The sequence below is a fragment of the Microvirga sp. ACRRW genome (assembly GCF_022346925.1).
Classification (GTDB): Bacteria; Pseudomonadota; Alphaproteobacteria; order Rhizobiales; family Beijerinckiaceae; genus Microvirga.
In genome coordinates this window covers 569,757-626,097 of the sequence record NZ_JAKRNJ010000002.1, presented here as the reverse complement: position 1 = coordinate 626,097, position 56,341 = coordinate 569,757, and the positions used below count along the sequence as shown (strand labels likewise).

Below are 56,341 nucleotides of genomic sequence, written 5' to 3'. Positions count from 1 at the left end.
ATGCGCCGGCTCTGGCCGAGGCGGATATCGGCATCGCCATCGGCACCGGCACGGACATCGCTATTGAGAGCGCGGATGTGGTGCTCATGTCCGGCGACGTGCGCGGCGTCGTGAATGCGATTGCGCTGTCCAAGGCCACGATCCGCAACATCCAGCAGAACCTGTTCTGGGCCTTCGCCTATAACGTGGTGCTCATCCCGGTCGCCGCGGGCGTGCTGTATCCCATTGACGGCACCCTGCTCTCGCCCATCGTGGCAGCGGCGGCCATGGCGCTCTCCAGCGTGTTCGTCGTCGGCAACGCGCTGCGCCTGCGCCGCTTCAAGGCTCCGCTCAAAGCGCATCCGCAATCGGCTCCCGCCGCTCGAACCGCAGAAGGTGTGGCATGAATATTGGACAGGCTGCCGCCGCCTCAGGCGTTTCCGCCAAGATGATCCGCTACTATGAGAGCATCGGGCTGATCCCGAAGACAATCCGCACGGAATCCGGATACCGCGTTTATTCGGATCACGATGTGCACACCTTGCGCTTCATCCGCCGCGCGCGCGACCTCGGTTTCTCGGTAGAGCAGATCACCGATCTCGTGTCGCTGTGGCAGAACAGGGAGCGCGCAAGCAAGGACGTCAAAACGATTGCGCTCGACCACGTCGCCGTGCTCGAGCGCAAGATCCGCGAGTTGAGGGAAATGTCATCGACCCTGAAGCATCTCGCCGAGCATTGCTGCGGCGATTCACGCCCCCATTGCCCCATCTTGGAAGAACTGGCGAGCGATGAGCCCCTGCCCGCGCACGCCAAGACGGATGCGCGGTTTGGGGCGTTGGGCAAGGCTTAAGCCGCCATCTCGACTTCACGGCCACGACCCAGTTCCTGCATCCATTGCGCGAATTCGGGCTTGCGCTGAATCTGTCGGCCGTAATGACGGCGCAGGCCATCGACGAGGCGGCCCTGACGGGACAAGAGATCGTCGGCGAAAGCGATCATGCGGGAGTTCGGCCAGGCCTGCGGCCTGATCTCCAAGAGGCGCTCGAACAGCTTGTCTTCGCTTTCGTCGGGGTTGGTCTGCGCCATGAGCGTCAGCATCGCCGCCGTCGAGCGCGAGATGCCCATATGGCAATGGACGAGAAGATGGCCTTCCGTGCGTTCGGCCTTGCCCGCCGCGACCTCATCGCCGAAGCGCAGTACCGCCTCCACATGCTCCGGCTGCGGCAGGATCATGCCCTCGATGGGATTGATGATGTCGTGGAAGCGCAGAATCGTGCGGTGATGCGAGGCATAGGCTCCGAAGGCCTCCGGATCGGGATGATCCGGGTCGAGGATCGAGAGCACATGAGTCACTGCCTTCTGCTCCGGTAGCTCGGAAATTCCGCAGATCGACAGCATGGAAATGGAAAGAGACTGCATGGCAAAATCCGTTGGATGTTTAAGGCGCATCATGGTTACAGGCATTCGCGCTGCTTGTACGCGTCGAGGCGGAATATTTCCAAACCCATCAAATGATTGTGTCCTTTTGATCACAGCTGGGCGTGGCCACATTTCCGCCACCTCGACAACACCTTGTGGACACTGCCAAGCCTATGAACTCTCTTAAGAGTAGTGCTGCCGAACTAAGAGACGGTGGCATAAGAGAAAAACCAGAAACTGCGAGCCTACCCACTGATGTCTGCTGCCATGGCCACGAACATGTCCTCTCTGCGAAACGCGCTCCGCTTTTGCGTCTTGATTCTCCCGCTGGCGCTGGCCGCCTGTGTGACTTCTGCGCCTCAGCAGCAGGCCACCCGCTATATTGATCCGGCCTACATGGCCATGTACGCCGCGCGCCCCGACGAAGCGCATCCGCTTCCGGCGACGGACATCACCGAAGTCGATCCGCGCTTCCTACGCCGCGAGGTGGCCTATTACGGCCGTGAGGAGCCCGGCACTATCGTGGTGGATACGGCAGCCCGCTATCTCTACCTCGTCCGTGAAGGTGGACGCGCCATTCGCTACGGCATCGGCGTCGGCAAGGAAGGCCTTGCCTGGGCTGGCCGCGCGCAGGTCGGTCGCAAGGCCATGTGGCCGCGCTGGACGCCCACCGCCTCGATGATCAAGCGCGAGCCGGAACGCAATGCGAAATGGGCGGGCGGCATGGCAGGCGGCATCGAGAACCCTCTCGGCGCCCGCGCGCTCTACCTCTACAACAACGGCAACGACACCATGTACCGCATCCATGGCACGACGGAGCCGTGGTCCATCGGCCAGTCGGTATCCTCGGGCTGCATCCGCCTGTTCAATCAGGACATCATCGATCTCTACAACCGCGTGCCCACAGGCTCGCCGGTGGTGGTGCTGCGCGGCACCTCCCTCCCCGATGTGGAGCAGGATGAGCAGCGCGTCTCGTTTTACTGAGCGACAGTATCTCGAATAAGCATCAAGGGCTGGCCTTGGGCCGGCCCTTTTCTTTGCCTCCCCTGGAGGCCGCGCTTCTCTGTCCTATGAATCAATATCCATGCACCTTGTAAGAGGATGGCCCATGGACGATTGGTTCCCGCAGGCGCTGCGGTTCACGACGCGCATGATCGAGGTGGGCGGCATCGCCATCATCGTGCTCGGAACCCTGGGTGCGACCATCGCCGTTCTCTGGCAGGTGCTGCGAGGGCACCGCGTTGAAGGCGCGTTTAATCTCTATCGCTCCAATCTCGGACGCGCGATCCTGCTTGGGCTCGAATTTCTTGTTGCCGCAGACATCATCAACACGGTCGCCATCGAGCCGACGCTCGAGAGCCTTTTCATCCTCGGCGGCATCGTGCTCATCCGCACGTTTCTGAGCTTCTCGCTCGAAGTCGAGATCGAGGGGCGCTGGCCCTGGGAGCGGTACAAAAGCGATCAGGCTGTTGCAGCTCCCGCCCGCGCACAAAGCGATTGACGACGTAACGTTAAGCTCTTAGGACAACCTTCCGGCCCACAAGCCGCCGCCGCCCTTCAAGCGTCCGTCGGCTCCACAATCTGCCTTTCCTCCCCGTGTCATCCGCATGGATGACGTGCGGTCGCGCACATCAAGCAGCGCCCCTCTCCGGCAGGTTTTTCCAAAAGTCCGAAGCAGCCCTTTTCATCCCATTTGTGCGCATAGTGCGATGGGCTGCCTGCAGCGATAGCTTTCGATCATGACGCGCTTTGAAACAGGTGTTTTCCTGAACCGGATTCCTTTCGTGAAAATCGGTTCGGGCTCCGATCCCATCGTCGTTCTCAACGGCGGGCAGGCCTTCGTCCGCCGCCCGACGCCCGCACGCGCGCAAAGAGATGCCAAGCGCATCGCGCGGCTCCTGCCCTCTCGCCGTCCGATCTATGTGCTGGGCTACGATTCAAATCCGCCTCCAGGCTACAGCATCGACATGATCGTCAATGACGTGTCGTGGATCCTGCGCGACGAGATCGGCTCCGCGAGCGTAATGGGCATTTCGTTCGGCGGCCTCGTGGCGGCGCGCCTTGCTGCCGTGCATCCCGAATTCGTGCAAAGCCTGATCCTGATGGTAAGCGCGCACCGTTTCTCATCCGAGGGCCGCCGCAGCATCGACCGGCAGATCGAATGCGCATGGCAGGGCGACTTCGAGGGCTTCCTGAAGGAGTTCGGCCTCGTCTTCCGCCGCCCCTGGCTCAACTGGCTGCTTCGTCTGCGCTTCAGGCAGGAACGGGAGAGACTGCACGAGACGATGAACGATCCCGCCATCATCGTGCGCGGTCTTCACGCGGTGGCAGGCGAGGATTTCGGAAGCGATCCATCATGGTTGCAGGCCATCCGGCCTCGCACCCTCATCGTCGGCGCCACGCGCGACCCGTTCTTCGATGTGGAAGCCATGGAGGAAACCGCCCGCCTGATCGCCGGAGCGCAGCTCAAACTGTTCAAGGGCGAGACTCACATGCTGCCCGTCGAGCGTGCGCGCGATGTAGCGAAGGTGGTGCGGGCGTTTCTTTAAGGCTCAGAAATACCGCGCCAGATTTGCCCGGATGCGCTCCAGCACCGGCACCTTCGCATCGGGCAGCGCGAAGGGCTGGCCGGTGATGCGCTCGAAGGCGTCGATATAGACGCGCGAGGTTGCGAGGATCACGTCTGCGGGAATCTCCGGCACGGGATCCTTGTAGGGATCGCAGCGCGCGACGACCCAGCTGCGCACGAAATCCTTGTCGAAGCTCTCGGGCCGCTCGCCCTTCTCGAAGCGTTCGGGGTAACTTTCCGCGAACCAGTAGCGGCTGCTGTCGGGCGTGTGGATCTCGTCGGCGATCATGATCTTGCCGCTCTCGTCGATACCGAACTCGTATTTCGTGTCGACGAGGATGAGGCCTCGCGCGGCCGCGATCTCACGGCCCTTGGCGAAGATCGCGAGCGCGTAATCGGAAACAATCTTCCACTGCTCAGGCGTCAGCAGGTTGCGCTCCACGATTTCCTTCGCGGTCAGCGGCTCATCGTGTCCGCCGTCGAAGGCCTTCGTGGTGGGCGTGATGATGGTCTGCGGCAGCTTCTGATTATCGCGCATGCCATCGGGGAGCGTGATGCCGTACATCTCTCGCTGGCCCTGCTTGTAGAGCGAGAGGATCGAGGTGCCCGTGGTGCCGGCGAGATAATCGCGCACCACGATCTCGACGGGCAGGATGGTGAGCTTCTTGCACACGGCCACATTCGGATCGGGATATTCGATGATGTGGTTAGGGCAGATATCCGCCGTCTTCTCGAACCAGAAGCGCGCGGTCTGCGTCAGTACCTGACCTTTCAGCGGAATGGAGGCGAGATTGATGTCGAAGGCGCTGATGCGGTCCGACGCGATGATGATGCGCCGCCCGTCGGGCAGATCGTAATTGTCGCGCACCTTGCCCCGATAATGGTTCGGCAGCTCCGGGATCGTGGCGTCCTGAAGGACGTAACCGGCATATGCCTGAAGGGCTGCTTGATCGACCATGCTCACCTGCCACCGCTATTCGGGTTTTCGTCCGCCGAGTTCTAGCCTGAATCCGCAGGCAGACTAGGCCCAGACCCAAGAAAGTTGAAGCCTTTCCACGGGATCAGTTGGCGGCGTTGGCGTTCTTGCGCTGGGTGACGTTGAGGCCGGAGAGAACCACGGTGGTCTCGTAACCTTGGGAATCGACGACCGTCCATTGCTTGAGAGCATTGGCGCGGCTGTCGAAGCGCAAGGTAATCTTGGACGTGCCGCCCAGCGTCGCGCTGTCGTCGAAGCTGACCGTGATCATGCCGTCGCGGGCGATCTGCACGTCCTTCACCTTGGTGTCCCGCGCAAGGTTCACGTTCTCCTGCACCAGAAACTTCAAGGGTGTCTGGCTGACGGGATAGACGTCGTTGGTGCCGAGCCGCTTGTCGCGGATAGCGACATTACGACCGTCCGACACGATTTCGAGCGTGCTCGGCGGCGCATAGGCGAAATGCAGCTGGCCCGGACGCCGCACGGAGAGCGTGCCCTCCACCTGCTGCCCGTTGGGGTTTTTCTGCACGAAATAGGCGGACATCTGGTCCATGGCGTTGAAATAGGCATTCACCCGCTCGAGAGCCGCCGCCGGTGACGAGGGGTTTGGCGGAGACACGGGCGTAGCCGCAGCCGTCGCGGCCGCCAAAGGGGTGGGCGTCGGCACAGCCTGGGCCGGGGTCGATCGGGCAGGCTTGGGCGGCTCCGCCACCTTCACGGGGGCCGGTTGGGGAGCAGGTGCAGGCTCCGCCTGCTTGACCTCGGGTTCCGCGGGAGCAGGCTTGGGCGCAGGTGCAGCGACCGGCTGCGGCGCGGGCTGCGCTTCGGGTTGGGGCTTGGGCTTTGCGGCTTGCTGCTGGACCGTCGGCTTCGGCTTGGGAGCTGCGGTCTTGGGCTTTGCTGCCGGTTTCGCCGGCTCCGGAGCCTGGGCTGCGGCCTCCGGCGCGGCGGGTGCGGGTGCGGGTTGCGCAGGTTGCGGCTGCGCTTCGGGCGCGCCCTGCCCCTGGTTGGGCTTGAAGATGCCGTCAAGGAAACGGGTCAGCGGATCGGACGCCCGCTGTTGAGCCGCAACCGGCGAAGCGAATGCAAGCAGAAGGACGAGACCGAAAACACGACGCAAAGACTTCTTGAGCATGGCTCGACTGCAAACCCGTAAAACAACGAATGTCCACGTAAGGAGAACCGCAAAATCCTTGGCGGTCGCGCCTTATCGCGTCGATTAGAGGCTTAATGAAGGCAGGAGATTGCAGGCGAAAACGAGTCGCGTCCAGGGGCCGTCTGAGGCTTTACACGCTTCACGCGGCGTTCGCGTATTCGTCATCCTCGTCCTCGAAGGGACGAACCGGAGCGGGCTTCGGCTTCGTCGCACGAGGGCGGGACTGGCGCTTCTTCTTGGCGGGTTTCCTGGGACCCAGGCCACCGAGCCAGCCCTTCCAGCTCCAGGCGCCCGGCCCGACGAGCCAGTAGAACAGAAGCCCCGAAAGAACACCGAGATTGGCAAGGAAAACAGTCTGCTCCATCTGGCGGGTCAGGCCGCCATAATCCCAGAACCGGTGCAACGCCCCCGTGGTGATCACGAGACCGGCGATCAGGACCGAGGCGCTTATGCGCGGAGCTAAGCCCAGGATCAAGGCGAGCGGAGCCACGATCTCAACCACCACGATAGCGGTCGCCACGATGTCCCCATAGGGAATGCCCTTCAGGGTCAGCGACGCCGCAAAGCCCGAGATATTGGTAAGCCGCGCGATGGCCGGCGGCAGAAAGCAGCCTGCGAGGAGGAGCCGGCTCAGCAGCAGAATTCCGTTCGTCGCGCCAGTATTCATGGTCAAACCCCTCGCCTCTTCGTCCGCACCCGGAATCGCCGGGTCGCGGCCCGTATTAAAGGCAGAGGTTCTTAACCTGTTCTTAGCGCCCCAGAATTGTCCAAGGCCGTTTGGTCAGAGCTTCAGGTTTTTCTCGCGCAGCATGGTCTCCCACCGCAGGGTATGCTCCACGATGGCGGCGAGATCGTCATGGCGGGGCTGCCAGTTGAGCTTGGACCGGATGCGGGAGGAATCCGCCACGATATTGATCGGATCGCCGTCGCGCCGGGGGGCATAGCGGGCCTCGAACGTACGGCCCGAGACCTTGCGGACCGTGTCGATCACCTCCGACACGGAATAGCCGTGCCCATAGCCGCAATTCACCACGAGGCTCTCGCCGCCTGCGCGCAGATACTCGAGACCCTGCATATGCGCCGCAATCAGGTCCGTCACATGGATGTAGTCGCGGATGCAGGTGCCGTCCGGCGTCGGATAATCCGTGCCGTAGACCTCCATGTGCGAGCGCATGCCAAGCGCGGTCTGCACCGCCACCTTGATGAGGTGGGTCGCATTCGCTGTCGACTGGCCATGGCGCATGGCGGGGTCGGCCCCCGCCACGTTGAAATAACGCAGCACCACGAAACGCATGTCGTGGGCAGCCGCCACGTCCCTCAGCATCACCTCGGTGAGGAGCTTGGAGCTACCATAGGGCGACAACGGCGCCAACAGCGCATCCTCGGCAAGCGGCTTGTCGGACGCGTTGCCATAGACTGCCGCTGTGGAGGAAAAGACGAAGGTCTTGATTCCCGCAGCCACCGCAGCCGCCAGCAAAGAGCGGCTTTTCACGGTGTTGTTGAGGTAATAGCCCAGCGGATCGCGCACCGATTCCGGCACGATGAGCTTCGCGGCGAAATGCACGATAGCCTCGATGGAATGCGCCCGCAGGGTTTGGAGCATCAGCTCGTAATCGCCGATGTCGCCCACGACGAGCGGCACATCATCCGGCACCGACCAACGAAAGCCGGTCGAAAGATTGTCGAACACGACCGGCTCGTGCCCTGCGTCGCGCAGAGCCAGAACCATATGGCCGCCGATATAGCCGGCGCCCCCAGTCACAAGAACTTTCACGAGATCCCCTCAATCCCCATTTGCCTATCGTCGCCCGAATGCCTCTGGATTTCTAGCGCAACATGCTGGCAAAACATGGGGGCTACCCCCCAATTGCTGAGAGGATGTTGCATGAAGGAACGTACGGAATACTGGTGGGTCCATCACGATTCCGAAATCCAGCCGGCGGAAGTAGGCTTTGTCGGCGGCATTCCCGTGCATTTCCGTTTTCTCGGCACGGAAGGCCGTGTTCGGGCAGATGCGGCGGAATTGATAGAGCGCCTGCCTGCACCGCCTACGCCCGTATTCCGGCCTCAAGCAACCACTGCCGCCCCGCCCGCGAAGCCGCAGAGAAGCGGCTCCTGGCTCTGGTTCTTCGGCATCCTGCTCCTGATCCTCGTCGTCCAGTGTTCAGGCCCGCTCTTCGACGCGATCAAGTGAGCGAAGGCAGTTACGCCATTCAAAGCCGATGCGAATTCAAGTTCAGAAACAAAAAAGCACCGCTTTTGCGGTGCTTGCAGCATCATCTGAGATGAATGGTGCCCAGGGACGGAGTCGAACCGCCGACACTGCGATTTTCAGAAAAACTTTGGTGTTTTTTGGCGAACGCTGGCGGACGACGGCGTGCATGATAACGCATTGACACTATTACGATATTTCTATTGCCCTTGTCCGCTGACGCTCGCCACCGATCGCCAGTGACCGGACCATTTTGTGTCCCCAGTGTGTCCCCAGCAAGCAAGTCGCATGCTCTGGACATTGCTGGGGACACAAGATTTGATGACCTAAATTTGACAGGGACATCGAAATGAAAAGGCTGCTGACCGACATCGTTCTGCGTTCTGCTGAGCCACCATCTTCAGGGCGGCTGGAGCTTTCCGACACGCGATGCGTCGGTCTCGCCTTCCGCGTCACGTCGAATGGCAACCGGTCCTGGAGCTTCCGCTTCAGGGATCCCGTTACCAACAAGACCTCGCGCATGGGCCTGGGCAACTACCCCGATGTGTCGCTCGGCCAGGCCCGCGAGAAGGCAGAAGCTATGCGCAAATCCGTGGCGGCCGGGAGCAATCCCGTGGAGGCCAAGCGCCAGGCGCGAGAGGATGCGACGACCAAGACCTTTGAGGCGCTCACGGACCGGTACCTTCAGGAATATGCCTACCGGTTCAAGCGCAGCGCCAAAGCCGATGAGGCCAATCTCCGGCGGCATGTCCTGCCGAAATGGGGCAAGCGCCCTTACCAATCCATTCAGCGCCGCGACGTGATCGAGCTCTTGGAAGGGCTCTTGGCGCAGGGGCTGACCGGTCAGACGAACCGCGTGCAGTCCCTGGTCTCCAAGGTCTTCTCGTTTGCGCTGGACAACGACCTGATCTCCCATCACCCCTGCCTGCGCCTTAAGAAACGTGCGCCCGAAAATGCCAAGACACGCGTGCTGACATATGGAGAGATCCGGTTGTTCTGGTCGAGCGTGGTGAATCCTCCCCTCACGCGGCGCACAGGTCTTGGCCTGCGCCTGGCACTCCTGACAGGCTTGAGGATCAGCGCGATCGCCGGTCTGAGGCGCGACGAGCTGCATTCTCTCGACGACCCTGAACAAGCCTGCCTCGTCATTCCTCCCGAACGGATGAAGCAGTCGGCGGTTGGGCCGCAGCGTTCATTCCTCGTTCCCTTGTCGCCCCTTGCCCTGGAGACGGTTCAGAGCATTCTCGCGACGGTTGGGGATGATGAACTGTTCCTGTTCCCAAGCCCCCGTCGCGTGAATGGACGCGTTCCCATCGAGGGACATGCCTTCAGTGTGGCTCTCGACAGGCTCGGCAAGGAGATCACTGCGCAGAAAGACAAGAGCCAAGTCCATGCCAAGTGGGCGGAGGATCCGCCGACGCCTCATGACCTGCGCCGAACCCTTGCGACACGGCTGGGCTCTTACGGGGTCAGAGACGAGGATGTGTCTGCCGTCCTCGACCATACCGTCAAAGGCGTGACAAGGAGACATTATAACCTTTATGATCGACAGCGAGAGAAGAGAGAAGCGCTCGACCTCTGGAGCGCCAATCTCCAAACCCTCCTCACGTCGAAGGCCGAGATCATTGCGTTCAAGCGAGCAGGATAAGGATAATTGGGTGCTTCTCCCCTTTCAGGCCAGCCCTGAGCAATGGCCGAAGGACCTGACCCAAGGCACGCTTTTCCTGGCGGAAGCTGTCTTTCACGTCGGCATGGCGCGCTATCCTGGAGAATGGGCCGAAACGGAGCCCATGGCCCTTTCCTCCGCGCCCGACCTTCCGCCTGCGCTTGCGGATGCAACGCGCGAGCAGCGGGAACAGGCCCATCACCTGTTGGAGCAGCTTCTCCTCGATTATATGCCGCAACGCCTATCACCGTTGGACTATCGGCCAAGCCTTGCCTGTTACGATGGCGATGTTGCCCTTCCCTACACCTTCACTGAGAAGCAATGGGACAGACTGACGACCCACCTCTTTCTCTATGGCAACCCAAACGGGCAGCCCCGCCACCGGTTCGAGACCGTGATGACCTCGATCGCGGTAGCGGCCGCAAAAGGCGAGTTGCCGACCTTTGGAGTCAATATCGCGACGGGTGTACCGGAGCCTCTCCCCAGCACATCCTGGAATGCACGGCTTCAGGACATCGAGCCGAGATTCAAGTTCGGTCGGATCACACCGGAACGGCCTTTCGCCCCTGATCCCTTGGGAACGCACCACATCTTCATCGACAGCGATGCATTGATGGAGGTCCTCGGTCACCTTCCCGTTAAGAAACCGCCCAGGAAGCGCTCCACCGAAGAGAAACCCGAGGCCTCTCCTGCGAGCGCGCCCGAGCAAACCCCACGCACACCCGAGACTGAAGTCCCCGAAAAGGAGCCGCTAGTCCCCTTTGCCTACAGCATAAGTGAGGCGGCCCGTATGGCGGGCATCGGAAAGACTAAGCTATATGAGGAGGTGAAAGAGGGGCGACTTCCGCTGAGGAAAGTCGGACGCAAGTCCCTCATCTTCCGCGACGATCTTATGAAGTGGCTAAACGAGCAGACTGGAGCAAGCTGAGAGTTTGAAGCTGACTTCCGTCCGATCCACGTCCTAGCTGTTCTCGTAACTTCGAATGAAGAGCGGCTGAGCACGGGCGAAATCGTCCATGGTCCGAAGGCTGACCTCCAGATTGCCTGTTCCGAAATGGCCGATGTTGGTCACGTCCCGGGTAAAGTTCGGCACCAGCTCGACCGTTTTTGGATCGACCTTGAGGTAAACGGTGACGACCTTGGCCTGAGGATAGACCTCGACACAGGCGAAGTTCTTGATGCGCTTGAAGGCGATGTAATACCTCAGCTCCTTGATCTGAACATCGTCGCCCAGGCCTTGCAGATACTCACGGACAGCCTCGAAGAGATCGCGGACATTGGTGTCCGCCTGTTCCAGCCGGTAGCTGATCCTCTGCGTGTAGTACGGGTCGGCCTCAGTCGAGGAGGCCGGCGCAGGCACAGATGCCTTGACGGGAGCCGCTACGGATTGAGCGGTCACGCGCGCCTGTTTCGGCGCATGCACCAGTTCGAGCAGAAGCAGATCGTCTCCGTAGCGGCGGTAGCGCAGAAGCTCGATGTTGCGGGCGATCTGCTTGACGGCATGTTCGTCATAGCGAGTGAAATCGCCTGCGATGCAGAGAAGCCGCGGCCCGGACCAGTCGACCGCCTTCGCGGCCTCAGGCCCCAGCTTCTCCATCACAAGCCATTGGAAATCCTTGCGGTGGTCCATCAGCCAGTCGAGATAGAACAACCCCTGGCTCACCACATTTTCGTTGATGGCCCGCTTGTACTCGATGATGACGGGAGAGCCGTCCTCGTCCAGCCCCAGCGTATCGATCCGTCCGCCGTGGACGGGTCCGGTGGAATACTCGCTCGCGAGAAAGCGCACGCCGAGGAGCGCCTCGAGATTGGCTTCGAACAGCGCCTGAAGAGACTTCTCGACCTGCACTGCCTCGCCGGGAATCTCGGTAACCTGATCGCTCCCGAGGCGGAAAAGTTTGATGTCGCTCATGCTTGCAGCGCCAATGGAGCTTGGCCCCAGGCGAAGGTTCGCTCCTGCTGATCCTTCAAAAAGGCCTCTTCGTCGGTGACGGCATATCCCAGATCGCGAGCAACGGTGATGAAGCCGCCGAGAGCGCTTTCCTGGAGGCTCCCGGTCTCCCGCCCGTCCTGATTGACCACGATGGAGGAAATCAAAGGCCATCCCTGCCGATGGGCGTATTCGCACAGGCGGGTGAGATGAGCGCCGATCTGGTACCGGACCTTCGCGAACGGTGCTCCGCTCGCATCCGCAACCTCCTTGTAGGTCAGGAAGCGGCCCTCGGCGGCAGCCTGATAGATCGCGAGCCTTGTGGTCTCGAAACTGAGCCCATGCGTTCCGCGCCTTTCGCGCTCCTGAAGCAGGCGGGCAAAATCGGGATCGTCGGTGAGGTTATGGCGGCGAAACGCATCGATCCATCCCTCAAGGGTCTTCAGGTCATACGTGTCCAAAGGCTTGAGCTCGGGCTTTTTGGGAGCCTTCTTGTTCATGGTGCGGCTTTTCTCTCGGTGGGTGGGTTCATGGATCGTCTCAAGCCTTCGCCCGCCCGCGCTTCGCCTTCGGCTGAGCCGCCCGCTCGGCGTGGATGCGTTCGAGGAGCACGCTCGCCGGCTCGTCGTTCGGGTCCTGCGGCACCAGCTCGCCGCGAAAGGCCTTGGCGAGAATCTTCTCGTCGAGCCTATCCGTCAGCTCCAGCGCCCGCTTGGCCTCCGCCGCGAGGCGGTCGATCTTGGCGAAGGCTGCTTCGATGCGGCGGACGATTTCGACTTGGCTATTCGTATCTGGACACCAGAAGGGTATCTTCGCAAATGCAATACGAGGCAAGTGCTTGATTGTTGTTCCGGTGAGATGAGGAACCAAATGGCCAGTTTCGGTAAACCACCTCAGAAAATATGAGAAAAACTTAGGGTCATATCCCCTTTTCAGGCGGACCCTATGTAGAGCCTTTTGGTAACACAGCTTTGTTGGGCCGCCTTCCCATACAGCCGCTCGTCCTGGCTCCCCACCTTCGCAGACGAGAATATCACCATCTCTTATAGAAAAATCTTCGCGCTCAGTTGCCGTAAAGCGCATCATCATGACATCTGAGGTATCAAAGGCTCCCCAGCGGACATTTATATTACGGAGGTATGGAGTAAGATCACCTTTGTTCTTGGCCTTATCAAGCATCTTTCCCAGCCTGATCTCGCCAACCTCTCCGACAGTGTGCATCTGCCATTCACTCGGAACCCGATAAATAGCGCCGCTCGCTCCAATCTCCTCGCGATACTCTTTTAGAGTTTTTGAGAGCAAGCCTCCTGCAAATGCCTTCGTTAGAACACTCGCTCGAAAGCGAGCGACGAGTGAGGACGTTCTGTCCAACTCGCTGCGAGCGCGGGCGGACTTCGCCGTCAGGCTCTCCACCTTCGCCACGATCCGCTTCTGCTCTTTAGGGTGAGGGACTGGAACACTAAGGTCCGAAAGCATTTCCTTGGAAATTACACCCTGTGCGGTGCCGAGCGAGCGTTGTCGTAAATCGCTCACTTGGGTTTTTAAATAATTGTAGAGGTACTGTTGATCTAATCCGTGTGCCGGGCGGATCGCAGCGACGCTTCGACCGATAGCGCAATCAGCTCCAAGGTTGATCTTGCCTGATGTTGCGCCAACGACACAGATCAAGACATCACTAGCGGACGCCATCTTTATGGGCTTCGTCGTCCATTCTCGAATAATAGGCTCGTGGGCTCCAAACTCACCCGCTTTTACGAATGGCGTTCCATTGCCTTTAAAATTGCTTGCAGAACCAGGGGGAGCTTGGCCCATGACAAAATCAGCTAAGCTACCCAGGTTTGTCTCAACCCACCCGTTCGGCAACGTCGTCATTCCGCCGCCTCCACAATTTCTGCTGCCGCATCCGCCTCACTCAGCTCCACGCTCAGCGCCTCGATCTCCGCCATGGCGGCTGTGAGGTGCCCGAGGATCGCGGCTGCGATGTCTTCTGGCTCGGTCAGACCGTCCTCCGCCTGCTCCTCTTCCTGCCTCAACCAGGTGATGTCGAGGTTGTCGCCGCGCGCTTCGATCTGCTCACGAGTGAAGCACCGGAAGCGGCCTGCCTCGCCTTCATCCTTGCGTTCGCCTTGCCCGTTCGGATCATCCCCATAAGCGGTGATGAAATCCTTGAAGTGCTCGGCGGTCAGTGAGTTGGTCTTGCCGAAGGCGGGCATCTGGGCGCGCAGGTCGTAGACCCACACGGCGTCCGTCTTGTCGGCGGAATGGGTGCCGCGGCGCAGGAAGAGCACGTTGGTCTTCACGCCCTGGGCATAGAAGATGCCGGTAGGCAGGCGCAGGATGGTGTGCAGGTCGCACCATTCCATCATCATGCGGCGCAGCTCGCGTCCGCGTCCATCCTCGAACAGCACGTTGTCCGGCACCACGATGGCCGCGCGCCCGCCGGGTTTCAGCTTGCGGATGCAATGCTCCACGAAGGGCAGCTGGTAGGACGAGACGGCGTGCGTGACCGTGAGGTCGTCGCGCGTGGGCTTTCCACCCGCAGGACCGAAGGGCGGGTTGGTGAGGATGAGGTCTGCGGGGGCGAGGGCCGTGCCGCTGGGTGAGAGCGTGTCACCCAGATCCACATGCTCCGAGGTGAGTCCATGCAGGTAGAGGTTCATAAGGAGCAGGCGGTAGGTGTCCGGCACGTTCTCCATGCCGTGCAGGGCATTGTGCAGCTGGAAAGCCTGCTGCTTCTCGGAAAGCTCGAAATAATCGTCGGTCTGCTCCCGCATGAAACGGTCTGCGGCGATGAGGAACCCGCCGGTGCCCGATGCCGGATCCTGGATGACCTCGCCGGGCTTCGGCTGCATGAGCTGCACCAGCACCTCGATGAGCGCGCGAGGCGTGAAATACTGGCCCGCGCCGCGCTTGGTCTCCTCGGCCATCTTCTGCAGAAGGCCCTCATAGAGATCGCCGAACTGATCGCGATCCTCCGAGAACCATTCCAGCTCGTCGATAGCACTCACGAGAGTGGCGAGGTTCTGCGGCTCGCGGATGCAGGTGGAGGCATTGGCGAAGATGGCCTGCACCATGCGCGGCAGCTTCGTTTCCGGATCGCCGAGCGCGGTCAGCATGCGCCGATACAGAGTGAGCTTCGGCAGCCCATCGGCCTTGACGAGATCAGCCCAGCGGAAGCCGGCCGGGATATGCCCCTCTTCCTTGTCTTGTTCCTGCATCATCTTGAGAAACAGGAGATAGGTCAGCTCCGTCACATATTGCTGATAGGTGACGCCGTCCTTGCGCAGGATGGCGCAGCGCCGCCAGAGCTTCTGGACGATGGCATTGGTGTTCATGAGCGGAGCGTTCCTTTTGGAATCGTTTGTCAGATTTGAAGCAGATCAGGCGGCCGGGCTGGTCCAGATCGCCTCGTTGATCTCCTGGAGCAGAGGCTCCAGTTGTCCGTCGAAATCTTTTGCGATCACGTTAAAGCCGCCCTTGTGGGCGAAGGAGCCCTGGGAGAGCAGGCTGGCATCGGCGATCGGCTTGTCCTGAAGCGCCCGGCCTATGCGCCGGAGCCAATCCTTCTGCTTCGGCGTCCAGGGCCGAGATTTCTCGATGCGCAGGATCGCGTTCTCCACGCGGGTCTTGTAGGGCACCAGCGGATCGCCGAGCGCCGCCTGCCGCACGAAGCCGATGATATGGGCGGCGATATCCGCATTGCGCGCCCGGCCATAGGCCGCCCGCAGCATGCCCTCGGAATAATGCTTCTCGTCGAGCAGGCCAGCCAGTTCCGACAGTTCCTTGCGGGTCAGGTCGCGCGGGCGCTGGGTGACGGCGATGAGTGCGGGCACGGCGTTCATGTTCTCGCGCACGAACCGCTCGAAGCCTTCGATGTAATCCTCCGGCGTTGTATTCTTGCCGAAGATCTCCTCGATGCGGATCAGTTCGTCGTCATGGCCCGAGATCGTGATACCGTCGGTCGGCGCGCGCCTCTTCATGGGCTTGCGGTCGAGGATCTCGACGGCGCGGGAATGCTCCTCGAACCAGGCGAGCTTCTCGGCTCCGGAGCGAACCTGAAGAGCGGCCAGCGCCTCCTCTGGCGATTGCCTGGCGTGGCGCGTGAACTCCTCGCGCTGGGCATCGTCCATGCGCTTTGCCAAAGAGCGCAGGCGCACCACGATCTGGTCGCCCACCCAGTCCCGGTCCTCATCCGTTCCGGCCTGCTTCAGGTCGGCGACGAGCTGGGCGAGGTCGATGTCCGGGCGCACGACCACGGGGCGCATGTCGGACATCTCCTGCAGGTTGGCATAGAGATCCACCGCATCGAAAATGCGGAAGTGCTCCTTGCCAATGGCCTGACACAGGCGCGTGGCGCGGCCAATCATCTGATCGTAGAGGATGCGACTGCCGACCCGGCGCATGAAGACCAGATTGCTGATGGAGGGAATGTCCACGCCCGTGGTCAGCAGATCGACCGTCACCACATATTGTGGATAAGGATCGTTGCGGAACTTGAGGATCAGGTCCTTGTTGCCGGGCACGGAGCCGGTGATCTTCTGCACCATGCCGGCTGGGATCGGGCCGTATTCGTCCTGCAGCGCCTTGGTGAGCAGGCGCACCACATCGTCCGCATGGCTGTCGCGGGCAGCGAAGATCAGCGTCTTGCCGGGACGATCCGGCGGGATCTCGGCGGCGATGGCCTCGCAGACGACCCGGTTGAAATTCTCCGAGTAGACGCGCTTGTTGAAGGCGGCGAGGTCGTAATCGAGCCCTACATCGTCCGGCAGCTCGAACAGGTCGATCTGCCCGGTGCGCGGGTCGACGATCTCGACTTCCTCCCCGCCTTCGAAATGGATGCCTGCTTCCGCAAGAGCGGTGGTGATGCGCTTGGGCGGCAGGTGATCGATGAGCCAGCCTTCCACGACCGCCTGCCGGTAGCCGTAGCGATAAACTGGGTGGCCGAAAATCTCCCGGGTGTGGAGCGCGGGCGTCGCCGTAAGACCGATCTTCACCGCATCGAAGTAATCAAGTACCTGACGATAGGCGGACTGATAGTCCTCCACGTTGCGGAAGCCGATGTCGCTCTCGCGCAGCTCCGCATCCAGCGTGTAGCCCCGGTGAGCCTCGTCGACGATGATGCAGTCATAGGTGCCAGGCGTCGGGCGCTTTGAAGGATCCGTCTCGTTCAAGATGCGAGACACCATGGCTTGGACCGTGGCGACCTGAACTTGGTCCTCCGGCTCCGGCAGCTTCTGCTCCAGTCCTGCGACCTTGTAGATCTGCGCGAATTTCAGCAGGCCTTCCAGCTCGGTCGTCTCAAGGGCATCCGTGGTCTGGTCGCCCAGTGCCGTTCGGTCCACCAGGAACAGGATGCGGCGGAAGCGCTTGTGCTTGAGCAGGCGGTACATGAGGGCGATGCAGGTGCGCGTCTTGCCGGTGCCGGTCGCCATGGAGATCAGGATGTCCCGCTGCCCCGCCTCCACAGCCTGCTCGACGGCGCGGATCGCCTCCTCCTGATAGGGGCGCACGCCGCCATAGCCAAAGGCCTCCTCGGCCAGTCCTGCATTAGCGGCAGCGTCGTCCCGTTCGAGCTTGTTCTTGAGATCGTCGGGCGAGAACCATTCCGGCAGGGCTTGGGGATGATTGAGCTCCCGCCGCGTGTCCCAATGCCAGATGCCGGACTTGGTCTTCCATTGGCCCACATAGGGCCGCCCGTTGGTGGCAAAGACGAAGGGCACCCGGAAGGGCTCATCGAGGCCATGCTGCCAAGGTGCATCCAGACACAGGTTTTCAGGCGCGAGCCGGATCGTCCGCGCATAGCGCTTGGCCTGCTCCAGAATTGAAGGCACATCAACCGATTGGCGCTTGGCCTCGATCACGCCGATACAGGTGAGCCCCACAAACAGGGCATAATCGACAGGCCCGCTTTCCGTTGGCCACTCCGCGATCGCGCGGTTATGTCCCTTCTCTGGCCGTGCTCCCAGGGCATAGCGCAACTCCTGGCTGTTCACTTCCCAACCCATTTCGGCCAGTTGCGCATCGATCAGCAGGCGTGTGTCGGCCTCGTCCAACTCGAGGCGCGCCGCAGCGTCACGGCCTGCCTGGGCGATGCCGGCGGCATCCTGTTGGGGCGCGGCTTCGGCGGCAGCCTGAAGATCGCGAAGGCGTTGCGCCAGTTTGGCCTGTTCAGCCTCCTGCTCGCGCAACAGCTGCTCCCAGCTCTGGCGGCTTTCCCGCTCCCGGTGAACAATTTCCTCGGCGGCGGCACGCGCTCTCGCCTGCTCCTCGGCTGAGGCATTGGCAGCAGAAGCCTTCCGCTCCGCATCGAGCACCTGCTGGCGTAGGACTTCCAGCTGCTGGGCAAGCTCCTTCGTCTCGTCCTGCGGGTCGGGCGGCGGCACGAAGGGGCCCGGTTTGAAACCGGCGTCGAACGCAAACGTCTGATGAAACCAGACCCCGAGAGAGCGGATCAGCTTCAGGCAGGACAAGGCTTCCTGGTGGCCTCCGGTCAGATCATGAACGGCCTCGTTCCCTTGACGACGGATCGCATTGAAGACGTTGCCGACCTCCCGGGGCAGCACCCGCTCCACCGAGAGCCGCCGCAGGAGATCGTTGAAGCTTTCCCTTAGGGCGGGGTTATAAGTGCCATGACGCGCCGCGATCTCCTTCAGCAGGGTTTCCGCGAACTGCCGGCTCTTGATGAGGGATGTATTGGGATCATCGGCAAAGAAGCGTTCTGCCAGAACGCCCAGGCGATAAAGCTGTTCGCTCAAATCGCGCAGATGATCGAAGTTCGCGGATCTCATTCTGCCCCTACCCGACGACTACGGGTTGTTCTTCCGTGTGCGTCACAAATGATATGAGATGCTATGCTGTTCGCCTAGTGCCTCGGCAGGGCTCAAAGACGCATCTGCCCCACCCAATGCTCCTCGGCGATGATCGAGATCGGAATGCCGTTGCTCCGCATGTCGACAGCCTTCTCGATCTTGCGCCCATAGGAGGAATGAGCCCAGCTCTCCGTCGTGTAAGACCCGATCACGAGATAGGTGGTCTTTTGGGTGAGGCTGCCTGGGACGCCCCCGAGCTTGATGACCGCGCTCTGGCAATCCTTTCGGCTCCCGAAGGCGAACGTGCCGGTGAGGCAGAAGCTCGAACCGCTGAAGGTCAGCGTTGGTGCCGGCTCGCACAGCGGAAGGGTCGAGGCTTTCTGCACCTCGCCGATTTCGAAATCTCCGGCACAGAACCGGCTCAAGTCATCCAGAAGGTCGGCCGCTTCTTCCGAATCGAGGATCCCATCGGCCAAAATCCTGTCCACGCGCTCATAGAGCAGCCGAACAACCGGGTTGTCCGTCAACGTGGCGTTCGCGACGATCCATTTGAACAGGTACTCCGCCTCGGCCTGATTGACGATGCCATCCGCGATGATGCCGTGGGCGAGCCCAATCAGTTCGTTGATCTGACGATCATCAAGCCTCGCCCTGTTGAACAGGCGATGTAAACGCGTCTCGGACATAGAGCACCCCAGGTTGTCTAGGCGCTAGATTACAGCCAAGCTCGGACAACTTCTATGTGGTTGGCCGTCAGCAGATTGGTTTGATTTGGTAGCGGAGGAGGGAAACGCTGAACCTCCCTCTCAAACCCTTATTTTCCAACAATCCTGAGCTCTCGAAACTCTGCCGCTCCGCTACCAATTGTACCTGTTTTCTGTACCCTTGGCAGCGCCAAAAGAATGCCAAGGCTTAGCAACAAGCGTGCATAACCACTCGCTAGATACAGATTGTGAATACGTATCTAAGCTAGAGCAGCTTGCCGTCAGGGGGCGAACCAGCCTTCTCTGGATCTGGATCCAGCCCCAATTCTGGCTGGGGATGCGCTTTCTCTAATAAATTAGCAGCCACCTTGTCGTTCTGCAGAGCAGAAACCCAAGCCTTCGCAAAAGAAGCCCTATCTATATTAAGAAAATCGAATACTGCTCCAAGGAAGCCCTTGGTCTCGACATCAAGCTCATCAAACGTTGGCAGGTCAACTGAGTACGCCGCTCGCTCTAACTTTCTAGCAATATTAAAAAGGGCCTCATTTTTAGTTAGACGAGCAGCAATTTCTGCTAAATTTTCCGCTGGAACAGCCATTGCGTCTTCAATGAAAGCGTCGCGAACTAGCTTGGCCACGGCATTACCATTAGGCGCGTATTGCCGTATCGCGGCTTCCGCCCATTTGAGCCGCTGGCTCGTTCCCTCTGCATCTTCACCGAAGCGTAAGGCATGAACCATTTGGCGATGACGCTCTTGGAACGGGCGCAGCGCCGATTCCGCTGATGCGAAGTCAAGCGAAGCGGCTGCAATGGCAGCAGCTAAATATGTTATTCGTCCCGCAACTCTAGATGAGACCGAGTCAGGGTGAGCCATCAAAGCCAATCTTGCCAATGCTTGCGCTTCATCTAAAGCGGTGTTGGCAGAAGCAGCTCCAAATCGGTCAGCTACCGCCGACTTGATCCGGTCCCAACTCTCCTTCAGACCCTTTGTACCGCGTCCAGCATCAACGTTGCTAACTAATGTGTCCAAGGCCTCTTCGGTAATGCGCTCGTCGACATTGAGTTCAGGACTGTCCTTCATTCGCTGGATGTCTGCGCCGTCGATCCAGAGCACTCCGTTACGGCGAGCGAACTCTCTCAAAGCAGGCCGGTTATCGGTTGTTGCAACACCAGCCCCTTCGACCTGAATAGCCTCCGCAAGGCCTTTTACGAAAAATAGGCGCTCCGCAGCTTGAGGGGTCTTCTTGTCTTTGATGTCAACAATTGTACGCCGCCGAGCAAGAGTTGCCGACCTCTCATAGACCCAGAGATCTATGTCCGTAAGATCTGCCCCTCCAACGCGCAGGGTCACGCCTCTAACAACGAAAAAACCTGCACGAAGGAAGTACGCTCGTAAGAGCTCCTCAGTTTTACGACCCTTGTCGCCAGTTTTCTTTAGGTTCATAGCCCGCCGCCGCCTCTAACCGCACTCAACAGGGAACGTGTCTGGGCTTTGCTGATCGGGCTTTGCGTTTTGCGGAACGTCTCACGAGCCGCCTCTGGCGGGGTATAGCTTCGCATCCCAGCACTCGGCAATGCCTCAAGAGCTGCTGCCGCGCCGTTTCCACCCTGTAAGACCTGCAACGCAATCTCTCCGACTTCCCGCTTCAGAAGTTTCATAGTGAAGCTTCCACCTACACGACTAATTTTCACGACACGCTCAAATTCCAACGCACGGTAGTCATGTCCTATCGCGGGAGCTGGCCCAACTTCTGCGCCTCTGAGCAACTTCTTAATTAGAAGGCTAACACCCCAAATCCGCCCTCTTTCTGGTTGGCTCAATGACATACCATAACTGAGCGCAGCAACGAGTGCCTTGGCGTGATCAAATGCGTCATCCACGAGTGGGTTCGTAAATTTATGGAAAGCACCAGGAGAGGTGATCAAAACATGATCTCCACCCTCATTAGATACAATATTCATATCGTATAGAGCAGCAGCCTTCAATTTCGACAGCAGCTTTTCACCTAATACTTCCTCTGCAAACGTAGCGGTTACACAACCCTTCGAGCGCAAAATTTCGTCGAATTCACGAACTTTCTGCTCTTCATCTGTATTCAGCGAGTCCAGAACCCGCTTAGTCTTCTCTGCCGTCTCTCTTCTGAATAAATTGCCATTGAAAAGAAGCCGGTCTTTCCCGTCTCCTTCGGAATCTACAAATCCAATTTCTGCCGCTCTCTGGAGAAAGTCTGCAGCGTCAGCATTCGTAAGTTTGTGGTTATCTCCAATCAGCTCCTGAGCCATGTGACTTGGCACAGGTGAGGTAGAAACCAACTCCGCTAGGTCGATTGCAGCCCTCTCGTAGGATTGAGGCTCGTTATCGTCAAACAAATCAGCTGCATGGTTAAGGGCGGTCTGGCCAGTAATACCAAGGACGGCCACCCCACCATCAGCACGATCTATGACGCGCCGGCTTTCAAGCTGAGCAAGGCATGGTTCAAGTTCAGACTTAGGATTAAGACCACCAATTCGAGCAGCAACAACCACCTGATCGTGGCTTAAAACAGCCTCATCAGACTCTGCTAGACGGGCCAGAAGGGTTGCTGCCTTTGAGGCAAGGTCAATAGCACTATATTCAGCGGCACCCCGGAGGTCTGCAGCAACCTTCCGGCCATGATGCACCACCCAGGCCCCTTTTGTCTTCTTGTCCATATATGCCCCCTACTGCCCTACTTTTAGCAAGCTTAGCCGACAGTTCTAGCAGGACAATAGGTCAATTCAAGCATCAGTTGAAATTATAGAAAAACGCAACCCAGAGATACAATTATGCGGCCTTGAGGGAGCCGTCATTGAAATTAATCACAGCCAACATTTCTACTCTGTCCCATCTTCAACAAATTGTAAGAGCTGACTTGACCTTGCACTAGGCAGATACCTGTACAGAGTGGAGGATGTAACACCCAACCGGGACGCAATATCAGCAACAGATAAAGCATGCTCCCTTAATAGCGCTCGAGCTATCTGGAGATCTTGCTCTGTAAGGGATCGAGGACGTCCACCCACTCTTCCCCTCGATCTTGCCGCTAATAGACCAGCCATTGTTCGCTCACGAATGATGGACCTCTCGAACTCAGCTAATGCCGCAAAGATATGAAAGATCAGCCTTCCACCCGGCGTCGTCGTATCAATCGCTTCGGTCAATGAACGAAATCCGATTTCCCGACGCTGAAGATCATCGACTGTCTCAATCAGCTGTTTGAGAGATCGGGCAAGGCGATCCAGCTTCCAGACAACGATTGTATCTCCTGCCCTTACGTAATCCAGAGCCGCTTTCAGCTCTGGCCTGTCCCGCTGTGCTCCCGATGCCTTCTCGACAAACACACGCTCGCACCCAACTGCCTTAAGAGCATCCATCTGGAGCTCTGTCTTCTGATCTTGTGTCGAGACTCGAGCATATCCAACAAGCACGTTCTTCTCCGAAAACTCGTCACCGCTTGGACGTTTCAAGACAGGAGTTTCCGGACACAGTTTTGAGACATCAACATGCAAGCCGAAATCGGTTTTGCACCATCCAAAATCATAGTCTCCGAAAAACGTTGGTCTCAATGCCCATTTATGCGGCTGTAGCCTCCGCCCACTTCCCAAAAAGCTGTTCCCAAAAAGACGACCGATCCGTGCGGTTCGGTTGGATGAACTGAACAAGTAAATCCCAAAAGAAAGAAGAGCACCGGCGCGCTTCCGCCTCGCGCCGGGATGAAGCTCGAGACTGGCGGATCCACCACAATTGAAAAGGAAAGACGTGCATGACAGTGCATGATGACTTGCGGCTGCCTCCACCGGAGCAGCCGGAGGGCGAACCGGCGCGCCCGATCCCAACGATGACGTTGCGGGATTATATCGCTGAGGCCGGTCGGGCCGTCCGGCAGGCCCTCCCTCCAGAGGCCTGGGTCGAGGCCACGGTGCTCGATGTCCGGCGGGCGGGAAAGGCCTACAGCGTCGATTTGATCGAAGCGAACGCCGAGAATCCCAGCACTTGCGCCCAGATGCGGTGCTTTCTCCGCGACGACACGCTCGCCCGGATTTCCGAGGATCTGGGAAGCGAGTTCGACCCAACTCTTCTCAAAGGTGTTTGCGCAGTGCTCAAAATCGCACCAAGCTTTCACCAGCGCTACCACATCCAGGGGCGCATCGTGGGCCTCAATCCGCATTGGGTGCAAGGCATACTGGAGCGCCAGACGGCCGCAATTCGTGAGAAACTCCAGGTTGCGGGGCTCTACCGCAAGCAGGATGCGTTGCCGGAGCCGGTCGATGTGACACGGCTGGCGGTCATCCACCCGGCAGGGTCGGCGGGATGGTCGGATGTCCGATCCGAGCTTGAGCGTCTTGAGTCTGCCGGCATCGCTCAAACGCATTGGATTCCGGCCACTTTCGAGGGCCGCGAGGCTCGAAAATCGCTCTGTTCTGCCTTGGACGCTGCATGTCGCGCCGCAATGGAAGGCGGACTCGACCTCATCCTCCTGGTGCGGGGTGGCGGCAATGCAGGCGGTCTGGCGGCTGTGGTATCGGAAGATGTGGCACGGGCGATCTGCACTTCGCCGGTTCCGGTCATCACAGGTCTCGGGCATGCCAGCGACCGCTCATTGCTCGATGAGGTCGCATGGCAGTCGGCCGATACGCCGAGCAAGGCGCTTGGCCTGATCCTGACCTTACTCCGGCGGCGGGCTGAGAAGGTGATGCTCGACGTCGGCTCGATCCAGACGGATGTGGACCGCATAGTCAACCGTATCGCGCGTCCGAGTCTGGAAGCAGCGTTGGAGATGTTGCGGCGGAATGTAGATGCCGTCGTCGCACAGGAAGAGCATCGTCTGGCAAGCGCCTGGCAAACCATCCAAGCACGGCGCGCCGGTTTTCTCGCCGAACTCGACGCTCTGCAAGCGGACCTTGATCGGGCCCGGGGCGAGATCGTGCTCCTCACACGCGAGCTGCCTGACAGGCAGGCGCATGACCTGACATCAGGATATGCGAGCCTGCTGGAGGACATCCGGTCAAGGCTCCAGCGAGCCGACGATACGGAGCCGCAGCTTCAGCTGATGACGACCTCGGCGCATCAGCTTGTGGACCGGCAAACGACCATGCTCGCTGAGCTTCGTGGGGAGGTCGGCCGCTCGGTGGTTCACCGGATCGACGACGCTGCTCGCGATCTCGATGCGCTTCACACCGAAGTTCGCGCTCTTAGCCTCGATGACACTCTCAAACGTGGGTTTGCCGTCGCCGTCGACTCCGCCGGGCGAATGATCGCTACGGCTGAGACAGCGCGCTCAAGCCGCTTCACGCTTCACTTCGCAGATGGGTCCATCTCCGTCCGCGCGGACTCCACTTCCTAAACTTCAACATCGAAAGGAAAAATCATGTCGAACCAGAACGATAACTCATCGAAGCCTACTACGTCGCGTCTTTACGCGGAGCATTACGCGAAGTTGCGAGAAATCGCCGAGCGCCTGCGCACCGGCGGCCCGGACGACGTCGACCGTTTGGTCGAGGACTTCCGCACGGCAATGGCAGCTTACGACGTCTGCAAGGTGCGCCTCGATGCGATCCGGGCAGAGATCGATTCGGAGCTGACGCGCAACCAGCCGCTCTGAGGCTGCACTCATTATAGGAACCGCAACCCGAGGCCGCCGAACCCGTTTCGGCGGCCTTTCAGCATGGACGTTCGAACACTGATGTCCTTCACTTTCGCCATCATGGATTACGACAGCTACACGCAAACCATCACGGTCATCACTCCGCGAGGCCGGATGAGCACGACGCTCACAATCCTCCAAAACGGATCCGCACCCCAGCCGGAATTAACCGTCGAGGTAGAAGAATTCTACCAAGCTTGCGCAAATCTCTTCACTCGGTGGGTTGCATACCTGAGAGCCACTTCAGCGGATACCAAGATGGTTGTTGCGGGAACGCAAATCATTGTGACCGTTATTCATGACGATGTTCCACTCAGTTTGAGGCTCGACAGTTCCAGCCTCAGCGCGATCGATAGTACCGGCATGGTGGACGCCATTTATCCGATGGCAAACTGCCTCCGGTGCGACGACCTCCAGGAGGCCGCCGATGTCCTGCTGTCGATTTTGAAACATTTGAGGGAGCGGGCAGCGGCGGAACGAGATTAGAACGCGACAGCTAATGGCGGCGTTGCCCGAAGAGCCAATCCCTCCATTCCGTCGACGGCAACATTCCAGGCGGCACCCGGTGATCCAGGCCTTGATATTCCAGCAAGGTCGCATGACCTCCGCCTTCCGCGACAGCCCTCGCGAATTTGCGGATGGGAGCGATGTCGTTCTGACGATCATCCGTGCCGTGAACGAACATGATGGGCGTTCGGATCATTCGCGCTAGCGATAAATCCGGGGCGACACCCGAGAAAGCCAATGCCCCTGCAAAAGAGCCGACGTCCTGCGCGATGAGATTGAGAGCGGTAGAGGCTCCCATGGAGAACCCAATGACGTAGATACGGGACCGGTCGATCGGCAGATCCCCGGCAAGTTTCTCAACCAGAGCTCGTATGGCGGGCATCGATCCGCCCGGCCGGGAGATCGGATATCCGTCGACTCCCGTTTCATAATCGGCGCTGCGAATGGCAACCTGAGGCGCGACTACATATGCCTTGAACTTCGAGCGGATCGAAGGAAGCGCCCAGGATTTGATGAAGGGACCCATATGCGTGGCATTGTTGGTACCCATCGCACCCGTTCCATGGAGCACCAATACCAGTGGAAATTTTTCCGGCATGGGGCCTGTATCCGGTTTTAGGATGCGGTAGGGAAGCGCGATACCATCGGGGGCCATGAAGCTCGCCTCCGCGAGGTCCGTCGCTGAAGCGTCGGACAGGGTCCGAAGTTGTGCCCTCTGCTCAGGCTCCAATGTATAGGGGATAACCCGATGCTCAAGAGGAGCCCCAATCGCGTTGTATGCCAAGAGAGCTATGCAAGCGGCCAGCCCGGCTACCCAATGATTGTAGTTCATCGACGAACGAAACTCTCGCACTTTCATCAGGCTTCCGATTAGCACTGCACCTAAATAAGTGCAAAAACGGAGCTCGCTGAAAATGCGATGCTCCTTTGCCGGTCATGAGCACTGCGAAAAATCCCGGAGCGGCAGACCGGGCGATCTGGCAGAGAAGCTCCCGGAGAACGACGATCCCCATCGAGAACGCCTCCCGAAAATGACTGTTCTTCCCGGAAGAACGCCCCTGAATGACCGCCCGGAAGGACGGAAGAGTCCCCAAAAAACCGAAGGCTCAATTCCGCAATATTTATGGGTCCGGCGACCCATGAAATTTTGCCGGCACCTGCGTGCCGATTGAGGTGCAAGGCACATGCCCCAAGGGAAGCACATGCCGTCGCATGTTGCATGAAGTCGTTTTGAGCGACACGCTCTGGAAAGCGAGGCCGCCAGCACCATGTTGTTATAGTGTGACGAACGTGGTTGTCATGAATCCGGAAGTTCCGATATGGAATGCACTGCAGGATCTCTCCCGTGCCGTTGCGCGGGCGAAGGTACGTGCGCCATCGAACGACTTCTCAGGGCTCATTCCCGCACCGGCCTTCGCTGGTTCGGAAATCGCTTCATCGCCAGGGATCGACCCGGTCGTGCGACGAGCGTTTGACAATCCCGGCATCCGCTTCGGCAAGCGAACGAAGGGATCGTCGAGGCCAGTCTCCCCGACGGGCACCGTGTCTTGTCATTTCTCTCAGACATTCGTGTCGAAAACCTCTCCTATCCTGAAGATGATCGAGGAGGCCCGCACCGGCCGCAGGAGGGTGTCATCATCGGCTGCGGCTCACGAACTCTACATCGAGCGGGAAAACGCAGCCGAGAAGATCGAGCGGGAACGCGAAGCGTATTATGACAGTGATGATGGCTATGTCGGCACCGAGAGGAGCGCCATCGAACGGCTACAGCAAGAGGCGGCCGAACGCAGTTCCGAGGGGCATCAAAGCTATCTCGAACGCTTTGGTGCGGTTGAAATTATTCCGGACGGCATTTCGGACGCCGACCTTGACGCATTGGAGATCGCCTCCTTCGGCACCATCGGCAAGACGCTCGCCGAGCGCCACGCATTTTGGAGAAAGGTTGAAGAAGCCGAATCCACACCGCAGGGCGACGATGTCGATCTCCGCCGTTCCGAGAACGAGGCTTGGTGGCAGCGTGCCTTGGCCGCGTCAGCCAGCGCTCCGCCGGCGCTGAGGAAGGTGCTTCAGGAGCAGGCTCGATCAGGCGTCGCTTCAGACATCAGATTGAAGATTCCGACCGCGAAAGCCCTTGACGTTTATCGATGGGCAATCGGGATCGGCAGGGATGCCCCGATCAAGATCACACCCGGGCGCGGCGGGCGCACGCAGACACGGATCATCGCTGAGCTTCCCTATGAGCTGTATGGGCGCGAGCGGCTGGAGATCGTGCGCGATTTCACACGAAAGTTGTCCGAAAAAGGCTTCCCGTTCTGGGCGGTGATCCATGCACCCGATGCCAGCAACGATGCCCGAAATTATCACGTTCACATCGTCTACTACGACCGTCCTTGCCGCCGGATGCCTCACCCGAAGACAGGCGAGCTGGTATGGGACTTCGAGATCCAGGAAGAAAAGGTCTACAAGAGCTACAACCGGCGCGTCGTCAGACCTTTCCAGCAAAACAAATCGCGCGAGGCCTCAAGGAAAACATGGATCTCCACCTTGCGGGCCGCCTGGGAAAGGACGTCAAACGCGGCTTTGGAGAAGGCTCAGGTCGGAAAGCGCTATCACTTGAGCAGCAATGCTTCCGTCGGGATCGAACTCGATCCGCTCAAGCACATTCCGTCGCGAACCTTCAACAAGGAACGAAAGGGCGAGTTGACCGCTGAAGGGTCGAACCTCGCCCGGCGGCAATGGCAACTTGTTCTCCAGCAGCTTATCCGGGAGCATGAAAAGCGCAGGGACAGGCGCAGGAAAGCAATCGATCATCGGGCCCGATTGGCCAGCCAGAAGGCGCATTCCTTCAGCCTCTGGAAGGCAGTGGCCATAGGGGAGATCGAGAAATACCGCTGCATGGCCCACAAGACGGCTGCGCGGTTGAGCTTTCTGGAATTCAATCAGGATCTGGTGCGTTTCGTGACGGACCGGGTTGTGTCCCGGCCCAAGCTCATGGCCCATAGCGCCCGTAAGGAAGACGGGTTGTCCGGTCGGAAGCGGTCGATGGCGGACGCTGGCGAAGGCGATCCATTACCGCATCTGTCCGCGCTCCGTTTCATGAATACCGTCTACGATGCGGCTCTCACACGGGATCGCGAGAACGGACTGCTGGTGGCGAGAACGGCGGCTTTGCTGAGAAGCATCGTCGCACGCCTCGACATCATGATCCGGCAACCGCGAATTGATCCGCGTCATTTGGTACGGGACCGCATCCGGCACGAAGCGATGGAAGAAGCAGCTGTCGTGCAGCGGGCCGAACGGAAGGGGAGCGTCGCGGACGCTGTCCAACGTTACGCGGACGCAGCAATCCCGGCGATCCTTCAGAAGCTTGATGCGATCGGCGACCGGGGAGAGTCTCAGGCTTCCGGCCTCGATCCGGTGGGGGGAAGGTCATCCGCGCGAACAGCTGACAGGGATGCTGCCGGTCAAAGCGCGGGATCGGGAATTCAAGACGGGCACACGAAACCTATTTCTACATCGACGGAGTCGACGAGCCCGCAAGCCGTTGCCGCGCGCCGCTTGCTCCAGACGGTTCCGCCGTCGCGCAAGGTGGAAACAGAACGATACGCTCGAACGCCCGATGGAAATCGTCGCGACCTTTTTGTCAGCCCGCCGCGTGAGACAGGTGAGAGCAAACCGGAAACGAATTCACAGGCCGTGAGCCCTAGGCCTGTTCCGACCAACCGAACCGGGACGGCTCACACCGTCATGCCGAAGAGCACGGTGCTGCCGCCCAGAGAGCCGAAGTCCGTTCGGCAAAATGCTCCGACAGCTGCAAAGGCTGCGCCTGCCCCGGACGATCGCGCCTCACCGGCGTCCTCCGCCGCAGCCGTTGCGCGGCAACCCGAAGAAGCGGCCCCACTCCGGCGCGGCCTGGCCCGTGTGATGGCAGTGGGCCGGGAAGCAGCCGTTCCGGTCAACGCATCGACCGATACTCTGAGAGCCGCGTCTCGTTCGCGGGAGCATTCCGAAGCGATCCAGCGGCAAGCCGGGTCAGAGGCGATCGCCTCGCCGCCCCGTCAGGATGGTTCCGTCTCCACTCCGTCGACGCAAACGGCAGTCGGCAGGATTGACGAAGCCCCTCAGGCCGAAACGCCACAGGCCAGGAAGGCGAAAATGAAGCGTTCGAGGACGAGGAGTTCAGATGACCTGGAGAGGTGAGCCCGGTTCACGTGCTCCAATCCAGGGCACGAGCCAGGGTCCTCGGCGCAACGCCGTACTGCCTTGCCACGTCCTGCAGGCTCCTTCCCTGGTGCATGAAAAGCAGCGCATCGAAGCACTGGTCCGCCGTCAGCGACCGTGGCCGTCCGGGACGTCGTCCGCGGGAGCGCGCCACCTGGAGACCGGCCTTCGTTCTCTCGCTGATGAGATTCCTCTCGAACTCGGCAAACACGGCCAGGAGCTGAAAGTGCATCATTCCGCTGGGCGTCGTCGTGTCGATCGGGTCCTGAAGCGACTTGAACTGAACGCCTCTTTGTCCCAGTTCATTCAGCAGACCGATCAGGTGGCTCAGGGAGCGGCCGAGCCGGTCGATCTTCCAGACTACAAGTACGTCGCCCTCATTCAAGGTGTTTAGGGCATTCGTGAGTTCGGGCCTGATCTTGCGCGTTCCCGAGACGCCGATGTCCACGAAGACCGGGTCGCATCCCTCAGCCTTCAGCGCGCGAACTTGCAGTTCGGGATCCTGCTCATCGGTCGAAACGCGTGCATATCCTATTTTCATCGGCACTTTCCGCTCAGAATCCGTGTCCTGAATCGACATTGACAAAATCGACCCTTATCCGCGTCTCACCCGTCATCCGGTCCCGCTGAGGAAAAAGAGCTTTTCCAGCAGCGTGTTGATCGTTCCGACCCCTACCGCCAAAGAGACGGTGACAAAATCCGTCGTTTTTCGCAGGCGGAAAACGGCCGAAAGAATCCCGTCTCCAGAATCGCGCCTCTTCCCCAACGTCATCCATCCGGTGGACCTGGGAGTGCCTCATTCCGAGATCGCCTCAGGCAGGCCCAGAGCCATTAAATGCAACGTTATACATGGCAAATACGACAATGAAAAAGATCTGTTTCATCGCTGCTGCAGGCATGATGCTTGCAACAGCCGCACCGGTCCTTGCGGCAGATTGCGAGGTCCCAACGTTCCAGACGGCGGACAACCGGACCGTCGAGGGCAGAATGACGGTGAAGGCCGGCAAGTCCTGCTCGGTGTCGATGGGCACCGGCGCGGCAGGCGTCAGCGATCCGGCGATCCTGAAGGCTCCCAAGAACGGTTCAGCCCGTATCCAAGGTTTCCGGGCTGTCTACACTCCCAAGAAGGGCTTTCAGGGCGCGGACAGCTTCACCTACACCCGCTTTCAGAATGACCGCTGGGGCAACCGGGCCCAGCGCACCGTCGATATGAAAGTCGAGGTCGTGCCATAACATAAAGTGGCAACCGATTTCGTCTTTGCGGCAGGCGGTTCGGGCTGCCTGCCGCATTTTCCAGGGCTGATGGAGAGCATTGATCGAATGGCATATATGGTCGCCCTGATCGGTTAAGTTTACCGCTCGGTAAATTTCCTCGACCATTTTACGTTCATCCCTGACAAATTTACCGTTCGGGAAATTCAGAATTGAATTTCCTCCCTAATCCATGTAGTTTCCCGCTCGGGAAATAAACATGAAGTACATCATCCAAGACCCTGCTCAACTGGGCCGTATCGTGCGGGAGACCCGCAAGGCACTTGGCCTGAACCAGCCCGATCTCGCCCTGACGGCCGGTGTCGGGGTGCGCCTGCTTGTTGAGATCGAGAAGGGCAAGCCGACTGCCCAGATCGGCAAGGTGATGCAGGTTCTTGCCGCACTCGGGATCGAGATCGGCCTATCCCTCCCCTCCGGCATCGAGGTGAAGAGTGGCGGATCGAACTCTTGATGTCTGGCTGAGCGGCCGCAAGGTCGGCCGTCTCGACCAGGAGGCTGGGCGGATCGCCTTTGCCTATGACGAGGCTTATCTCGCCTCGGCGGATGCGACGCCTCTCTCCGCTTCCCTGCCCCTCAAAGCGGAACCCTTCGACGACAGGACGGCGCGGCCCTTCTTCGCCGGGCTCCTGCCGGATGAGGGCAAGCGCGATCAGGTGGCGCGCGTGCTCGGCGTCTCAGCCCGGAACGACTTTGCGCTTCTTGATGGAATCGGTGGCGAATGCGCCGGGGCCGTAACCTTTGTCCACCCGGGCGAAACGCCGGCAACAGTGGCAGACGCAGAGAACTACCGGATTCTGGATGAGGGCGAGCTTGCCTCCATCATCAAGGACCTGCCCAACCGCCCTCTTCTCGCCGGCGAGAAGGATATCCGCATCAGCCTTGCCGGGGCACAGGACAAGCTGCCGGTTCTGGTCGTCTACGGTCAGATCGCGCTTCCCCTTCAAGGCGCTCCGTCATCGCACATCCTCAAGCCCGCCATCAGCCGGATCGACGACAGCGTAGCGAACGAGGGCTTTTGCCTTGCGCTCGCCGCCCGAGCCGGTCTCGATGTGGCGCATGGCGAAATCCGAAGAGCGGAAGATCAGCCATTTCTCCTCGTCGAGCGCTATGACCGCGTGGCGCAAGCTGGCGGAGATCTGCTGCGGCTGCACCAGGAGGATTTCTGCCAGGCGCTAGGGGTGCCACCAGAGTACAAGTACGAAGCGGAGGGCGGACCGACCCTCGTCCAGGCCTTCGATCTAGTTCGGAAGGCTACCCGCCCTGCCGCCCTTTTCGTTCCCCGGCTACTGGATGCCGTGATCTTCAACATGCTCGTCGGCAATCACGACGCGCATGGAAAGAACTATTCCCTTCTCTACAGACCGGGCGGAGCCGTGCTGAGCCCGCTCTATGACGTTCTGTGCACCGCCGCTTATCCTGATCTGACGCCGCGTCTTGCCATGAAGGTGGGCGGCTACGACGTGTTCGACCAGATCATGCCCCGGCATTGGGAGCGCTTCGCCAAGGCGGCCCATCTCGCCTTCCCAGGCGTACGGCGGCGGGTGCTTGATATGGCGGAGCGGCTCCCTGCCCTTGCGGAGCAGCTGCATGGGGATTTCGGAGATCAAGGGAACGATGCTCCGGTCCTCGGACGAATCGTGAGTCTCATCAAGACACGTTGCGAGGCGACACAGAGGCGTTTCGCGGAGGCTAAGTCTGTATAGTGAGACTGAAGCGGCGGCTTACAGCTTCATTCCGGCGCTCTATTGATAGCCTCGGCAGATCCTGCCGCAGGTCCGATGTGAACCCAACGAATGAGAGCCTACGCAACCGAACGACGGCGGACAGATTTCTTCTGTGTCCCCAATGTGTCCCCAGCCAAAAATGCACCTTGGCCGCAGACCTCGGGGACACAAGAAAGTATAACTATTTCAGAGATTTAAATGGTGCCCAGGGACGGAGTCGAACCGCCGACACTGCGATTTTCAGTCGCATGCTCTACCAACTGAGCTACCTGGGCATCCGATACGCGGCTTAAAGCCGTGCGCGTCGTGGGCGGTTGTATAGTCAGACCTTTGCCGCCTGTCCAGCCGCACATCGAGAAAAATTTGTAAGAAAAGTTATTCGCCGTCTTCCCGGTCGTCCTCGCCCCGATCCTCCGGGTCGTCGACGGCGGGAATGGCGTAGCTACCCGTAAGCCAGCGGTTCAGGTCCACGTCAGCGCAGCGCTTGGAGCAGAAGGGCTTGTATTCCTCAACCGTAGGCTTGCCGCAGATCGGGCACTTGCCGGCGGATGCCAGGGGGTTGTTCTCGTTGGCGGGGTCCATGCCTAGGCTCCTCATCGGATCAGGCGGCGTCGAGCCAGGTGGAGCGCACGGGATAGCCTTCCCCGTCCAGGAGCGCCACGGATTCGTAGAGCGGCAGCCCCACCACGTTGGTGTAGGAGCCGACGAGCTTCACCACAAAGGTGCCGGCAAGGCCTTGGATGGCATAGCCGCCCGCCTTCCCGCGCCATTCGCCGGAGGCGATATAGCGCTCGAATTCTTCCTTGGAGAGGCGCTTGAAGCGCACGCGGGTCTCCACCAGCCGCTCGCGGATCGAATCCTTCGGGGTGACGAGGCAGATGGAGGTGTAGACCCTGTGCGCGCGCCCAGAGAGCAGGCGCAGGCATGCGGCGGCCTCGTCGACCACCTCGGCCTTGGGCAGGATGCGTCCGCCCGCCACCACCACCGTGTCGGCGGAGAGGATATAAGCGTCCTTCAGATCCTCCCTGTTGCGGGCGGTCTTGCGGGCCACTTCCGCCTTGGAGCGGGACAGGCGCTTGGCGAGGTCCTTGGGGCCTTCGTTTTTTAGGGGCGTCTCGTCCACATCGGCGGGCAGAAGGGCATCGGGCTCGATGCCGCCCTGCTGAAGCAGGGCGAGCCTGCGGGGCGAGGCGGAAGCCAGAACGAGCTTCGGACGCAAGGTTGAATTCGACACCTCGGAAGAAGACGCCACTTTGATCTCCACGCTAAAGAGCTTCCCTGCCCTTCACGGTTGTTGATTGCTTCTCGGGCTTAAGGCTACGCCCGGTCACAACATGGCACCAGGCGCGCTTGAATCAAGCGGCCGGAGGCGGCTCGCTGTCCGGCACCGTCGGCTGCGGGACAGGAGCGATGCTCGCCGCATGAGCCCGGTCGAGCTGGCGGTAACGCAAGACGCTGAACGGGATCGAGGCCAGGAAGAGCACCGTGATGGCCGTCAGCATCTCCCACGGGAAGTTCGCGAGCAGGCCGAAGACCGCCACCGAGATCACGAAGATCGGCAAAACCCAGTGACGCGGAACCTTCAAGCCGATGGTCTTGCCCGAATAGACGGGGATGGTCGACACCATCAGGAAAGCGAGCCCGAGCAGATAGACGAGCGCGATGGGCGCCGCAGCCGTACCGATCGAGAAGCCGAGAAACGAGAGATAGAGGGGCAGCATCGAGGTGAGCGCCCCGGCAGGCGCGGGCATGCCGGTGAAGAAGTTCTTCTTCCATTCGGGCCGGTGCGGATCGTCCAGCATCACGTTGAAGCGGGCGAGGCGCAGGACCATGGCGATGGCGAAGACCAGCACCGCGATCCAGCCGATGGCCTTCAGCTCGTGCAGCAGGAAGCTGTAGAGGATGAGCGCCGGAGTGACGCCGAAATTGACGAAATCAGCCAGGGAATCGAGTTCCGCGCCGAAGCGGGAGGTGCCCTTCAGCATCCGCGCCACACGCCCGTCGATCCCGTCCAGAAGGGCTGCCACGACAATCGCGACGACGGCAGGCTCATAGCGCCCCTCGAAGGCCAGCCTGATCGCGGTGAGCCCCAGGCACAGGGCGATCAGGGTGATGATGTTGGGAATGATCATCCGGAACGGCACAGGCTTGAAGAGCCGCTTGCGCGGCTCGTTCGGGTCCGGAGCGAAGGGCGGGAAAAGATCAGTCATGGCATCAACCTAAGGGGAGCCAGTCTTCCCCACAAGGAGAGCTGGGCCGTTTGCGTGTCTTCAGAGAAGCGCAAACTGCTGTGGACAGTTCCGTCCAAGTGGGTCGATGGAGGCAGTTCCCCGCCTCCATCGACGAAGATTTTAGCCGACGCGGTACTGGCGGGCGGGCTCGTTGGCGGTCAGATCCGCCAGAACGGTCTCTCCTGCCACTGCAGTCTGGCCGAGGCCGACCAGCACCTGGGCGGAGAGCGGCACGTAGATGTCGAGGCGCGAGCCGAAGCGGATGAGGCCGAAGCGCTCGCCGGTGCTCAAGCTATCGCCCACCTTCACGAAGGAGACGATGCGGCGCGCCACCAAGCCCGCGATCTGCACCACGCCGATGCGGGTGCCCGCCGTCTCGATGACGAGGGCGTTGCGCTCATTGTCCTCGCTCGCCTTGTCGAGCTCGGCATTGAGGAAAAGGCCAGGCGTGTAAAGGATTTGCTCGATACGACCCGTGACCGGAGAACGGTTCACGTGGCAGTCGAACACGTTCATGAACACCGAGATGCGGGTCATCGGCTCAGGGGGAAGGCTGAGCTCGGCTGGGGGAACCGCCGTGGTGATGAGGTTCACGCGTCCGTCCGCCGGGGAAACCACCAGCCCTTCGCGCAGGGGCGTCACCCGCGGCGGGTCGCGGAAGAAGTAGCACACCCATACGGTGAGGATGGTGCCGATCCAGCCGAGCGGCGACCAGAGCCAGGCCAGGAGGATGGTCGCAATCAATGCGATCAGAATGAAGGGATACCCCTCCTTGTGGATCGGGACGAAGATGCGGCGCATCGATTCCAGAATATCGGTCATGCTTTCAGGCCTTTATAGCGTTTGGGAGGGGATGGCAGGAGCCGGGGCTCCCGTCAACCTGCCACGCTTTCCTTGGTCCGCTCCTCGTCCTCGACGCGCTTGAGGGCTTCGCGGGCCTCGTCGGCCTCGCGCTGGCGGTTCCACATGGAGGCATAGACCCCGCCCTGCGCCAGGAGGCTGGCGTGATTGCCCCGCTCCACGATGCGCCCGTGGTCGAGGACGATGATCTCGTCGGCCCCGATGACGGTGGACAGGCGGTGGGCGATCACGAGCGTGGTGCGGCCCCGGCTGACCCGGTCGAGGGCATCCTGGATTTCCTTTTCCGTAAAGGTGTCGAGAGCCGAGGTCGCCTCGTCGAGCACCAGGATCGGAGGCGCCTTGAGGATCGTGCGGGCGATCGCCACGCGCTGCTTCTCGCCGCCCGAGAGCTTCAGGCCGCGTTCGCCCACGGGCGTGTCGTAGCCTTCCGGCAGGAGGTTGATGAAGCGGTCGATCTGGGCGAGACGCGCCGCCTCTTTCATCTCTTCTTCGGACGCATCCCAGCGGCCATACTGGATGTTGTAGCCGATGGTGTCGTTGAACAGCACGGTGTCCTGCGGGACCATGCCGATCTCCTTGCGAAGCGATGCCTGCTGAATGTCTGCGATGTTCTGCCCGTCGATGAGGATGCGACCGCTCGTCGGTTCGTAGAAGCGGAACAGCAGGCGCGAGATGGTGGACTTGCCCGCGCCCGAAGGCCCAACGATGGCGACCGTGTGCCCGGCCGGAACCTCGAAGGTCACGCCCTTCAGGATCGGGCGTTCCGGGATGTAGGAGAAATGCACGTCCTCGAAGCGCACGACGGCCTGCTTGATTTCGAGCGGCTTCGCCTCCGGCTTGTCCTGGATCTCGGGATTGCGCTCGATGATGTTGAACATGTCGTCGATGTCGATCAACGCCTGTTTGATCTCACGGTAGAGCATGCCCATGAAGTTCAGCGGAATGTAGAGCTGCACCAGCATGGCATTCACGAGCACGAAGCTGCCGACGGACACGCGGCCCGCCATGATGTCCTGGGCGGCCAGCACCATCACGACGCCCATGCCGATGGAGAAGATCACGGCCTGTCCCGCATTGAGGACGGCCAGCGACGTGTAGGTCTGCGTCGAGGCTTTCTCGTAGCGCTCCATGGAGCGGTCGTAGCGCGCGGTCTCGCGCTGCTCGGCGCCGAAATACTTCACCGTCTCGTAGTTCAGCAGTGAATCGACCGCCTTGGTGTTGGCGTCCGTATCGGAGTCGTTCATCTGTTTGCGGATCGAAATCCGCCACTGGGTCGCCTTGTAGGTATAGGCGAGATAGATCACCACCATCACGAAGACGACGGCGGAATAGGTCCAGTTGAACTCCCACGCGAGAAGGCCCAGCACCAGCACGAATTCGAGAATGGTGGGAACCAACGTCAGCACCATGAGGCGCGACAATTCCTCGATGCCCTCGCGGCCACGCTCCAGAACGCGCGTGAGGCCGCCGGTCTTACGCTCGAGATGGAAGCGCAGCGACAGGCGGTGCATGTGCTCGAAGGCCTGGAGCGCGAGATTGCGCACCGCATGCATCGCGACTTTCGCGAACAGACCGTCGCGCACCTGGGTCAGCACCGCCATGACGATGCGGGTAACGGCATAGATGATCGTGAGCAGAATCGGCGCCTTCCACAGCCACGAGCCTGACGTCGCCGCGACCTCAGTCGCCTGATTGCCGTTGCTCGTCACCGCCACAAGCGCGTCCGTCGCCCATTTGAAGGCGAACGGCGTCACCATCGTCACGCCCTTGGCAACGAGGAGAAGGCCGAAGGCCAGGAAGACGCGTCGCTGGAGATCGGGCCGCCCTTGAGGCCACAGATAGGGCCAGAGCTTCGTCCAGGTTGCAGCCAAGCCTTTGGGCTGGCGCGCGGCGGCGCTCGTGGAAGGAACCGAGGTGGTGGGGGGCATGATCAGAGAATCCGAATGTACTGTCGGACCTCGATATAAGGGATCGGGAACAGGAATTCACCCTGCCTGTCAGTTCGTCTTCTGATCCTGCCCCTGATTGCTTGGCAGCACGAAGACCTGGCCGGGATAGATCAGGTTGGGATTGCGGATCTGGTCTTTGTTCGCCCCGTAGATCACGGTGTAGCGTAAGCCTTCCCCGTAGATCCGCTGGCTGATCCGCCAGAGATTGTCGCCCTTGGAGATGATGGCCGTGTTGATGTTGGGAATCACGACCGTTCCCGCCGCGGCGATCTGAGCATCGGTTGCCGGTTTGGGCGCGGGCTGCGACTGGGCGGATGCATCCGGAGCCGCGGGAGTTTCCGGTGCTGCGGCGATCTGCTCGGGCACGTTGAAGCCGACCTCGGCGCGGGACTTCACCTGACCGGAGACCGGGTCGACATCATCGAGACGAATGCGGTAATCGCCCGGGCGGACCCCTGACCCGATGGAGAACGACACCTTGCCGTCGCTCCCTGCTCCGCCGGGAGCGATGAGGGTCTCGTTGAGATAGAGGCGCACCGTCGCCCCCGGAGCCGACAGGCCGGACACGAAGAGCTTGCCGTTCTCGGCCTCAACGCTGACGATCTTGATCTCAGGCCGAGGCGCAGGCTGAGCCGGGGGCTCGGGATTGGCATTGGCCTGCTGCTGCGGCTGAGGCGCGGGCTGCTGGGCGGGCTCATCGGGCTTTGCCGGAGGCTCCGGCTCCTTCTGCGCGACCTGCGGCTCGGGCGGTTCGGGGTTCGAGAGCACCACCGTCGGCTGGTCGGGCGTGGTCAGGGTCACGAGAGGCCGCTTCTGGGCCGCGTCGATCACCACCGTCACGGTCTGGGGAGAGCGCTGGCGCACGCCGTCCGGCGCGATGGATTGCAAAACCACCTGATGGGAGCCCGGCGGAAGGGCCGGCGGCACGATGGCGAAAAGGCCGGAGGCATCGGCCACGCCACGGGCATGAACCTGATCGCCGCGCAAAAGCTCGATGGTCGCGCCCGGAGCTGCCCGGCCGGCGATCACGCTTTCGCCATTGGGTTCGATGCGCACCAGATCGAAGGATGGAGCGATGGGCGCTTCAGCGGGCTTCGTCTGGGCCGCTTTGGGCTCTGGGGCCTTCGGCTCAGGCGCCTTGACGGGCGGCGCCTCTGCAACAGGTTTCTGCTGTGGAGCGGGCTGCTGAACGGATGCTTGAGGTACGGCGGATGGGCGCGGGGCTTCAGGCGCGCCGGGCCAGGCCCAATAGAGAGCCCCGACAAGAACCGCGACGACGCCTGCGGCGGCTGCGCCGAGGATCGCAATGGTCCCTTTGATTTCTGTCGCTTGCGCCATGTCGCTTTTTCTCAACCGCGGCACTTTCATGCATTTAAACCGTTTATCTTTCAAAAGGCTACGGCCATAAAAGGGAAACCCTATGTTTTATGATTCAACGCGGGAGGCTCCCCGCCTCCCCGGAATGCCCATGTCAGAACCCAAGCCTGTTACATCCATCTGTGTTTATTGCGGCTCCGGCTTCGGAGGCGATCCCGTTTTCGCTGAAAATGCGGCGGCATTGGGTCGTGCCATGGCCGAGCAGGGAATCAACCTCGTCTATGGCGGCGGCAATGTGGGCCTCATGGGCACAGTCGCCCAGGCAACCCTCGACCACGGCGGTTATGTCACGGGCATCATCCCGGATTTCCTGAAATCGCGCGAGAAACTCCTCGACGAGGTGCAGGAAACCATCGTCGTGCCCGACATGCACACGCGCAAGCGCCTGATGTTCGAGAAGGCCGACGCGTTCGTGGCACTTCCCGGCGGCATCGGCACACTGGAAGAACTCGTTGAACAGATGACCTGGGCGCAGCTCGGCCGTCACACGAAGCCCATTCTGATGCTGAGCACCAAAGGTTTCTGGAAGCCGCTGCTCACCCTCTTCGCCCATATGCGCGATCAGGGATTCATCCGCCCCGGACTTGAGCTCAATTACCTCGTGGCCGAAAAGGTCGAGGACGTGATCCCGATGCTCCAGGACGCCGCGCGCCGCGTCGGCATCGTCGAGAATGCGGAACTGATCGAGACGAAGTTCTGACTTACCCTGCGCGGGACAGAACGAGCCCGCCCAGGATGAGCCCAGCCGCCACGAGACGCTGCCAGGTAATCGGCTGCACAGGCAGGCCGAAAGCGCCGACCGCATCGAGAACCAAAGCAGCAACCACCTGGCCCAGGATCAGCGCGGCGACGGTGCTCACGACACCGATCTGCGGCACGCCCCAGATCACCACCGCCACGTAGAACGCGCCCAAAAGCCCACCGAGCCATGCCCACCAAGGCGCGGAGGCGATGGCGCTGCCCGAGGGCAATGCGCCGCGAAAGGCGCTGACACCGGCGAGCACCAGAAATCCGATTCCGAAAGAGATGCAGGCGGCGAGCACCGGATCGCCGAGCGAACGCGCGAGCGCCGCATTGATGGGAGCTTGCGACGAGAGGAGAACACCGCCGACCAGAATGCCAGCGAGCGGGAGAAGAAGCGAGAGATTCATGGTTAGTCGGAGCGAATGCCTTAAAGCGTCGCCCCGCCCTTCAAGAGCTTGTAGATCATGGAATCGGTCAGCGCCTGGAACGAAGCGTCGATGATGTTGGCCGACACTCCGATGGTGGTCCAGCGCTCGCCCGTGGCGTCGGTGAACTCTATGAGCACGCGCGTCACGGCATCCGAACCGCCCTGATAGATGCGCACCTTATAATCCACCAGCTCCAGATCCTGGATCAGGTTCTGATACTTGCCGAGATCCTTGCGCAAGGCGACATCGAGCGCGTTCACCGGGCCGTTGCCTTCAGCCGCAGAGATGAGAACCTCATCGCCCACGCGCACTTTCACGATGGCTTCCGATGCGGTGACGAGCTCGCCCATGGCGTTGTAGCGGCGCTCCACATTGACCGAGAAACGCTCCACGTCGAAGAAGGCAGGCACCTCCCCGAGGATGCGCTTGACGAGCACATAGAAGGACGCATCCGCGCCCTCGAAGGCAAAGCCTTCGGACTCCTTGCGCTTTACCTCGTCGAGCACGCGCGCGATGCGCGGATCGCCCTTTTCGAGATCGAAGCCGCAGCGCTTCAGCTCGGCGAGAATGTTCGACTGACCACCCTGAACGGACACCAGAACCTTGCGCTCGTTGCCGACGATTTCCGGCTCCACATGCTCGTAGGTACGCGGATCTTTCAAAACGGCGGAGGCGTGAATGCCCGCCTTCGTCGCGAACGCGCTCGCGCCGACGAACGGCGCATGGCGGTTCGGCTGGCGGTTGAGGATTTCATCCACCTGACGCGATACATGCGTGAGATCGCCCAAGGCCTCGTTCGAGATTCCCAGATCGAAGCGGGAGGCATAGGTGTCCTTGAGCTTCAGCGCGCCGATGATCGTGACCAGGTTGGCGTTGCCGCAGCGTTCGCCGAGACCGTTGAGCGTGCCCTGGATATGGCGCGCGCCCGCTTCCACCGCAGCCAGCGAATTCGCGACCGCACAGCCGCAATCGTCATGGGTGTGAACGCCCAGATGTGCGCCCGGCACAACCTTCGTGACGGCATGCACAATCTCGGTCACCTCATGAGGCAGCGTGCCGCCATTGGTGTCGCAGAGCACGACCCAACGCGCGCCGGATTCATAAGCGGTCTTCGCGCAGGAAAGCGCGTAATCTGGATTAGCCTTGTAGCCGTCGAAGAAATGCTCGCAATCGACGATCACCTCGCGGCCCTTGGCGCGCGCGGCCTCGACGCTGTCCCGGATGCCGGCAAGGTTTTCCTCGGGCGTCGTCTCGAGCGCCACGCGCACATGGTAGTCCCAGGCCTTGGCGACGAAGCAGATCGCATCGGCCTGCGCTTCAAGAAGCGCGGAGACGCCAGGATCGTTCGACACCGAGCGCCCTGCCCGCTTCGTCATGCCGAACGCGGTGAACTTGGCGTTCTTGGTGCGCTTTTCCGAGAAGAAGGCGGTGTCGAGCGGGTTAGCGCCCGGATAGCCGCCCTCCACGTAGTCGATGCCGATCTTGTCGAGGAGCGCCGCGATGGCCCGTTTGTCCTCCAGCGAGAAATCGACGCCCGTGGTCTGCGCGCCGTCGCGCAGGGTGGTATCGAACAGATAGACGCGCTCGCGGGTCATGATGACATCTTCCTGTCCTCGACGGGTGCGAGGCGCTTTTCCATGGTGGTGCTGGCGAGCCATTCATCGCCAAGAGACAGAGTGGTGCGGCGTTGCGGCTGGAAGCCGTATTTCTGGAAGAAGGGCTGTGCGTTATCCGTGACTTCGGCGACAAGGCGCTGCGCTTTACGCGCACCAGCGAGCTTCTCGACGGCGTCATAGAGCATCGTGCCGATGCCCTGCCCCGCCACGGCGGGATGCACATAGAGGAACTCGAGCAGCTCGTTATCCTTCAGCGCGATGAAGCCGACAGGAGATCCCTCCACGGTCGCGACCAGGGTAAGGCTCTCTGCCAACGTTTTGGCAAAACCCTCCTCCTCTGCCTGCGCCATCCAGGCCTCCTGCTGCGCCTCGCTGTAATCGTCACCCGTCAGTTCCTCGATGCTGGCCTGAAAGATTTCGGCCAGCACCGGCACATCGGCGGGAAGGAAGGGACGCAGTCCCGGTTTCGGCAATGACTGTCCCATCAGCGCGCAACCTCCCAGGTGGTGGTGCCGTCCTTGTTGTCCTTCACCACGACATTCAACGCCGCGAGTTCATCGCGGATGCGGTCGGACTCGGGCCAGTTCTTCGCGGCACGCGCTTCTTTGCGGGCAACGATCAAGCCTTCGACCACGGCGGGATCGACCGAGAGAGACGCCTGCTTGCGCACCTTCCATGCCTCGGCGCCCTCAAGCAAGAAGCCCATGGCGCGCAGGTTCGCACCGAGCGCCTCGTAAGCGCCCTGCCCGTCGAGGGCATGAAGCTCCGCCAGCATCTTCGGCGTGTTGAGATCGTCCGCGAGAGCCTCAGCAACCTGCTCCGAGAGCTGTGTCGCATTGCCATGTCCCGCAAGCTCGTACCAGCGGTCGAGGGTCTTCTGGCTTTCCTCCAGGCCCTTCACCGTCCAGTCGATGGGCTGGCGATAATGGGTGCGCAGCATGTTGAAGCGCAGCACCTCGCCCGGCCAATCCTTCAGGAGGTCATGGATCGTGAAGAAGTTGCCGAGGGACTTCGACATCTTCTCGCTTTCCACCTGCAGGAAGCCGTTATGCATCCAGACATTGGCCATGCGCGGCGCTTGAAACGCGCAGCAGCTTTGCGCGATCTCGTTCTCGTGGTGCGGGAACACGAGGTCGATACCGCCGCCATGGATGTCGAAGATCTCGCGCTCCACCGGATCGCTGCAGGTAAGGCGCGTCTCGAAAGCCTGGATCAGGTGCTTCCATGCCATGGCCGAGCACTCGATATGCCAGCCGGGACGGCCCGGAGTCTTGATGCCTGCAGGCGAGGCCCAGGCCGGGTCGTTCGGACTCGAGGGCTTCCAGAGCACGAAATCCATGGGGTCGCGCTTGTAAGGCGCCACGTCCACGCGGGCGCCGGAGAGCAGCTCGTCGAGGGAGCGCTTCGAGAACGCGCCGTATTGCGGCACGCCCTTCAGCTTCTGCATGCCGGAGACCGAGAAGAGCACGTGCTCCTCCGCCACGTAAGCCGCCCCCCGCTCGATGAGGCGCTCGATGATCATGCGCATCTCGTCGATGTGCTCGGTGGCCCTCGGCTCCACGAAACGCGCGGGCTTGCCTGCCTCGTTCACATCGTCAGGCATGAGCACGCCGAGCGCCCGGATATCCGCGTGGAACTGCTCCTCGGTCTTGCGGGTCACTTCGCGGATGGCGTCGTTATGGGGCAGGCCAGGGTAATCGCGGGCGGCGCGGGCGTTAATCTTGTCGTCCACATCCGTGATGTTGCGCACATACGTCACGGCTTCCGGACCGTAAACATGCCTCAACAGACGGAACAGAAGGTCGAAGACGATGATGGGGCGGGCATTCCCGATATGAGCGTAATCATAAACCGTTGGGCCGCAGACATACATACGCACGTTCTTCTGATCGATCGGGACGAACGCGTCCTTCGACCGGGTGAGTGTGTTGTAGAGCTTCAGCTGGGGCGCCATGAAACCAAGTCCCTGTCAGGCAACAAGGCCGGAGGTTGGTTTCATTCTTGGAATGAGAACGAGACGGCTCCAGCCAGCGTGGGTCGCTAGCCGCAAATAATCCCGGAAATGAGGATCGTTGCCGTGTTCATGAACCCATCAATGCCTCGTCCGCCTTCAGGCGTCAAGGTTCCCGTGCTGGAGAGCACATTCGATTTGCAGGCATGCAAGAAACGTGTCTTTACCAAACCCGTTAGAGCTTTGTTCACGGGGTTTCGTGATAATAAAGCACGAGTTCAATTGATGAGGTTTTCTATGCGCCGCGCATACGCCGTGCTCGGGTTGGGCACAGCCATGTTCCTTGCAGCCGCGTCCCTGACGCTCCTGCCAAACGGCACCCAGGCCTCGTCCGCAGAAGCGACCTTCCTGGTCCCCGCCGCCGATGGCTACGGCGTCGCGGAATGCCTGATCTCAAACCAGCCTTGTGGCCAAGTTGTGGCGAATACCTGGTGCGAAGCCCAGGGCTATGTCCGCGCGGTTTCGTTCCGCCAGGTCGAGGCCGAGGAGACCACCGGCTCGGTTCAGAAGGTCTCGATGACGGCCCCTGAAGACCGTCCGGTCTCGATCACCTGCTCGAACTGAGGATCTACGTCGGCCTCAGCATGGCTCGCGCGGTCTTCAAGACGGCGCGGGTCACATCCGCCATCACCGGACCGACGATCCGGCTTTCCTGCCAGAACAGAGGCACCTCGAAGGGAAACCGGGCGTCCAGGGCTACCAGCCTCCCCGCCTGGAGATGCTCTCTCACCAGGAACTCTGGGTTCATCCCCCATCCTAATCCGGCCAGCGACGCATCCACGAAAGCCTGCGACGAGGGCAACCAATGCTGCGGTGGCTGGATATCCGCCCCGAAGACCTGACGCAGCCACAGGTTCTGCAGCCGGTCCTTTTGATTGAAGATCAGGCTCGGTGCGCGGGCCGCACCCGCCTCGGTGAACCCATCGGGAAACCAGCGCTCGATATAGCCCGGGCTTGCGGTTGCCACGTAGGGCAAAGCTCCTAGGGGACGGCAATTGCAGCCCTGGATCGGCAGGCCATGCGAGGTGACGGCGGCCATGACCTCCCCACGCCGCAGCCAATCCGCGCTGTAATCCTGATCGTCCACCACGAGGTCGAACAGGAACCCTTCCGTCTCCGCCATGGCCTGAATGAACCATGTGGCAAGGCTGTCCGCGTTGACGGCGATGCGCAGCGTCACCGGCCGAGCCTCGGTTTGGAGCTTGGGAAGCGTTTGCTGAATGGAGCTTTCGAGCAGGGCCACCTGCTCCACATGCTGGCATAGGCGCTGCCCGATTTCGGTTGCTATGCAGGGCTGACCCCGGATGACGAGGACCGTGCCGACCCTCTCCTCCAGAAGCTTGATCCTCTGAGAGATGGCGGAAGGCGTCACGTTCAATTGCTGCGCCGCGCGCTCGAAACTGCCGGTGCGGATCACTGCGGCCAGAGCGGATAGATGGGCATAATCCAGCATGGGTAAGATTTTCTAATGCAAGGTCAGCTTCTTTAACTGTCCTAATCATAGATCCCGGCTTACGGAAGGGCGACATTTCATTTAGGCCATCCCTATGACCTCCCCTCTCCTCGCCGGCTTCCTGCTCGGCCTCAGCCTCATCCTTCCCATTGGCGCCCAGAACGCATTCGTCCTGCGTGTGGGCTTGCGTGGCGAGCACGTTTGGGCCGTGTGCCTTGCCTGCGCCTTGTCGGATGCCCTACTGATCCTGGCCGGCGTCTCCGGCTTCTCCCAGATCAGCGCCATGGTGCCCTGGGCCGAAACCGGCCTTCGCTATTTCGGTGCGGCCTTCCTGCTAGCCTATGGCGCGCGCAGTTTCCGGGATGCGTTCCGGTCCGAAGCCTTGAGGCCATCCGAGGCGGCGCCCGAGAGCCTGAAGCGCGTGGTGCTCACCTGTCTCGCCTTCACGTGGCTCAACCCGCATGTGTATCTCGACACGGTGGTTCTCATCGGGTCGATCTCGACGCAATTCGAGAATGGCAAAGGCCTGTTCGCCACCGGCGCGATGCTGGCCTCGTTCACGTTCTTCTTCTCGCTCGGCTACGGCGCACGCCTGCTCAAGCCGCTCTTCGCACGGCCCGTCACGTGGCGCGTCCTCGACATCGCCATCGGCATCATCATGTGGGTAACGGCCGCGCGTTTGCTGCTGAACGAGTAAAACTTACTTGTTCAGCCAGTCGCCGCATTTGGCCGGAGCTTCCGTGCCCCAGGGCATCAGCGGCACGCTCGAGGTCGAGTTCTTGGGCGAGCCTTCGATGGGCCGGTCCGAATAGACCATGTAGACGAGCGTGTTGCGCTTCGCGTCGCAACCGCGCACGATCTGCATCTTCTTGAAGATGAGCGAACGCCGCTCGCTGAACACCACGTCGCCCTGCCCGAAACGCTGCTTGAACTTCACCGGGCCGACCTGGCGGCAGGAGAGCGAAATGTCAGAAACTTCCTCCGCCACGCCGAAGGTGCCGGAGATGCCGCCCCGCTCAGGCGTCGTGTAGTGGCAGGCCACGCCCTCCACGACAGGATCGTCGATCCCGTAGACGGCGAGCTTGTCGTCAGGGGTCAGCGCCCGCCAGACGGTTGACTTCTTGAAGATCAGATCCGGCTCCTGGGCCGCAGCGCCGAGCGTGCCTCCCACGACGAGGGCAAGAGCCAGGGCGATTCGCGCAAGCATTCTTCATTGTCTCCTAATGCTACGCTCAATGTGGGGATGCACTCTGCCTTTGACGAGATCTATTCTTCGTGATGGCTGCAGACGCAGATCTTATTGCCATCGAGATCGCGGAAGTAAGCGCCGTAATAGTTGCGGTGATACTGGGGGCGTAAGCCGGGTCCGCCCTCGTCCGCCCCGCCCTGTTTCATGGCGCTCTCATAGCAAGCATCGACCATGGCCCTCTTTAGGGCGAGCAAGGCGATCATAGCGCCGTTTCCCACGGAAGGCTCTGCCTTGTCGAAGGGCCTGACGACCAGGAACTGGGGGCGGCCACCCGGCAGGCCATAGCCCACCATGTCCTCATCCGTGAACCGGACCTCCAGGCCCAATGGAGCCAGCACCGCATCGTAGAAGCGGCGGGCCCGCGCGAGGTCATTTGCTCCGATGGTCGTATGAGAGTACATGCAGAATCTCGTCCGAGGTTGCTGTTGGCGGAGAGGCTAGAAGCCTTTCCCTGGAGCGGGCAAGGCGGTAATCACAATAGGGCCCCATTCCGGCGTCACACGATCACCCTGACTAGACTGCCGTATCGGACCTGAGTTCTGCGATCAGCTTGATGACAAAGACATTCTTTCTCCGCTCCCTCCTTGCCGTGACGGCTTTCCTCGCCGCTGGTCAGGCCGCTTTCGCCCAGACGGCCGAGTGCCAGCGCTTCCGCGCGGAACTGGCGAATCTCGAGCGCAGCGGAGGCGGAGCGCCGACCGGGCAGATGCAGGCCCAGCGCGCCGAGATCAGCCGGCTTGCCCGCTATTACAGCTCCATCGGCTGCGAGCGCGGTCCCTTGAGCTTCTTTGCCGGCCCTCCCCCGGCCGAATGCCCCGCCATCGCCGGACAGATTCGCCAGCTCGAAGCCGGCTATGCCCGGCTTGCGCAGCAGGCCGTCGATCCCGCAGCCGTTGATGGGCGCCGCCGCCAGCTTCAGGCCGCCGTGCAGCAGGCCTGCTCCACCGATCAACAGCCTCGCGGCTTCTTCGAGACGCTCTTCGGCCCGCCGCGCGGTCCTCAGCAACAGCAGATTGCCCCTGAAGGCCAGCCGATCATCGCCGATGAGGGCCAACCCTCTCTCGGCGGCGGCCGCCTGATCTGCGTGAAGACCTGCGACGGCTCGTTCTTCCCGCTCACCACGCCGCCAGGCGGTGGCCAGAGCGCCGACGAGATGTGCCAGGCCCTCTGCCCCGGCACGGAAACGACCGCTTTCGCCTATCCCGGCGGTGACGACGGCCTGACCCGTGCCGCTTCGCTCTCGGGCAACCGGGCCTATACGTCGCTCGCCAATGCCTTCAAGTTCCGCAAGAGCTTCGATGAGAGCTGCGCCTGCAAGAAGTCCGACGAGAGCTGGTCTGTGGTTCTGCGCAAGGCCGAGAGCATGCTGGAACAGCGCAAGGGCGACGTAATCGTGACCGCCGAGAAGGCGGAAGAATTGTCGCGTCCGAAAGCCGCCCAGGCCCGCAAGGCCGCCGACAAGAAGGCGGACGAGGAAGAGAAGGCCCAAGCCGAGAGCGCTGCCTCCGCTCCGACCGCGAGCAAGGAATCTTCCGGTATCGGCCCGCAATCCATCGAGACCACTCGTGTGGTCGGTGAAAACGAGGGCAACAAGCAGGACGTCGTCAGCGGCAACGGCCAGAAGAAATCGGTCCGCGTGATCGCGCCGAACCTCATTCCGGTGCCGAACCCGCAGAACTGACGCGGATATAAGTGATCTTCAACAACGGGCCCTTCCTTGGGGCCCGTTGTCATTTGGAAGGGGGAATTTAAGCCTTCTTCCAGACATGCTATCAGGCGCCCCATGAAACCGCTCGACCATTCGCGAATCCCGGAATCATCCGGCTCATCGGCCCCGATCATCTCGGTCGCAGGGCTCAGCAAGACCTACGCCTCGGGCTTCCAGGCCCTGCGCAAGATCGACCTCGACATCCGCCGAGGCGAGATCTTCGCGCTGCTCGGCCCCAACGGCGCCGGCAAGACGACGCTGATCAGCATCATCTGCGGCATCGTCAATCCGAGCACGGGTACCGTGACGGCGGACGGGCACGACATCGTGCGCGACTACCGCCCGGCCCGCACCAAGATCGGCCTCGTGCCGCAGGAGCTCACGACGGACGCTTTCGAGACCGTGTGGGCAACAGTGAATTTCAGCCGGGGCCTCTTCGGCAAGCCCGCGAACCCAGCCTATATCGAGAAGATCCTGAAGGACCTCTCGCTCTGGGAGAAGAAGGACACGAAGATCATGGCGCTGTCCGGCGGCATGAAGCGGCGCGTGATGATCGCGAAGGCGCTCTCGCACGAGCCGAAGATCCTCTTCCTCGACGAGCCCACGGCGGGCGTCGACGTGGAGCTGCGCCGGGATATGTGGAACATGGTGCGCAAACTGCGCGAGAACGGCGTCACCATCATCCTCACCACGCATTACATCGAAGAGGCCGAGGAGATGGCCGACCGGATCGGCGTGATCAACAAGGGCGAGATCGTGCTTGTCGAGGACAAGCATGTGCTCATGCGGAAATTGGGCCAGAAGCAGCTGACATTGCATCTGCAGAACCCGCTCAGCGCTCTCCCCGCCGACCTGCAGTCCGAGAACCTGCAGCTCTCCGCCGACGGCACGGACCTTGTCTACACCTTCGACACGCAAAGCGACGAGACGGGCATCGCCACGCTCCTGCGCCGGCTCAACGAGCACGGCATCGACTTCAAGGATCTTCGCACCTCCGAGTCATCGCTGGAGGACATCTTCGTCAGCCTGGTGAGGGGGCGCTCGTGAACATCTACGGCATCAAAGCCATCTATCTCTTCGAGATGGCTCGCACCTGGCGCACGCTGATGGAAAGCATCGCTTCGCCGGTTCTCTCCACCTCGCTCTACTTCATCGTCTTCGGCTCGGCCATCGGTTCACACATGGCCAGCATCGAGGGCGTGAGCTACGGCGCCTTCATCGTGCCGGGCCTCATCATGCTCTCGCTTCTCACCGAGAGCACGTCCAATGCATCCTTCGGTATCTACATGCCGAAGTTCAGCGGTACGATCTATGAGCTTCTCTCCGCTCCGATCTCGGCCATCGAAACGGTGATCGGCTATGTGGGTGCCGCCGCCACGAAATCGGTGATCATCGGCACTATCATTCTCGTCACGGCGCGCTTCTTCGTGGATTTCTCCATCCAGCATCCGTTCTGGATGGTGGCCTTCCTGCTGCTCACAGCCATCACCTTCAGCCTCTTCGGCTTCATCATCGGCGTATGGGCGGACAGCTTCCAGAAGCTGCAGGTGATCCCGCTGATGATCGTGACGCCGCTGACCTTTCTCGGCGGCAGCTTCTATTCCATCAACATGCTGCCGCCCTTCTGGCAGAAGGTCGCCCTGTTCAACCCGGTGGTCTATCTGGTGAGCGGCTTCCGCTGGAGCTTCTACGGCGTCTCGGACGTCGATGTGGGGGTCAGCCTCGGCATGACGTTCCTGTTCATGCTGATCTGCCTCACAGCGATCTGGTGGATCTTCCGGACGGGCTACAAGATCAAGAACTGACAGGTCTTTAAACACGAACACCCTCCTCGTGATGAGGAGGGTGTTCGGGACTTCTGTTTGTAAGGCTTAAGCCGCCTGCCCTGCCAAGCGCGCCTTAGCACGCTCAACACCAATCAGCGGCAGCAGGTTGCCCAACTCAGGGCCATGATCGAGGCCGGTCAACGCAAGTCGCAGCGGCATGAACAAAGCCTTGCCCTTCACGCCGGTTTTCGTCTTCACCGCTTCGGTCCAGGTCTTCCAGGTCGTGACGTCCCACGGCCCTTCCGGCAGCACTTCGGTGGCCGCATCGATGAAGGCACGATCCTCAATTGCTGGCGTCACCGGGCCGAGCACGACCTGCGCCCATTCCGCCACATCCTGCACCTTCGTCAGGTTGCCGCGTACAGCATTCCAGAACACTTCACCCAGATCCGCATCGAGCTTGATGAGGCGCTCACGCACATTCTCATAAGGCATCTCATGAATGAGGCGCGCGTTGAGATGCTCCAGCTCGCTCTCGTCGAATTTCGCGGGCGCGCGCGAGATGTGGGAGAAGTCGATGAGCTTGGCGAGCTCGTTCAGATCGGCGATGGGGCGAACCGCCTCAGCCGAGCCCACGAGCACCGCGAGCGAAGCCACCGACTGCGGCTCAAGACCCGCATCGCGCAGGCCCTTCACGGAAAGATGGCCAAGGCGCTTGGAAAGCCCCTCGCCGCTCGCGGTGATGAGCAGGCTGTGATGGGCGAAGGTGGGAATCGACGCGCCGAGCGCCTCGAAGATCTGGATCTGCACCGCCGTGTTGGTGACGTGGTCCTCGCCGCGGATCACATGGGTGATCTTGAGGTCGATGTCGTCCACCACCGAGGGCAGCGTGTAGAGATAGGTCCCGTCCTCGCGCACCAGCACGGGATCGGACAGCGAGCCGCAATCCACATGGCAATCGCCGCGCACGAGATCCTTCCACGCCACGTTGGTATGGTCGAGGCGGAAGCGCCAATGGGGCTTACGCCCTTCGCTCTCAAGCGTCGCGCGCTCCTCGTCCGTGAGCTTCAGCGCGGCGCGGTCGTAGATCGGCGGCAGGCCGCGCGCGAGCTGGCGCTTGCGGCGAAACTCCAACTCCTCCGGAGTCTCGTAGCAGGCATAGAGGCGGCCCATGGCCTTCAGCCGCTCGGCAGCGGCATCATAGAACGCGAACCGCTCGGACTGGCGCACGGTCACATCCGGCGGAATGCCGAGCCACTTGAGATCGGTCTCGATGGAATCCGCGTATTCCTGCTTCGAGCGCGCGAGATCGGTATCGTCGAAGCGCAGGATGAAGGTGCCTCCCTCCCGGCGCGCGAAGAGCGCGTTGAGCAGGGCCACGCGGGTGTTGCCGATATGGATGTGCCCAGTCGGAGACGGGGCGAAGCGTACGATGGGCTTGGACATGGGGCCAACCCTATGACGAAGGGAGCCGGGCGGCGCAAGAGGCCACGGCTTCTATTTGCAGTCTTGTGTCATTCCCGGCCGGAGCGTAGCGGAGGGGAAGGGAATCCATAGCGCAGCGCTTGATCGTGGATCCCCTTCCCGGCCTTCGGCCGCCGGGGATGACACTCGGCATTAGACATCCAGCGAGCCGACCCGCGGCTTGCCGGTGGCGCGCTCCAGGGCCTCGTCCTTCTGGTGGGCGACAAGGCCCTGGTCGCGGAAGCGGTTCACGATGGGGTAGCGACGGTCGCGGCCGAAATTCTTGCGCGTGACCTTCACGCCGGGCGCCGATTGCCGGCGCTTGTACTCGGCGAGGTAGAGAAGGCGCTCCACCTTCTTCACGACCTCAAGGTCATAGCCCTTGGCGACGATCTCGGAGACGCGAAGCTCCTGCTCCACGAGGCCGCGCAGGATTTCGTCGAGATCCTCGTAAGGCGGCAGGGAATCCTGATCCTTCTGGTTCTCGCGCAGCTCGGCGCTGGGAGCCTTGGTGAGGATGTTCTCGGGGATCACGATGCCGTCCGGCCCCAGAGCGCCCTTCGGCTTCCACCGGTTGCGGAGCGCGGATAGGGAAAAGACCTCCATCTTGTAGAGATCCTTGATCGGATTGAAGCCGCCGTTCATGTCGCCATAGATCGTGGCGTAGCCCACCGACATTTCGGACTTGTTACCCGTCGTCACCACCATGCCGCCGAACTTGTTCGAGATCGCCATGAGGATGGTGCCACGCGCGCGGCTCTGGAGGTTCTCCTCCGTGATGTCGCGCTCCCTGCCCTGGAAGATCGGCTGAAGCGCCGCCTCGAAGCCTTCCACGGGCTCCGCGATGGGCAGGATGTCGTAGCGCACGCCGAGCGCGCGGGCGCAATCCTCCGCATCCTTCAGCGACTCGCCCGAGGTATAGCGGTAAGGCAGCATCACGCAATGCACGCGGCCAGCGCCCAGCGCATCCACGGCCATCGCCGTGCAGATGGCGGAATCGATGCCGCCGGAAAGGCCGAGCACCACGCCGGGGAAGCGGTTCTTCTCCACGTAATCGCGAAGGCCGAGCACGCAGGCGGCGTAATCCGCTTCACCGCCCTCTTCGACCGTATTCATGGGAGCCTCGCGGCAGACCCAGCCCCCCTCGCCCTTCTCCCAAATGGTGAGGACGATGGCTTCCTCGAAAGCCGGAAGCTGGCCTGCGAGCGAGCAATCGGCGTTGAGGATGAAGGACGCGCCATCGAAAACCAGCTCGTCCTGGCCGCCGACCAGATTGATATAAACGAGCGGCAGCCCGCTCTCGGTCACGCGGGCGGTGGCGATGCTGAAGCGCTCGTCCGTCTTGCCGCGATGATAGGGCGAGCCGTTCGGCACGAGCAAAATCTCGGCGCCCGTCTCGGCGAGGCACTCGACCACGTCGCCGGTCCAGATGTCCTCACAGATCGGAATGCCGATGCGAATACCACGGAAATTCACCGGGCCCGGCAGCGGACCGGCATCGAAATTGCGCTTCTCGTCGAACACGTCGTAGTTCGGCAGGTCCACCTTGTAGCGCACGGTGATCGTGCCTTTATCGAGGAGCGCATAGGCGTTGTAGAGCTCGTCGCCCTCGCGCCACGGCAAGCCGATGAGCATGCCGGGTCCGCCATCCGCCGTTTCGCGCGCAAGACGCTCCAGCGCCGCGCGGCACACATCCTGGAAAGCGGGCTTGAGCACGAGGTCCTCAGCGGGATAGGCCGCGAGAAACTGCTCCGGGAACATGACGAGGTCGGCGCCCATGCGAGCCGCCTCGGCACGGGCATCGCGAGCCTTCTGCTCGTTGCCGGCTACATCGCCGACGATGGGGTTGAGCTGCGCGAGAGCGATCTTGAGAATGTTCTGAGCCATGGCACCTGCAGAATTAGCGCGCTGCCGGGCGCGCAGCAATGCGAAGCGGGAGCTATCCCACGGCACTTCAACGCTTGAGCGTTTGCTCCGATCCACAGCCATCGTCATGATGGCTTACGATGTGCGGAACCCATTACAGCTCAGTTCGTTGTTCTCACACGTTTTGAACAATGGAGACGACGATGCTGAAAGGTGGTTTGCTTTGGCTCATCGGCATTCCCCTGCCGATTATCCTTATTCTCTTCTTCATGGGCTGGCTGAGCTAAGACTATCTCACCACCCTGAAAGCAAAAAGGGCGCCCGAGGCGCCCTTTTTCTGTTTTCTTATTCAGCCGCCAGAGCGGCGGGCCGTTCCCTTGATTGACGCTCGCGCTTGATCAGCTCCGAGGTCAGGAACGCGATTTCCAGCGCCTGCTCGGCGTTGAGGCGCGGGTCGCAATAGGTGTGGTAGCGGTCCGAGAGGTCCGCATCGGTGAGCGCGCGGGCGCCGCCGGTGCATTCCGTCACGTTCTTGCCGGTCATCTCCAGGTGGATACCACCCGCATGGGTGCCTTCCGCCTGATGAATGGCGAAGAAGTCGCGCACCTCGCCCATGACGCGCTCGAAGGGGCGGGTCTTGTAGCCGGAGGCAGCCTTGATTGTGTTGCCGTGCATCGGATCGCAGGACCACACTACCGTGCGGCCTTCCTTCTGCACCGCGCGGATCAGGGCGGGCAGGTGATCGGCCACCTTGTCCGCGCCGAAGCGGCAGATCAGGGTGAGACGGCCTGCCTCGTCCTCGGGGTTGAGCGCGTCGATGAGCTTCAGCAGGCCGTCCGCCGTGAGCGACGGTCCGCACTTGAGGCCGATCGGGTTCTTGATGCCGCGCATGTATTCCACATGGGCATGGTCGAGCTGGCGGGTACGGTCGCCGATCCAGACCATGTGGCCGGAGGTGGCGTACCAGTCACCGGTGGTGGAATCCACGCGGGTCAGGGCCTCCTCGTAGCCGAGCAGCAGGGCTTCGTGGCTCGTGTAGAAATCCGTCGAGCGCATCTCGGGATGGGTCTCGGGATCGACACCGATGGCCCGCATGAAGTTGAGGCTCTCGGTGATGCGCTCGGCAAGCTCGCTGTAGCGCGAGGATTGCGGCGAATCCTTCACGAAACCAAGCATCCAGCGATGCGCGTTCTCGAGGTTCGCGTAGCCGCCGGTGGCGAAGGCGCGGATCAGGTTGAGCGTCGCGGCAGACTGGCGATAGGCCATGAGCTGGCGGCGCGGATCGGGCATGCGCGCTTCAGGCGTGAAGGCGATGTCGCTGATGATGTCGCCGCGATAGCTCGGAAGCTCCACGCCGTCGATGATCTCGGTCCCGGAGGAGCGCGGCTTGGCGAACTGGCCGGCCACGCGGCCGATCTTCACCACGGGCGAGCCGCCCGCATAGGTGAGCACCACGGCCATCTGCAGGAACAGGCGGAAAAAATCGCGGATGTTGTCGGCGGAATGCTCGGCGAAGCTCTCGGCGCAGTCGCCGCCCTGGAGCAGGAAAGCCTCCCCCTTGGCCACTTTCGCCAGATCGCGCTTCAGCTTGCGAGCCTCGCCTGCAAAAACGAGCGGAGGAAAGCCTGCGAGCTGCTGCTCTACGCTTTCAAGCGCCTCTTGGTCCGGAAAAGCCGGAACCTGCTGGATTGGCTTGTTTCTCCAGCTATTTGGCGTCCACCGCTCAGTCATGACACTTACTCCCGTGTCGTTGGCATCCTCTCGTGCACCGCAACAAGCGGCACGAAAGGGCACCTATACACGACATAAACAAAAAGGCGAGTGCCGAAAGGCCGCGACCTTTTTGAAACTTAGTATCACCCCACCGCGACCGGCTTCTTCACCACCAGAGGCGTGCGCATGGTCACCAGCTCTTCGGCGGCCGTCGGATGGACGGCAACGGTGCGGTCGAAATCGGCCTTGGTGGCACCCATGGTGACGGCAACGCCAGCGAGCTGGATCATCTCGCCCGCGTCATGCCCCATGATGTGGACACCCACGACCTTATCGCTGGCCTTGTCGACGATGAGCTTCATGAGAACCCGCTCGGAGCCGCCCGACAGGGTGGCCTTCATGGGGCGGAAGGCGGTTCTGTAGACATCAATGTCGCCATAGCGCTTCCAGGCCGCCGTCTCGCTGCAGCCGATCACGCCGATCTCCGGGGTCGAGAAGACCGCGGTCGGGATCAGGTCGTGATCCACGATGGTGGGTCTGCCACCGAAGACGGTATCGGCAAAGGCATGGCCCTCGCGGATGGCGATGGGCGTGAGGTTTGCCCGGTTGGTCACATCGCCGACCGCATAGATCGAGGGAATGAGGGTCTGGGAATAGGCATCGACCGGGATAGCGCCCACCTCATCGACGGTGATCCCCGCATTCTCCAGCCCGAGCCCTTTGGTGTTTGGGCGGCGTCCGGTGGCGACGAGCACCTGGTCAACGGTCACGACCGAGCCGTCCGAGAGGGTGGCGGCGATGCCATCCGCCACCTTGTCGAGGCGGGTCAGGGTTTTTTGAAGCGCGAGATTGATCCCGCGCTGCGCATAGGCCTCACCCAGGGCATCGCGCACATCTTCGTCGAAGCCGCGCAGGAGCTTGTCGCCCCGGTGGACCAGGGTCACTTGGCTGCCGAGGCCTGCGAAGACACCGGCGAATTCCACGGCTATATAGCCGCCGCCGACGACAATGATGCGTTTCGGTAGGGTTTTAAGGTGAAAGACCTCGTTGGAGGTGATGCCGAGCTCCCCGCCGGGAATGGGAGGATCCATCGTCGGA

The 56,341-nt window shown here is 61.1% G+C and carries 54 protein-coding genes and 1 tRNA gene (2 of these 55 only partly in view); 21 read left to right on the top strand and 34 right to left on the bottom strand.

Annotated features, from left to right (window positions below; translation table 11 throughout):
- Both MHY87_RS07120 and cueR read left to right on the top strand, forming a co-directional pair.
- Positions 1–386, top strand: partial view of a heavy metal translocating P-type ATPase gene (locus MHY87_RS07120; protein WP_239350658.1) — the 3' portion only. The gene continues 2,143 nt to the left of window position 1, outside the view; the window shows 386 of its 2,529 coding nt (coding positions 2,144–2,529); its start codon lies off the left edge, out of view; the stop codon is at positions 384–386.
- Positions 383–829 (top strand): Cu(I)-responsive transcriptional regulator, encoded by a 447-nt coding sequence (gene cueR / locus MHY87_RS07115; RefSeq protein WP_239350657.1) that lies wholly within the window; start codon positions 383–385, stop codon positions 827–829. The genes MHY87_RS07120 and cueR overlap by 4 nt, the downstream gene beginning before the upstream one ends.
- Here the strand turns inward: cueR and MHY87_RS07110 are convergent.
- The gene (locus MHY87_RS07110; RefSeq protein WP_239350656.1) at positions 826–1,398 is read right to left on the bottom strand and encodes a tyrosine phosphatase family protein; all 573 of its coding nucleotides are present in this window, start codon (positions 1,396–1,398) and stop codon (positions 826–828) included. The two genes, cueR and MHY87_RS07110, sit on opposite strands and share 4 nt — an antisense overlap.
- Positions 1,399–1,743: 345 nt before the next feature.
- Between MHY87_RS07110 and MHY87_RS07105 the strand changes: the two genes are divergently transcribed.
- The 3 genes from MHY87_RS07105 (at position 1,744) to MHY87_RS07095 (ending at position 3,947) form a co-directional block, all read left to right on the top strand.
- Entirely contained in the window at positions 1,744–2,382 is a 639-nt protein-coding gene (locus tag MHY87_RS07105) for a L,D-transpeptidase (RefSeq protein WP_370644858.1), read from the top strand.
- A gap of 124 nt (positions 2,383–2,506) precedes the next feature.
- Positions 2,507–2,899 carry a DUF1622 domain-containing protein gene (locus MHY87_RS07100; protein ID WP_239350653.1) on the top strand — a complete coding sequence of 131 codons (393 nt, stop codon included), beginning with the start codon at positions 2,507–2,509 and terminating at the stop codon, positions 2,897–2,899.
- A gap of 283 nt (positions 2,900–3,182) precedes the next feature.
- The gene (locus MHY87_RS07095; protein WP_239350652.1) at positions 3,183–3,947 is read left to right on the top strand and encodes an alpha/beta fold hydrolase; all 765 of its coding nucleotides are present in this window, start codon (positions 3,183–3,185) and stop codon (positions 3,945–3,947) included.
- Positions 3,948–3,950: 3 nt separating this feature from the next.
- Here the strand turns inward: MHY87_RS07095 and MHY87_RS07090 are convergent, their stop codons facing one another.
- The 4 genes from MHY87_RS07090 to galE form a co-directional block, all read right to left on the bottom strand.
- Complete coding sequence (locus tag MHY87_RS07090; RefSeq protein WP_239350650.1) at positions 3,951–4,925, bottom strand: phosphoribosylaminoimidazolesuccinocarboxamide synthase; 975 nt, start codon at positions 4,923–4,925, stop codon at positions 3,951–3,953.
- A gap of 103 nt (positions 4,926–5,028) precedes the next feature.
- Positions 5,029–6,078, bottom strand: a complete 1,050-nt coding sequence (locus MHY87_RS07085; RefSeq protein ID WP_239350648.1) for an outer-membrane lipoprotein carrier protein LolA — start codon at positions 6,076–6,078, stop codon at positions 5,029–5,031.
- A 160-nt stretch (positions 6,079–6,238) separates the two neighbouring features.
- Positions 6,239–6,766, bottom strand: coding sequence for a DoxX family protein (locus MHY87_RS07080; RefSeq protein WP_239350720.1), 528 nt, complete (start codon positions 6,764–6,766; stop codon positions 6,239–6,241).
- A gap of 114 nt (positions 6,767–6,880) precedes the next feature.
- Complete coding sequence (gene galE / locus MHY87_RS07075) at positions 6,881–7,873, bottom strand: UDP-glucose 4-epimerase GalE (protein ID WP_239350646.1); 993 nt, start codon at positions 7,871–7,873, stop codon at positions 6,881–6,883.
- A 111-nt stretch (positions 7,874–7,984) separates the two neighbouring features.
- Here galE and MHY87_RS07070 point away from each other — a divergent pair, with 111 nt between their 5' ends.
- The 3 genes from MHY87_RS07070 to MHY87_RS18945 all read left to right on the top strand — a co-directional run bounded on the left by MHY87_RS07070 (position 7,985) and on the right by MHY87_RS18945 (position 10,905).
- Positions 7,985–8,293 carry a hypothetical protein gene (locus MHY87_RS07070; protein ID WP_239350644.1) on the top strand — a complete coding sequence of 103 codons (309 nt, stop codon included), beginning with the start codon at positions 7,985–7,987 and terminating at the stop codon, positions 8,291–8,293.
- A 367-nt stretch (positions 8,294–8,660) separates the two neighbouring features.
- Positions 8,661–9,959: a site-specific integrase gene (locus MHY87_RS07065; RefSeq protein ID WP_239350643.1), complete on the top strand. Its 1,299-nt coding sequence runs from the start codon at positions 8,661–8,663 to the stop codon at positions 9,957–9,959.
- A 10-nt stretch (positions 9,960–9,969) separates the two neighbouring features.
- Entirely contained in the window at positions 9,970–10,905 is a 936-nt protein-coding gene (locus MHY87_RS18945; RefSeq protein ID WP_239350642.1) for a helix-turn-helix domain-containing protein, read from the top strand.
- 33 nt (positions 10,906–10,938) lie between these two features.
- Here MHY87_RS18945 and MHY87_RS07055 read toward each other — a convergent pair whose 3' ends face one another.
- From MHY87_RS07055 to MHY87_RS07015, 9 genes are all read right to left on the bottom strand, one after another.
- Positions 10,939–11,889 carry a DUF5655 domain-containing protein gene (locus MHY87_RS07055; protein ID WP_239350641.1) on the bottom strand — a complete coding sequence of 317 codons (951 nt, stop codon included), beginning with the start codon at positions 11,887–11,889 and terminating at the stop codon, positions 10,939–10,941.
- A complete protein-coding gene (locus MHY87_RS07050) occupies positions 11,886–12,407 on the bottom strand; it encodes a hypothetical protein (RefSeq protein ID WP_239350640.1) in 522 nt (173 codons plus the stop codon). Before MHY87_RS07050 ends, MHY87_RS07055 begins: the two co-directional genes overlap by 4 nt.
- Positions 12,408–12,447: 40 nt before the next feature.
- Positions 12,448–13,779: a restriction endonuclease subunit S gene (locus MHY87_RS07045; protein ID WP_239350639.1), complete on the bottom strand. Its 1,332-nt coding sequence runs from the start codon at positions 13,777–13,779 to the stop codon at positions 12,448–12,450.
- Positions 13,776–15,242 (bottom strand): N-6 DNA methylase, encoded by a 1,467-nt coding sequence (locus MHY87_RS07040; protein WP_239350638.1) that lies wholly within the window; start codon positions 15,240–15,242, stop codon positions 13,776–13,778. Before MHY87_RS07040 ends, MHY87_RS07045 begins: the two co-directional genes overlap by 4 nt.
- Positions 15,243–15,287: 45 nt before the next feature.
- Complete coding sequence (gene hsdR / locus MHY87_RS07035) at positions 15,288–18,695, bottom strand: type I restriction-modification system endonuclease (RefSeq protein ID WP_239350637.1); 3,408 nt, start codon at positions 18,693–18,695, stop codon at positions 15,288–15,290.
- 92 nt (positions 18,696–18,787) lie between these two features.
- Positions 18,788–19,402: a BRCT domain-containing protein gene (locus tag MHY87_RS07030; RefSeq protein WP_239350636.1), complete on the bottom strand. Its 615-nt coding sequence runs from the start codon at positions 19,400–19,402 to the stop codon at positions 18,788–18,790.
- Between the two features lie 283 nt (positions 19,403–19,685).
- Positions 19,686–20,864 (bottom strand): hypothetical protein, encoded by a 1,179-nt coding sequence (locus MHY87_RS07025; protein ID WP_239350635.1) that lies wholly within the window; start codon positions 20,862–20,864, stop codon positions 19,686–19,688.
- Positions 20,861–22,111, bottom strand: a complete 1,251-nt coding sequence (locus tag MHY87_RS07020) for a hypothetical protein (RefSeq protein ID WP_239350633.1) — start codon at positions 22,109–22,111, stop codon at positions 20,861–20,863. The genes MHY87_RS07025 and MHY87_RS07020 overlap by 4 nt, the downstream gene beginning before the upstream one ends.
- 162 nt (positions 22,112–22,273) lie before the next feature.
- Positions 22,274–22,813, bottom strand: coding sequence for a recombinase family protein (locus tag MHY87_RS07015; protein ID WP_239350718.1), 540 nt, complete (start codon positions 22,811–22,813; stop codon positions 22,274–22,276).
- A 389-nt stretch (positions 22,814–23,202) separates the two neighbouring features.
- On the opposite strand from MHY87_RS07015, the gene MHY87_RS07010 reads away from it, so the two are divergent.
- The 3 genes from MHY87_RS07010 (at position 23,203) to MHY87_RS07000 (ending at position 25,569) form a co-directional block, all read left to right on the top strand.
- Positions 23,203–24,783: an exodeoxyribonuclease VII large subunit gene (locus MHY87_RS07010; protein ID WP_239350631.1), complete on the top strand. Its 1,581-nt coding sequence runs from the start codon at positions 23,203–23,205 to the stop codon at positions 24,781–24,783.
- Positions 24,784–24,807: 24 nt separating this feature from the next.
- Positions 24,808–25,041 carry an exodeoxyribonuclease VII small subunit gene (gene xseB / locus MHY87_RS07005; RefSeq protein ID WP_239350630.1) on the top strand — a complete coding sequence of 78 codons (234 nt, stop codon included), beginning with the start codon at positions 24,808–24,810 and terminating at the stop codon, positions 25,039–25,041.
- Between the two features lie 81 nt (positions 25,042–25,122).
- Positions 25,123–25,569 carry a hypothetical protein gene (locus MHY87_RS07000; RefSeq protein ID WP_239350629.1) on the top strand — a complete coding sequence of 149 codons (447 nt, stop codon included), beginning with the start codon at positions 25,123–25,125 and terminating at the stop codon, positions 25,567–25,569.
- A gap of 10 nt (positions 25,570–25,579) precedes the next feature.
- On the opposite strand, the gene MHY87_RS06995 is transcribed toward MHY87_RS07000, so the two are convergent.
- On the bottom strand, positions 25,580–26,245 hold the full coding sequence (locus tag MHY87_RS06995) for a dienelactone hydrolase family protein (protein ID WP_239350628.1): 666 nt from the start codon (positions 26,243–26,245) through the stop codon (positions 25,580–25,582).
- 644 nt (positions 26,246–26,889) lie between these two features.
- Here MHY87_RS06995 and MHY87_RS06990 point away from each other — a divergent pair.
- Positions 26,890–29,790, top strand: a complete 2,901-nt coding sequence (locus MHY87_RS06990) for a MobA/MobL family protein (protein ID WP_239350627.1) — start codon at positions 26,890–26,892, stop codon at positions 29,788–29,790.
- A 7-nt stretch (positions 29,791–29,797) separates the two neighbouring features.
- On the opposite strand, the gene MHY87_RS06985 is transcribed toward MHY87_RS06990, so the two are convergent.
- Complete coding sequence (locus tag MHY87_RS06985) at positions 29,798–30,352, bottom strand: recombinase family protein (protein ID WP_239350626.1); 555 nt, start codon at positions 30,350–30,352, stop codon at positions 29,798–29,800.
- Between the two features lie 308 nt (positions 30,353–30,660).
- Here MHY87_RS06985 and MHY87_RS06980 point away from each other — a divergent pair, with 308 nt between their 5' ends.
- From MHY87_RS06980 to MHY87_RS06970, 3 genes are all read left to right on the top strand, one after another.
- A complete protein-coding gene (locus MHY87_RS06980) occupies positions 30,661–31,044 on the top strand; it encodes an Ig-like domain-containing protein (RefSeq protein ID WP_239350625.1) in 384 nt (127 codons plus the stop codon).
- 238 nt (positions 31,045–31,282) lie between these two features.
- Positions 31,283–31,534, top strand: a complete 252-nt coding sequence (locus MHY87_RS06975; protein ID WP_239350624.1) for a helix-turn-helix transcriptional regulator — start codon at positions 31,283–31,285, stop codon at positions 31,532–31,534.
- Positions 31,515–32,786 carry a type II toxin-antitoxin system HipA family toxin gene (locus MHY87_RS06970; RefSeq protein ID WP_239350623.1) on the top strand — a complete coding sequence of 424 codons (1,272 nt, stop codon included), beginning with the start codon at positions 31,515–31,517 and terminating at the stop codon, positions 32,784–32,786. Before MHY87_RS06975 ends, MHY87_RS06970 begins: the two co-directional genes overlap by 20 nt.
- A gap of 220 nt (positions 32,787–33,006) precedes the next feature.
- Here MHY87_RS06970 and MHY87_RS06965 read toward each other — a convergent pair.
- The 7 genes from MHY87_RS06965 to MHY87_RS06935 form a co-directional block, all read right to left on the bottom strand.
- Positions 33,007–33,082, bottom strand: a tRNA-Phe gene (locus tag MHY87_RS06965).
- A gap of 100 nt (positions 33,083–33,182) precedes the next feature.
- Positions 33,183–33,389: a DNA gyrase inhibitor YacG gene (gene yacG, locus MHY87_RS06960; protein WP_239350622.1), complete on the bottom strand. Its 207-nt coding sequence runs from the start codon at positions 33,387–33,389 to the stop codon at positions 33,183–33,185.
- Between the two features lie 19 nt (positions 33,390–33,408).
- Positions 33,409–34,059, bottom strand: coding sequence for a Maf-like protein (locus MHY87_RS06955; RefSeq protein WP_239350621.1), 651 nt, complete (start codon positions 34,057–34,059; stop codon positions 33,409–33,411).
- 103 nt (positions 34,060–34,162) lie between these two features.
- Entirely contained in the window at positions 34,163–35,017 is an 855-nt protein-coding gene (gene pssA, locus MHY87_RS06950) for a CDP-diacylglycerol--serine O-phosphatidyltransferase (protein WP_239350620.1), read from the bottom strand.
- 141 nt (positions 35,018–35,158) lie between these two features.
- Entirely contained in the window at positions 35,159–35,860 is a 702-nt protein-coding gene (locus tag MHY87_RS06945; protein WP_239350619.1) for a phosphatidylserine decarboxylase, read from the bottom strand.
- A 53-nt stretch (positions 35,861–35,913) separates the two neighbouring features.
- Entirely contained in the window at positions 35,914–37,827 is a 1,914-nt protein-coding gene (locus MHY87_RS06940) for an ABC transporter ATP-binding protein/permease (protein ID WP_239350618.1), read from the bottom strand.
- Positions 37,828–37,896: 69 nt separating this feature from the next.
- Positions 37,897–39,186 carry a LysM peptidoglycan-binding domain-containing protein gene (locus tag MHY87_RS06935; RefSeq protein ID WP_239350617.1) on the bottom strand — a complete coding sequence of 430 codons (1,290 nt, stop codon included), beginning with the start codon at positions 39,184–39,186 and terminating at the stop codon, positions 37,897–37,899.
- A gap of 130 nt (positions 39,187–39,316) precedes the next feature.
- On the opposite strand from MHY87_RS06935, the gene MHY87_RS06930 reads away from it, so the two are divergent.
- Positions 39,317–39,925 carry a TIGR00730 family Rossman fold protein gene (locus MHY87_RS06930; RefSeq protein WP_239350616.1) on the top strand — a complete coding sequence of 203 codons (609 nt, stop codon included), beginning with the start codon at positions 39,317–39,319 and terminating at the stop codon, positions 39,923–39,925.
- A gap of 1 nt (position 39,926) precedes the next feature.
- On the opposite strand, the gene MHY87_RS06925 is transcribed toward MHY87_RS06930, so the two are convergent.
- The 4 genes from MHY87_RS06925 to cysS are packed head-to-tail and all read right to left on the bottom strand — an operon-like array spanning position 39,927 to position 43,967.
- Entirely contained in the window at positions 39,927–40,376 is a 450-nt protein-coding gene (locus MHY87_RS06925; RefSeq protein WP_239350614.1) for a DMT family transporter, read from the bottom strand.
- A gap of 20 nt (positions 40,377–40,396) precedes the next feature.
- Positions 40,397–41,992 carry a citramalate synthase gene (gene cimA / locus MHY87_RS06920; RefSeq protein WP_239350612.1) on the bottom strand — a complete coding sequence of 532 codons (1,596 nt, stop codon included), beginning with the start codon at positions 41,990–41,992 and terminating at the stop codon, positions 40,397–40,399.
- Positions 41,989–42,498, bottom strand: coding sequence for a GNAT family N-acetyltransferase (locus MHY87_RS06915; protein ID WP_239350610.1), 510 nt, complete (start codon positions 42,496–42,498; stop codon positions 41,989–41,991). The genes cimA and MHY87_RS06915 overlap by 4 nt, the downstream gene beginning before the upstream one ends.
- Positions 42,498–43,967, bottom strand: coding sequence for a cysteine--tRNA ligase (cysS, locus tag MHY87_RS06910; protein WP_239350608.1), 1,470 nt, complete (start codon positions 43,965–43,967; stop codon positions 42,498–42,500). The genes MHY87_RS06915 and cysS overlap by 1 nt, the downstream gene beginning before the upstream one ends.
- Before the next feature lie 294 nt (positions 43,968–44,261).
- On the opposite strand from cysS, the gene MHY87_RS06905 reads away from it, so the two are divergent.
- Complete coding sequence (locus tag MHY87_RS06905; protein ID WP_239350607.1) at positions 44,262–44,588, top strand: hypothetical protein; 327 nt, start codon at positions 44,262–44,264, stop codon at positions 44,586–44,588.
- A gap of 4 nt (positions 44,589–44,592) precedes the next feature.
- Here the strand turns inward: MHY87_RS06905 and MHY87_RS06900 are convergent, their stop codons facing one another.
- The gene (locus MHY87_RS06900; RefSeq protein ID WP_239350606.1) at positions 44,593–45,477 is read right to left on the bottom strand and encodes a LysR family transcriptional regulator ArgP; all 885 of its coding nucleotides are present in this window, start codon (positions 45,475–45,477) and stop codon (positions 44,593–44,595) included.
- A 94-nt stretch (positions 45,478–45,571) separates the two neighbouring features.
- Between MHY87_RS06900 and MHY87_RS06895 the strand changes: the two genes are divergently transcribed.
- Complete coding sequence (locus MHY87_RS06895) at positions 45,572–46,174, top strand: LysE/ArgO family amino acid transporter (RefSeq protein ID WP_239350605.1); 603 nt, start codon at positions 45,572–45,574, stop codon at positions 46,172–46,174.
- Between the two features lie 3 nt (positions 46,175–46,177).
- On the opposite strand, the gene MHY87_RS06890 is transcribed toward MHY87_RS06895, so the two are convergent.
- The gene (locus MHY87_RS06890) at positions 46,178–46,684 is read right to left on the bottom strand and encodes a CreA family protein (RefSeq protein WP_239350604.1); all 507 of its coding nucleotides are present in this window, start codon (positions 46,682–46,684) and stop codon (positions 46,178–46,180) included.
- Positions 46,685–46,743: 59 nt separating this feature from the next.
- Complete coding sequence (locus tag MHY87_RS06885; RefSeq protein WP_239350603.1) at positions 46,744–47,127, bottom strand: VOC family protein; 384 nt, start codon at positions 47,125–47,127, stop codon at positions 46,744–46,746.
- 152 nt (positions 47,128–47,279) lie between these two features.
- Here MHY87_RS06885 and MHY87_RS06880 point away from each other — a divergent pair, with 152 nt between their 5' ends.
- The 3 genes from MHY87_RS06880 to MHY87_RS06870 all read left to right on the top strand — a co-directional run bounded on the left by MHY87_RS06880 (position 47,280) and on the right by MHY87_RS06870 (position 50,239).
- The gene (locus tag MHY87_RS06880; RefSeq protein ID WP_239350602.1) at positions 47,280–48,407 is read left to right on the top strand and encodes a DUF2865 domain-containing protein; all 1,128 of its coding nucleotides are present in this window, start codon (positions 47,280–47,282) and stop codon (positions 48,405–48,407) included.
- Between the two features lie 102 nt (positions 48,408–48,509).
- Positions 48,510–49,481, top strand: a complete 972-nt coding sequence (locus MHY87_RS06875; protein WP_239350601.1) for an ABC transporter ATP-binding protein — start codon at positions 48,510–48,512, stop codon at positions 49,479–49,481.
- Entirely contained in the window at positions 49,478–50,239 is a 762-nt protein-coding gene (locus tag MHY87_RS06870) for an ABC transporter permease (RefSeq protein WP_239350600.1), read from the top strand. The genes MHY87_RS06875 and MHY87_RS06870 overlap by 4 nt, the downstream gene beginning before the upstream one ends.
- Positions 50,240–50,305: 66 nt before the next feature.
- On the opposite strand, the gene gltX is transcribed toward MHY87_RS06870, so the two are convergent.
- From gltX to gor, 4 genes are all read right to left on the bottom strand, one after another.
- Complete coding sequence (gene gltX / locus MHY87_RS06865) at positions 50,306–51,646, bottom strand: glutamate--tRNA ligase (protein ID WP_239350598.1); 1,341 nt, start codon at positions 51,644–51,646, stop codon at positions 50,306–50,308.
- A gap of 171 nt (positions 51,647–51,817) precedes the next feature.
- Positions 51,818–53,551 carry an NAD+ synthase gene (locus MHY87_RS06860; RefSeq protein ID WP_239350596.1) on the bottom strand — a complete coding sequence of 578 codons (1,734 nt, stop codon included), beginning with the start codon at positions 53,549–53,551 and terminating at the stop codon, positions 51,818–51,820.
- Positions 53,552–53,875: 324 nt separating this feature from the next.
- Positions 53,876–55,261: a class II 3-deoxy-7-phosphoheptulonate synthase gene (locus MHY87_RS06855; protein WP_239350594.1), complete on the bottom strand. Its 1,386-nt coding sequence runs from the start codon at positions 55,259–55,261 to the stop codon at positions 53,876–53,878.
- A 125-nt stretch (positions 55,262–55,386) separates the two neighbouring features.
- A protein-coding gene (gor, locus tag MHY87_RS06850; protein WP_239350593.1) for a glutathione-disulfide reductase crosses the window boundary here: on the bottom strand, positions 55,387–56,341 show its 3' portion. The gene runs 431 nt beyond the window's last position; 955 of the gene's 1,386 nt are visible here — the last part of the coding sequence; the start codon falls outside the window, past its right edge; it ends in the stop codon at positions 55,387–55,389.

Bases quoted from the DNA above. Each gene is read 5' to 3' on its own strand.
- MHY87_RS06860 (WP_239350596.1), bottom strand. From the start codon at position 53,551: ATGGCTCAGAACATTCTCAAGATCGCTCTCGCGCAGCTCAACCCCATC.
- MHY87_RS06915 (WP_239350610.1), bottom strand. From the start codon at position 42,498: ATGGGACAGTCATTGCCGAAACCGGGACTGCGTCCCTTCCTTCCCGCC.
- MHY87_RS07025 (WP_239350635.1), bottom strand. From the start codon at position 20,864: ATGAACCTAAAGAAAACTGGCGACAAGGGTCGTAAAACTGAGGAGCTC.
- MHY87_RS06880 (WP_239350602.1), top strand. From the start codon at position 47,280: ATGACAAAGACATTCTTTCTCCGCTCCCTCCTTGCCGTGACGGCTTTC.
- MHY87_RS07110 (WP_239350656.1), bottom strand. From the start codon at position 1,398: ATGCAGTCTCTTTCCATTTCCATGCTGTCGATCTGCGGAATTTCCGAG.
- MHY87_RS06935 (WP_239350617.1), bottom strand. From the start codon at position 39,186: ATGGCGCAAGCGACAGAAATCAAAGGGACCATTGCGATCCTCGGCGCA.
- MHY87_RS07040 (WP_239350638.1), bottom strand. From the start codon at position 15,242: ATGAACACCAATGCCATCGTCCAGAAGCTCTGGCGGCGCTGCGCCATC.
- MHY87_RS07055 (WP_239350641.1), bottom strand. From the start codon at position 11,889: ATGAGCGACATCAAACTTTTCCGCCTCGGGAGCGATCAGGTTACCGAG.
- yacG (WP_239350622.1), bottom strand. From the start codon at position 33,389: ATGGACCCCGCCAACGAGAACAACCCCCTGGCATCCGCCGGCAAGTGC.
- MHY87_RS07070 (WP_239350644.1), top strand. From the start codon at position 7,985: ATGAAGGAACGTACGGAATACTGGTGGGTCCATCACGATTCCGAAATC.
- MHY87_RS06885 (WP_239350603.1), bottom strand. From the start codon at position 47,127: ATGTACTCTCATACGACCATCGGAGCAAATGACCTCGCGCGGGCCCGC.
- MHY87_RS06980 (WP_239350625.1), top strand. From the start codon at position 30,661: ATGGCAAATACGACAATGAAAAAGATCTGTTTCATCGCTGCTGCAGGC.
- MHY87_RS06995 (WP_239350628.1), bottom strand. From the start codon at position 26,245: ATGGCCCCCGATGGTATCGCGCTTCCCTACCGCATCCTAAAACCGGAT.
- cueR (WP_239350657.1), top strand. From the start codon at position 383: ATGAATATTGGACAGGCTGCCGCCGCCTCAGGCGTTTCCGCCAAGATG.
- MHY87_RS06855 (WP_239350594.1), bottom strand. From the start codon at position 55,261: ATGACTGAGCGGTGGACGCCAAATAGCTGGAGAAACAAGCCAATCCAG.
- MHY87_RS06905 (WP_239350607.1), top strand. From the start codon at position 44,262: ATGCGCCGCGCATACGCCGTGCTCGGGTTGGGCACAGCCATGTTCCTT.
- MHY87_RS06930 (WP_239350616.1), top strand. From the start codon at position 39,317: ATGTCAGAACCCAAGCCTGTTACATCCATCTGTGTTTATTGCGGCTCC.
- MHY87_RS06975 (WP_239350624.1), top strand. From the start codon at position 31,283: ATGAAGTACATCATCCAAGACCCTGCTCAACTGGGCCGTATCGTGCGG.
- MHY87_RS06875 (WP_239350601.1), top strand. From the start codon at position 48,510: ATGAAACCGCTCGACCATTCGCGAATCCCGGAATCATCCGGCTCATCG.
- MHY87_RS06900 (WP_239350606.1), bottom strand. From the start codon at position 45,477: ATGCTGGATTATGCCCATCTATCCGCTCTGGCCGCAGTGATCCGCACC.
- MHY87_RS06895 (WP_239350605.1), top strand. From the start codon at position 45,572: ATGACCTCCCCTCTCCTCGCCGGCTTCCTGCTCGGCCTCAGCCTCATC.
- MHY87_RS07100 (WP_239350653.1), top strand. From the start codon at position 2,507: ATGGACGATTGGTTCCCGCAGGCGCTGCGGTTCACGACGCGCATGATC.
- cimA (WP_239350612.1), bottom strand. From the start codon at position 41,992: ATGACCCGCGAGCGCGTCTATCTGTTCGATACCACCCTGCGCGACGGC.
- hsdR (WP_239350637.1), bottom strand. From the start codon at position 18,695: ATGAGATCCGCGAACTTCGATCATCTGCGCGATTTGAGCGAACAGCTT.
- MHY87_RS07085 (WP_239350648.1), bottom strand. From the start codon at position 6,078: ATGCTCAAGAAGTCTTTGCGTCGTGTTTTCGGTCTCGTCCTTCTGCTT.
- MHY87_RS07020 (WP_239350633.1), bottom strand. From the start codon at position 22,111: ATGGACAAGAAGACAAAAGGGGCCTGGGTGGTGCATCATGGCCGGAAG.
- gltX (WP_239350598.1), bottom strand. From the start codon at position 51,646: ATGTCCAAGCCCATCGTACGCTTCGCCCCGTCTCCGACTGGGCACATC.
- MHY87_RS07045 (WP_239350639.1), bottom strand. From the start codon at position 13,779: ATGACGACGTTGCCGAACGGGTGGGTTGAGACAAACCTGGGTAGCTTA.
- pssA (WP_239350620.1), bottom strand. From the start codon at position 35,017: ATGACTGATCTTTTCCCGCCCTTCGCTCCGGACCCGAACGAGCCGCGC.
- MHY87_RS06890 (WP_239350604.1), bottom strand. From the start codon at position 46,684: ATGCTTGCGCGAATCGCCCTGGCTCTTGCCCTCGTCGTGGGAGGCACG.
- MHY87_RS07015 (WP_239350718.1), bottom strand. From the start codon at position 22,813: ATGGATGCTCTTAAGGCAGTTGGGTGCGAGCGTGTGTTTGTCGAGAAG.
- MHY87_RS07080 (WP_239350720.1), bottom strand. From the start codon at position 6,766: ATGAATACTGGCGCGACGAACGGAATTCTGCTGCTGAGCCGGCTCCTC.
- MHY87_RS07050 (WP_239350640.1), bottom strand. From the start codon at position 12,407: ATGAACAAGAAGGCTCCCAAAAAGCCCGAGCTCAAGCCTTTGGACACG.
- MHY87_RS07090 (WP_239350650.1), bottom strand. From the start codon at position 4,925: ATGGTCGATCAAGCAGCCCTTCAGGCATATGCCGGTTACGTCCTTCAG.
- cysS (WP_239350608.1), bottom strand. From the start codon at position 43,967: ATGGCGCCCCAGCTGAAGCTCTACAACACACTCACCCGGTCGAAGGAC.
- MHY87_RS07065 (WP_239350643.1), top strand. From the start codon at position 8,661: ATGAAAAGGCTGCTGACCGACATCGTTCTGCGTTCTGCTGAGCCACCA.
- MHY87_RS06925 (WP_239350614.1), bottom strand. From the start codon at position 40,376: ATGAATCTCTCGCTTCTTCTCCCGCTCGCTGGCATTCTGGTCGGCGGT.
- MHY87_RS07030 (WP_239350636.1), bottom strand. From the start codon at position 19,402: ATGTCCGAGACGCGTTTACATCGCCTGTTCAACAGGGCGAGGCTTGAT.
- MHY87_RS06990 (WP_239350627.1), top strand. From the start codon at position 26,890: ATGAATCCGGAAGTTCCGATATGGAATGCACTGCAGGATCTCTCCCGT.
- MHY87_RS06940 (WP_239350618.1), bottom strand. From the start codon at position 37,827: ATGCCCCCCACCACCTCGGTTCCTTCCACGAGCGCCGCCGCGCGCCAG.
- xseB (WP_239350630.1), top strand. From the start codon at position 24,808: ATGTCGAACCAGAACGATAACTCATCGAAGCCTACTACGTCGCGTCTT.
- MHY87_RS06945 (WP_239350619.1), bottom strand. From the start codon at position 35,860: ATGACCGATATTCTGGAATCGATGCGCCGCATCTTCGTCCCGATCCAC.
- MHY87_RS07000 (WP_239350629.1), top strand. From the start codon at position 25,123: ATGTCCTTCACTTTCGCCATCATGGATTACGACAGCTACACGCAAACC.
- MHY87_RS07010 (WP_239350631.1), top strand. From the start codon at position 23,203: ATGACAGTGCATGATGACTTGCGGCTGCCTCCACCGGAGCAGCCGGAG.
- MHY87_RS06985 (WP_239350626.1), bottom strand. From the start codon at position 30,352: ATGAAAATAGGATATGCACGCGTTTCGACCGATGAGCAGGATCCCGAA.